The organism is Pseudomonas sp. CCI4.2 (assembly GCF_034350045.1).
Classification (GTDB): domain Bacteria; phylum Pseudomonadota; class Gammaproteobacteria; order Pseudomonadales; family Pseudomonadaceae; genus Aquipseudomonas.
Map to the genome: position 1 here is coordinate 1,270,001 of NZ_CP133781.1, position 57,200 is coordinate 1,327,200.

General features: G+C 57.1%; 55 protein-coding genes and 1 pseudogene (2 of these 56 running past the window's edge). 33 read left to right on the forward strand and 23 right to left on the reverse strand.

Annotated features, from left to right (window positions below; all coding sequences use genetic code 11):
* Positions 1-808 carry the 5' portion of an acyl-CoA dehydrogenase gene (locus RHM65_RS05570; protein ID WP_322166933.1) on the reverse strand. 374 nt of this gene lie to the left of the window's left edge, so the window shows 808 of its 1,182 coding nt (coding positions 1-808); the start codon lies at positions 806-808; the stop codon falls past the left edge of the window.
* A 157-nt stretch (positions 809-965) separates the two neighbouring features.
* On the opposite strand from RHM65_RS05570, the gene RHM65_RS05575 reads away from it, so the two are divergent.
* The 19 genes from RHM65_RS05575 (at position 966) to RHM65_RS05665 (ending at position 21,517) form a co-directional block, all read left to right on the forward strand.
* Positions 966-1,886 carry a LysR family transcriptional regulator gene (locus tag RHM65_RS05575; protein ID WP_322166932.1) on the forward strand — a complete coding sequence of 307 codons (921 nt, stop codon included), beginning with the start codon at positions 966-968 and terminating at the stop codon, positions 1,884-1,886.
* A gap of 420 nt (positions 1,887-2,306) precedes the next feature.
* Positions 2,307-3,428, forward strand: coding sequence for a Re/Si-specific NAD(P)(+) transhydrogenase subunit alpha (locus tag RHM65_RS05580; protein ID WP_322184454.1), 1,122 nt, complete (start codon positions 2,307-2,309; stop codon positions 3,426-3,428).
* 11 nt (positions 3,429-3,439) lie between these two features.
* Positions 3,440-3,775, forward strand: a complete 336-nt coding sequence (locus tag RHM65_RS05585; RefSeq protein WP_322166930.1) for an NAD(P) transhydrogenase subunit alpha — start codon at positions 3,440-3,442, stop codon at positions 3,773-3,775.
* On the forward strand, positions 3,775-5,226 hold the full coding sequence (locus tag RHM65_RS05590) for an NAD(P)(+) transhydrogenase (Re/Si-specific) subunit beta (RefSeq protein WP_322166929.1): 1,452 nt from the start codon (positions 3,775-3,777) through the stop codon (positions 5,224-5,226). Before RHM65_RS05585 ends, RHM65_RS05590 begins: the two co-directional genes overlap by 1 nt.
* A gap of 193 nt (positions 5,227-5,419) precedes the next feature.
* Positions 5,420-6,913 (forward strand): acetyl-CoA hydrolase/transferase family protein, encoded by a 1,494-nt coding sequence (locus tag RHM65_RS05595; RefSeq protein ID WP_322166928.1) that lies wholly within the window; start codon positions 5,420-5,422, stop codon positions 6,911-6,913.
* A gap of 317 nt (positions 6,914-7,230) precedes the next feature.
* Positions 7,231-7,446, forward strand: a complete 216-nt coding sequence (locus RHM65_RS05600) for a DUF1127 domain-containing protein (protein WP_322166927.1) — start codon at positions 7,231-7,233, stop codon at positions 7,444-7,446.
* A 342-nt stretch (positions 7,447-7,788) separates the two neighbouring features.
* The gene (locus tag RHM65_RS05605; RefSeq protein ID WP_322166926.1) at positions 7,789-8,109 is read left to right on the forward strand and encodes a DUF2388 domain-containing protein; all 321 of its coding nucleotides are present in this window, start codon (positions 7,789-7,791) and stop codon (positions 8,107-8,109) included.
* Between the two features lie 90 nt (positions 8,110-8,199).
* Positions 8,200-8,505, forward strand: a complete 306-nt coding sequence (locus RHM65_RS05610) for a DUF2388 domain-containing protein (RefSeq protein ID WP_322166925.1) — start codon at positions 8,200-8,202, stop codon at positions 8,503-8,505.
* Between the two features lie 34 nt (positions 8,506-8,539).
* Positions 8,540-8,860, forward strand: coding sequence for a DUF2388 domain-containing protein (locus tag RHM65_RS05615; protein WP_322166924.1), 321 nt, complete (start codon positions 8,540-8,542; stop codon positions 8,858-8,860).
* Positions 8,857-10,818: a DUF4105 domain-containing protein gene (locus RHM65_RS05620; protein ID WP_322166923.1), complete on the forward strand. Its 1,962-nt coding sequence runs from the start codon at positions 8,857-8,859 to the stop codon at positions 10,816-10,818. The genes RHM65_RS05615 and RHM65_RS05620 overlap by 4 nt, the downstream gene beginning before the upstream one ends.
* Before the next feature lie 316 nt (positions 10,819-11,134).
* Positions 11,135-12,442, forward strand: a complete 1,308-nt coding sequence (locus RHM65_RS05625; protein WP_322166922.1) for a CitMHS family transporter — start codon at positions 11,135-11,137, stop codon at positions 12,440-12,442.
* 52 nt (positions 12,443-12,494) lie between these two features.
* Positions 12,495-13,259 (forward strand): TerC family protein, encoded by a 765-nt coding sequence (locus RHM65_RS05630; protein WP_322166921.1) that lies wholly within the window; start codon positions 12,495-12,497, stop codon positions 13,257-13,259.
* A gap of 240 nt (positions 13,260-13,499) precedes the next feature.
* The gene (locus tag RHM65_RS05635) at positions 13,500-15,152 is read left to right on the forward strand and encodes a Na/Pi cotransporter family protein (protein ID WP_322184455.1); all 1,653 of its coding nucleotides are present in this window, start codon (positions 13,500-13,502) and stop codon (positions 15,150-15,152) included.
* A 57-nt stretch (positions 15,153-15,209) separates the two neighbouring features.
* Positions 15,210-16,595: a pitrilysin family protein gene (locus tag RHM65_RS05640; RefSeq protein ID WP_322171310.1), complete on the forward strand. Its 1,386-nt coding sequence runs from the start codon at positions 15,210-15,212 to the stop codon at positions 16,593-16,595.
* Between the two features lie 234 nt (positions 16,596-16,829).
* A complete protein-coding gene (locus tag RHM65_RS05645) occupies positions 16,830-17,966 on the forward strand; it encodes a DUF5924 family protein (protein ID WP_322166918.1) in 1,137 nt (378 codons plus the stop codon).
* A gap of 11 nt (positions 17,967-17,977) precedes the next feature.
* Complete coding sequence (locus RHM65_RS05650; protein ID WP_322184456.1) at positions 17,978-19,123, forward strand: ABC transporter permease; 1,146 nt, start codon at positions 17,978-17,980, stop codon at positions 19,121-19,123.
* Positions 19,124-19,140: 17 nt separating this feature from the next.
* On the forward strand, positions 19,141-19,935 hold the full coding sequence (locus tag RHM65_RS05655) for an ABC transporter ATP-binding protein (RefSeq protein WP_322171307.1): 795 nt from the start codon (positions 19,141-19,143) through the stop codon (positions 19,933-19,935).
* Positions 19,936-19,937: 2 nt separating this feature from the next.
* On the forward strand, positions 19,938-20,876 hold the full coding sequence (locus RHM65_RS05660) for an MlaD family protein (RefSeq protein WP_322166916.1): 939 nt from the start codon (positions 19,938-19,940) through the stop codon (positions 20,874-20,876).
* Entirely contained in the window at positions 20,873-21,517 is a 645-nt protein-coding gene (locus tag RHM65_RS05665) for an ABC-type transport auxiliary lipoprotein family protein (protein WP_322166915.1), read from the forward strand. Before RHM65_RS05660 ends, RHM65_RS05665 begins: the two co-directional genes overlap by 4 nt.
* On the opposite strand, the gene RHM65_RS05670 is transcribed toward RHM65_RS05665, so the two are convergent.
* The 7 genes from RHM65_RS05670 to RHM65_RS05700 all read right to left on the reverse strand — a co-directional run bounded on the left by RHM65_RS05670 (position 21,490) and on the right by RHM65_RS05700 (position 27,347).
* The gene (locus tag RHM65_RS05670) at positions 21,490-22,728 is read right to left on the reverse strand and encodes a nucleoside recognition domain-containing protein (protein WP_322166914.1); all 1,239 of its coding nucleotides are present in this window, start codon (positions 22,726-22,728) and stop codon (positions 21,490-21,492) included. The genes RHM65_RS05665 and RHM65_RS05670 overlap by 28 nt on opposite strands.
* Before the next feature lie 123 nt (positions 22,729-22,851).
* On the reverse strand, positions 22,852-24,183 hold the full coding sequence (gene gltP, locus RHM65_RS05675) for a glutamate/aspartate:proton symporter GltP (protein ID WP_322166913.1): 1,332 nt from the start codon (positions 24,181-24,183) through the stop codon (positions 22,852-22,854).
* A gap of 584 nt (positions 24,184-24,767) precedes the next feature.
* Positions 24,768-25,250 (reverse strand): inhibitor of vertebrate lysozyme family protein, encoded by a 483-nt coding sequence (locus RHM65_RS05680; protein WP_416195119.1) that lies wholly within the window; start codon positions 25,248-25,250, stop codon positions 24,768-24,770.
* 4 nt (positions 25,251-25,254) lie between these two features.
* Positions 25,255-25,419, reverse strand: coding sequence for a DUF1328 domain-containing protein (locus tag RHM65_RS05685; protein ID WP_322166912.1), 165 nt, complete (start codon positions 25,417-25,419; stop codon positions 25,255-25,257).
* 60 nt (positions 25,420-25,479) lie between these two features.
* On the reverse strand, positions 25,480-25,761 hold the full coding sequence (locus RHM65_RS05690) for a hypothetical protein (RefSeq protein ID WP_322166911.1): 282 nt from the start codon (positions 25,759-25,761) through the stop codon (positions 25,480-25,482).
* 223 nt (positions 25,762-25,984) lie between these two features.
* The gene (locus tag RHM65_RS05695; protein WP_322166910.1) at positions 25,985-26,419 is read right to left on the reverse strand and encodes a PA2169 family four-helix-bundle protein; all 435 of its coding nucleotides are present in this window, start codon (positions 26,417-26,419) and stop codon (positions 25,985-25,987) included.
* Positions 26,420-26,498: 79 nt separating this feature from the next.
* Complete coding sequence (locus RHM65_RS05700) at positions 26,499-27,347, reverse strand: BON domain-containing protein (RefSeq protein ID WP_322166909.1); 849 nt, start codon at positions 27,345-27,347, stop codon at positions 26,499-26,501.
* 230 nt (positions 27,348-27,577) lie between these two features.
* Here RHM65_RS05700 and algB point away from each other — a divergent pair, with 230 nt between their 5' ends.
* Positions 27,578-28,924: a sigma-54-dependent response regulator transcription factor AlgB gene (algB, locus tag RHM65_RS05705; protein WP_322166908.1), complete on the forward strand. Its 1,347-nt coding sequence runs from the start codon at positions 27,578-27,580 to the stop codon at positions 28,922-28,924.
* A 10-nt stretch (positions 28,925-28,934) separates the two neighbouring features.
* The gene (locus RHM65_RS05710) at positions 28,935-30,722 is read left to right on the forward strand and encodes a KinB sensor domain-containing domain (RefSeq protein ID WP_322184457.1); all 1,788 of its coding nucleotides are present in this window, start codon (positions 28,935-28,937) and stop codon (positions 30,720-30,722) included.
* Positions 30,723-30,764: 42 nt separating this feature from the next.
* Here RHM65_RS05710 and RHM65_RS05715 read toward each other — a convergent pair whose 3' ends face one another.
* From RHM65_RS05715 to RHM65_RS05745, 7 genes and pseudogenes are all read right to left on the reverse strand, one after another.
* Positions 30,765-32,378 carry an EAL domain-containing protein gene (locus RHM65_RS05715; RefSeq protein ID WP_322184458.1) on the reverse strand — a complete coding sequence of 538 codons (1,614 nt, stop codon included), beginning with the start codon at positions 32,376-32,378 and terminating at the stop codon, positions 30,765-30,767.
* Positions 32,379-32,459: 81 nt separating this feature from the next.
* On the reverse strand, positions 32,460-33,242 hold the full coding sequence (locus RHM65_RS05720; protein WP_322184459.1) for an N-acetylmuramoyl-L-alanine amidase: 783 nt from the start codon (positions 33,240-33,242) through the stop codon (positions 32,460-32,462).
* Positions 33,243-33,350: 108 nt separating this feature from the next.
* Complete coding sequence (locus tag RHM65_RS05725; RefSeq protein WP_322184460.1) at positions 33,351-35,396, reverse strand: diguanylate cyclase; 2,046 nt, start codon at positions 35,394-35,396, stop codon at positions 33,351-33,353.
* Positions 35,393-36,271, reverse strand: a complete 879-nt coding sequence (locus RHM65_RS05730) for an endonuclease/exonuclease/phosphatase family protein (protein WP_322184461.1) — start codon at positions 36,269-36,271, stop codon at positions 35,393-35,395. The genes RHM65_RS05725 and RHM65_RS05730 overlap by 4 nt, the downstream gene beginning before the upstream one ends.
* Before the next feature lie 11 nt (positions 36,272-36,282).
* Entirely contained in the window at positions 36,283-36,924 is a 642-nt protein-coding gene (locus RHM65_RS05735; RefSeq protein WP_322166902.1) for a thiol:disulfide interchange protein DsbA/DsbL, read from the reverse strand.
* A gap of 197 nt (positions 36,925-37,121) precedes the next feature.
* Complete coding sequence (locus RHM65_RS05740) at positions 37,122-37,736, reverse strand: c-type cytochrome (protein WP_322166901.1); 615 nt, start codon at positions 37,734-37,736, stop codon at positions 37,122-37,124.
* 49 nt (positions 37,737-37,785) lie between these two features.
* Positions 37,786-38,073 (reverse strand): annotated as a pseudogene (locus tag RHM65_RS05745) (c-type cytochrome); the annotation flags it as partial.
* Between the two features lie 189 nt (positions 38,074-38,262).
* On the opposite strand from RHM65_RS05745, the gene yihA reads away from it, so the two are divergent.
* Complete coding sequence (gene yihA, locus RHM65_RS05750) at positions 38,263-38,904, forward strand: ribosome biogenesis GTP-binding protein YihA/YsxC (protein WP_322166900.1); 642 nt, start codon at positions 38,263-38,265, stop codon at positions 38,902-38,904.
* Between the two features lie 282 nt (positions 38,905-39,186).
* On the opposite strand, the gene polA is transcribed toward yihA, so the two are convergent.
* Positions 39,187-41,949 (reverse strand): DNA polymerase I, encoded by a 2,763-nt coding sequence (gene polA, locus RHM65_RS05755; RefSeq protein WP_322184462.1) that lies wholly within the window; start codon positions 41,947-41,949, stop codon positions 39,187-39,189.
* Between the two features lie 74 nt (positions 41,950-42,023).
* Here polA and RHM65_RS05760 point away from each other — a divergent pair, with 74 nt between their 5' ends.
* Both RHM65_RS05760 and RHM65_RS05765 read left to right on the forward strand, forming a co-directional pair.
* Positions 42,024-42,311 (forward strand): DUF2782 domain-containing protein, encoded by a 288-nt coding sequence (locus RHM65_RS05760; RefSeq protein ID WP_322184463.1) that lies wholly within the window; start codon positions 42,024-42,026, stop codon positions 42,309-42,311.
* Between the two features lie 37 nt (positions 42,312-42,348).
* On the forward strand, positions 42,349-43,299 hold the full coding sequence (locus tag RHM65_RS05765) for a homoserine kinase (protein ID WP_322184464.1): 951 nt from the start codon (positions 42,349-42,351) through the stop codon (positions 43,297-43,299).
* A 162-nt stretch (positions 43,300-43,461) separates the two neighbouring features.
* Here RHM65_RS05765 and RHM65_RS05770 read toward each other — a convergent pair whose 3' ends face one another.
* Complete coding sequence (locus tag RHM65_RS05770; RefSeq protein ID WP_322166896.1) at positions 43,462-44,385, reverse strand: zinc ABC transporter substrate-binding protein; 924 nt, start codon at positions 44,383-44,385, stop codon at positions 43,462-43,464.
* Positions 44,386-44,451: 66 nt separating this feature from the next.
* On the opposite strand from RHM65_RS05770, the gene RHM65_RS05775 reads away from it, so the two are divergent.
* The 4 genes from RHM65_RS05775 to RHM65_RS05790 all read left to right on the forward strand — a co-directional run bounded on the left by RHM65_RS05775 (position 44,452) and on the right by RHM65_RS05790 (position 47,323).
* Complete coding sequence (locus RHM65_RS05775; protein WP_322166895.1) at positions 44,452-44,934, forward strand: Fur family transcriptional regulator; 483 nt, start codon at positions 44,452-44,454, stop codon at positions 44,932-44,934.
* The gene (gene znuC, locus RHM65_RS05780; RefSeq protein ID WP_322166894.1) at positions 44,934-45,731 is read left to right on the forward strand and encodes a zinc ABC transporter ATP-binding protein ZnuC; all 798 of its coding nucleotides are present in this window, start codon (positions 44,934-44,936) and stop codon (positions 45,729-45,731) included. The genes RHM65_RS05775 and znuC overlap by 1 nt, the downstream gene beginning before the upstream one ends.
* Positions 45,724-46,506 (forward strand): zinc ABC transporter permease subunit ZnuB, encoded by a 783-nt coding sequence (znuB, locus tag RHM65_RS05785; RefSeq protein WP_322166893.1) that lies wholly within the window; start codon positions 45,724-45,726, stop codon positions 46,504-46,506. Before znuC ends, znuB begins: the two co-directional genes overlap by 8 nt.
* A gap of 100 nt (positions 46,507-46,606) precedes the next feature.
* Entirely contained in the window at positions 46,607-47,323 is a 717-nt protein-coding gene (locus RHM65_RS05790) for a PA5502 family lipoprotein (protein ID WP_322166892.1), read from the forward strand.
* A gap of 82 nt (positions 47,324-47,405) precedes the next feature.
* On the opposite strand, the gene katE is transcribed toward RHM65_RS05790, so the two are convergent.
* Complete coding sequence (katE, locus tag RHM65_RS05795) at positions 47,406-49,574, reverse strand: catalase HPII (RefSeq protein WP_322166891.1); 2,169 nt, start codon at positions 49,572-49,574, stop codon at positions 47,406-47,408.
* A 354-nt stretch (positions 49,575-49,928) separates the two neighbouring features.
* Between katE and RHM65_RS05800 the strand changes: the two genes are divergently transcribed.
* Genes RHM65_RS05800 through RHM65_RS05815 form a run of 4 tightly spaced genes read left to right on the forward strand, consistent with a single transcriptional unit; the run spans position 49,929 to position 52,923 of the window.
* The gene (locus tag RHM65_RS05800; protein ID WP_322166890.1) at positions 49,929-50,936 is read left to right on the forward strand and encodes a methionine ABC transporter ATP-binding protein; all 1,008 of its coding nucleotides are present in this window, start codon (positions 49,929-49,931) and stop codon (positions 50,934-50,936) included.
* Positions 50,933-51,610, forward strand: coding sequence for a methionine ABC transporter permease (locus tag RHM65_RS05805; protein WP_322166889.1), 678 nt, complete (start codon positions 50,933-50,935; stop codon positions 51,608-51,610). Before RHM65_RS05800 ends, RHM65_RS05805 begins: the two co-directional genes overlap by 4 nt.
* A gap of 54 nt (positions 51,611-51,664) precedes the next feature.
* Positions 51,665-52,438: a MetQ/NlpA family ABC transporter substrate-binding protein gene (locus RHM65_RS05810; protein ID WP_322166888.1), complete on the forward strand. Its 774-nt coding sequence runs from the start codon at positions 51,665-51,667 to the stop codon at positions 52,436-52,438.
* A 59-nt stretch (positions 52,439-52,497) separates the two neighbouring features.
* Positions 52,498-52,923 carry a VOC family protein gene (locus tag RHM65_RS05815; RefSeq protein ID WP_322166887.1) on the forward strand — a complete coding sequence of 142 codons (426 nt, stop codon included), beginning with the start codon at positions 52,498-52,500 and terminating at the stop codon, positions 52,921-52,923.
* A gap of 257 nt (positions 52,924-53,180) precedes the next feature.
* On the opposite strand, the gene RHM65_RS05820 is transcribed toward RHM65_RS05815, so the two are convergent.
* From RHM65_RS05820 to RHM65_RS05840, 5 genes are read right to left on the reverse strand one after another with little or no spacing between them, the layout of a single operon-like run.
* The gene (locus RHM65_RS05820) at positions 53,181-53,813 is read right to left on the reverse strand and encodes an SCO family protein (RefSeq protein WP_322166886.1); all 633 of its coding nucleotides are present in this window, start codon (positions 53,811-53,813) and stop codon (positions 53,181-53,183) included.
* Positions 53,810-54,709, reverse strand: coding sequence for a heme o synthase (cyoE, locus tag RHM65_RS05825; RefSeq protein ID WP_322166885.1), 900 nt, complete (start codon positions 54,707-54,709; stop codon positions 53,810-53,812). The genes RHM65_RS05820 and cyoE overlap by 4 nt, the downstream gene beginning before the upstream one ends.
* A gap of 35 nt (positions 54,710-54,744) precedes the next feature.
* Entirely contained in the window at positions 54,745-55,806 is a 1,062-nt protein-coding gene (locus tag RHM65_RS05830; protein ID WP_322184465.1) for a COX15/CtaA family protein, read from the reverse strand.
* Positions 55,807-55,815: 9 nt separating this feature from the next.
* Positions 55,816-56,409, reverse strand: a complete 594-nt coding sequence (locus RHM65_RS05835; RefSeq protein WP_322184466.1) for a hypothetical protein — start codon at positions 56,407-56,409, stop codon at positions 55,816-55,818.
* The gene (locus RHM65_RS05840) at positions 56,375-57,115 is read right to left on the reverse strand and encodes an SURF1 family protein (RefSeq protein WP_322184467.1); all 741 of its coding nucleotides are present in this window, start codon (positions 57,113-57,115) and stop codon (positions 56,375-56,377) included. The genes RHM65_RS05835 and RHM65_RS05840 overlap by 35 nt, the downstream gene beginning before the upstream one ends.
* A gap of 80 nt (positions 57,116-57,195) precedes the next feature.
* Between RHM65_RS05840 and RHM65_RS05845 the strand changes: the two genes are divergently transcribed.
* Positions 57,196-57,200 carry the 5' portion of a twin transmembrane helix small protein gene (locus RHM65_RS05845; RefSeq protein WP_322166882.1) on the forward strand. 199 nt of this gene lie beyond the right edge of the window, so 5 of the gene's 204 nt are visible here — the first part of the coding sequence; its start codon is at positions 57,196-57,198; its stop codon lies off the right edge, out of view.

Here is a 57,200-nt window from a genome sequence, read left to right on the forward strand (position 1 = left end):
CGGTGTGCCAGCAAAATTCAGCAGCACCCAGCGCCCCCCAGGAAATCCCGTAACGAGCGGAGTTCAGGCAGGTGAACGGCCCTTTCAGACCACGAACGTCCGGGAAGATGTTTTCCTCAGGCACAAACACGTTGTCCATCACGATCTCGCCGGTAACGGATGCGCGCAGGCCGATCTTGCCGTGAATAGCCGGCGCGCTCAGGCCGGCCCAACCTTTCTCCAGGACGAAACCACGAATATCGCCCGCATCGTCCTTGCCCCACACCACGAATACATCGGCGATCGGGCTGTTGGTGATCCACATTTTGCTTCCAGACAAGCGATAACCGCCCTCGACCTTTTTTGCCCGAGTGATCATCGCGCCCGGATCGGAGCCGTGATTGGGTTCGGTAAGACCGAAACAACCAATCCACTCGCCGGAAGCCAACTTGGGCAGGTATTTCTGTTTCTGCGCTTGAGTGCCGAACTCGTTGATCGGGACCATCACCAGAGAGGACTGCACACTCATCATCGAGCGATAACCGGAATCAACGCGCTCGACTTCACGTGCGATCAATCCGTAACACACGTAGCTCAGACCGCTACCCCCGTATTGCTCCGGGATTGTGGCGCCCAACAAGCCCACGTCACCCATCTCACGGAAGATAGCGGTGTCGGTGCGCTCATGGCGAAAAGCTTCAAGGACGCGAGGGGCCAACTTGTCACGGGAAAACTGCTCAGCGCTGTCGCGCACCATGCGTTCTTCTTCAGTAAGTTGCTGATCCAACAACAGTGGGTCGATCCAGTTGAAGCTTGCTTTGCCAGCCATGAGCGAGTCCTCGCGATCAGGTAATAACGTCGTGGGCTGATGCTAGGCCCCGTTAGCGAATAGGGCAAACGAGGTTTTCGCATACTGTTGTGCTAATTTATCACTCCGTAATGAGTATAAGCCTCGTTAATGCGATCAACAGGTGAGGTAAAGGTACATGCGCAGAAAGATACCCAGCACGACAGCCCTCATCAGTTTCGAAGCCGCCGCCAGGCACGAGAGCTTCACCAAAGCAGCGCGGGAGCTTTCGATTACCCAAGGCGCCATCTGCCGACAAATCGCCAGCCTCGAAGAGTTTCTCAACGTCGAGCTATTCCGACGCTCCCGCCGCGGGGTCAAGCTGACAGAGGTCGGCCTTTCTTATAGTCGGCGCGTCGCGACTCAATTGGATGCCGTGGAACGTGACACGCTTTCAGCGATGGGCCAACAGGGCGCCAACACCATCGAGCTGGCAGTGGTCCCTACATTCGGCACTCAATGGCTTCTGCCACGCCTGAAACATTTCCAGCAGAAGCACCCCGACGTGACGGTCAACCTGACCAACCGTACCCGCCCGTTTCTGTTCGCAGACACCGAGTTCGATGCGGCAATCTACTTCGGCGACGCGGACTGGTCCGGCACTGAGTCACACCGGTTGATGGGTGAGAATCCGATGCCCGTATGTAGCCCAACGCTATTGGGCAATCGTCAGAGCTTAAGCGCCAATGAGATAGCCGAACTTGCGCTCCTGCAACAAACCACGCGCCCCTATGCCTGGCGGCAATGGTTCAGCGCTTTGAGCGTGAATATCCCCTGGGACATGACAGGCCCCCGTTACGAGCTATTCTCCATGCTTGCACAGGCGGCCATGCATGAGATGGGGGTTGCCTTGATTCCGCCATTTCTTATTCAGCGCGAATTGGCGGAAAAGCGTCTTGTCATTGCGAATCAATCGGCGTTATCGAGTCCTAAGGCTTATTACCTGATGATTCCAGAGCGAAAAGTAGAGTCTGCTTCGTTGCGCTCTTTTCGCGATTGGCTGGTGGATCAGGCTCATGGCTACACCCTACTTGCAACACCGCTTGCAGCCGGTAGCTGACCGTGTAGTCAAAAACATTCCGCGCCTACAGATATAACAATTTGTCGCTTTAAGACCAACTGTACCGATAGCCAATAATTGCACCCAGACCGCATAAAACCGGGGCTATCAGCCTTTACATGAGCAGGTGACACGTATTCATCAACCTAATTACGCAAAAGGTCGTATTTACAAATAGATCGCTACAGGCCTTGTAAACAAAGGCCCACCTGCATTTGATGCGACTTCTGGTCACAGGGTGACTTGTAGTTAATTTTTCGTCACCTTTCATAAGTGGTTGAAGGGATCTAACTTCGCCTGCAAAATGCCGCGCCCCGCCCTGTTTTGGCGGGATCGTACTGATCAGCCGAACCAGCTGCGCCATCCGTAGTGCACTGGCCTATTCGAACATAAGAACAAGATCATGCAGGAGATTTGAACGTGCACATTGGTGTTCCTCTCGAAACCCATACGGGCGAAACTCGGGTTGCCGCAACCCCCGAAACCATCAGGAAGCTGATTGCCCAAGGCCATCAGGTCACGGTGCAAAGTGGCGCCGGCATTAACGCCTGCGTTATTGACAGTGCTTATCAGTCCTGCGGTGCCGCCCTTGGTACTGCGACGGATGCGTTCGGTGCTGAGCTGGTCCTCAAGGTCGCCGCTCCCAACGATCATGAGCTGACGCTGATCAGACCCGGCACGATCGTGATCGGAATGCTCAATCCGTTTAACAGCGAGACGATTTCAAAGATGGCCGAATGCGGTATTACCGCATTTGCCCTCGAAGCCGCGCCGCGCACCTCCCGCGCCCAAAGCCTTGACGTCCTGTCTTCCCAAGCCAACATCGCAGGCTATAAAGCCGTTCTACTAGCAGCCCATCACTATCCGCGCTTCATGCCGATGCTGATGACGGCCGCAGGAACTGTGAAAGCCGCACGGGTGCTGATCCTGGGTGCTGGCGTTGCCGGCTTGCAGGCCATCGCGACGGCAAGACGTATGGGCGCTGTGATTGAAGCGTCGGACGTACGTCCTGCGGTTAAAGAACAGATCGAGTCCCTCGGCGCCAAGTTCGTTGACGTGCCGTACGAAAGCGACGAAGAACGTGAAGCCGCCGTCGGTGTTGGGGGCTATGCCCGCCCGATGCCCGCGAGCTGGATGCAACGCCAGGCGGTTGCGGTGCACGAGCGCGCCAAGCAGGCGGACATCGTGATTACCACGGCGTTGATTCCCGGCCGTAAAGCGCCGGTGCTGCTCAGCGCCGACACCGTTTCGCAAATGAAGCCCGGCTCGGTGGTCATCGACCTGGCGGCGGCGCAAGGCGGCAATTGCCCGCTGACCGTGGCTGACCAAGTGGTGATCGAGCATGGCGTGACCATCATTGGTTACACCAACTTGCCCGCAATGGTGGCTGCTGATGCTTCGGCCCTGTATGCACGCAATCTGCTGGACTTTATGAAGCTGCTATTCACCGAAGAAGGGCAGCTGCAGATCAACCTCGAAGACGACATCGTTACCGCGTGCCTTATGTGCCGCGACGGCCAAGTCATCCGCAAGAACGCCTAAAGGACAAGACGATGGAAGAGTTTATCTCCCCCGGTATCTACAACCTGATCATCTTCGTGCTGGCGATCTATGTCGGCTTCCATGTGGTCTGGAACGTTACACCCGCGTTGCACACCCCGCTGATGGCAGTGACTAACGCGATTTCGGCAATTGTGATCGTCGGCGCCATGCTCGCAGCTGCACTGACCGTTACCCCGCTGGGCAAAACCATGGGCACGCTGGCGGTCGCATTAGCGGCGGTCAACGTGTTCGGCGGCTTCCTCGTCACTCGGCGAATGCTGGAGATGTTCAAGAAAAAAGCACCGAAAGCTAAAGTTCTGCCCGTAGAAACAGGGGCGCAGAAGTAATGAGCATGAATCTAGTAACACTTCTGTACCTGATCGCCTCGATCTGCTTCATCCAGGCGCTCAAAGGCCTGTCGCACCCGACCACCTCGCGACGCGGCAATCTGTACGGCATGCTGGGCATGACGCTGGCTGTGATCACCACCATCGGCCTCGTGTACAAGCTTGGCGAGATGTCGCTGGCACAGGGCGGCGCTTCAGCAGGTATCGGTTATATCGTAATTGGTTTATTAGTCGGCGGTACCGCCGGTTCGATCATGGCCAAACGCGTTGAAATGACCAAGATGCCTGAGCTGGTTGCGTTCATGCACAGCATGATCGGCCTCGCCGCTGTGTTCATCGCCATCGCCGCCGTCGTCGAGCCGCAGTCGCTGGGTATTGTTCATCACTTGGGCGACAGCATTCCAGCCGGTAATCGCCTGGAGCTGTTCCTTGGTGCAGCGATTGGTGCGATCACCTTTTCTGGTTCTGTCATTGCCTTCGGCAAGCTCTCAGGCAAGTACAAATTCCGCCTGTTCCAAGGCGCACCGGTACAGTTTGCCGGTCAGCACAAGCTGAACCTGTTACTGGGCTTGGCGACGATAGCCTTCGGCGTGATCTTCATCGCCACCGGCAACCTTGGCGCGTTTGCCCTGATGCTCGCTTTAGCGTTCGTCATCGGCGTACTGCTGATCATCCCCATCGGCGGTGCAGATATGCCGGTCGTGGTGTCGATGCTCAACAGCTACTCCGGCTGGGCAGCGGCGGGGATTGGTTTCTCGCTGAACAACTCGATGCTGATCATTGCCGGCTCACTGGTAGGTTCAAGCGGCGCCATTCTCTCGTACATCATGTGCAAGGCGATGAACCGTTCGTTCTTCAATGTAATCGGCGGCGGTTTCGGCGGTGCGACGAACGTCACAGGCCCTGTAGGTGATAAAGAAGCCCGCCCGGTTAAATCAGGCTCGGCTGACGACGCCACCTTCCTTCTGATGAACGCCGACACCGTGATCATCGTTCCCGGCTACGGCCTGGCAGTGGCTCGCGCACAACATGCGCTGAAAGAGCTGACCGAGAAGCTGACTCACCGGGGCGTCACCGTGAAGTACGCGATTCACCCGGTCGCCGGGCGGATGCCGGGGCACATGAACGTACTGCTGGCCGAGGCAGAAGTGCCTTACGACCAAGTGTTCGAGATGGATGACATCAACTCCGAGTTTGGCCAAGTCGACGTAGTACTGGTCTTGGGCGCCAACGACGTGGTCAACCCTGCGGCGAAGAACGATCCTAAATCGCCGATTGCTGGCATGCCGATTCTCGAAGCGTTCAAGGCCAAGACCATCATCGTAAACAAGCGCTCGATGGCCAGCGGCTACGCCGGTTTGGACAATGAATTGTTCTACCTGGATAAAACCATGATGGTGTTTGGTGACGCTAAAAAGGTCATTGAGGACATGGTTAAAGCCGTCGACTGATTCCGCTAAAAACGTCCACTCGCTTCAATCTGACCCCAGCGCGAATATCGGCTGGGGTTTTTTTCGGCTTTGTAACGCTGTTTTACACCGAAACGGCTATTTAATAGCCCTGGATGCGACTTTGGTAGCGGGACGGAAAAAATCCAACTCACTTAGACTGAGGCCTTGCTTCCGATACCCGAGATGACAACCCATGTACCGTGATCGTATTCGTATGCCTTCTCTATTCAGCAAGGTCATGAGCGCGTCAGACGCCGCAGCCTTGATCCAGGACGGCATGACCGTCGGCATGAGCGGCTTCACCCGCGCAGGCGAAGCCAAGGCCGTTCCACAAGCCCTGGCCCTGCGTGCCAAGACTTCGCCCCTGAAGATCAGCTTGATGACCGGCGCAAGCCTGGGCAACGACCTCGACAAGCAGCTCACCGAAGCAGGCGTGTTGTCCCGTCGCATGCCGTTCCAGGTCGACAGCACGTTGCGCAAGGCGATCAACGACGGCACGGTGATGTTCATCGACCAGCATCTCTCGGACACCGTTGAGCAGCTGCGCAATCGTCAGATTAAAGCCGTCGACTTGGCTGTGATCGAATGCGTGGCCATTACCGAAGAAGGCCATCTGATACTCAGCACCTCCGTCGGTAACTCGGCCAGCTTCGCGATTCTGGCCAAAGAGGTGATTATCGAAATCAACCTCGCCCAGCCGCTGGAGCTGGAAGGCCTGCATGACATCTATATCCCTAGCTACCGTCCAACCCGGCTGCCAATCCCGATACTGAGAGCTGACACCCGCATCGGCAGCACAGCGGTGCAGATCGACCCGGCGAAAATTGTCGGCATCGTCATCAGCAATCAACCGGACTCACACTCGACGATTCTGCCTCCCGACGCCGATACTCAGGCGATCGCCAGCCACTTGGTTGAGTTCTTCAAACACGAAGTGAAAGAAAACCGTCTGACCAACAGCTTGATGCCGCTGCAGGCGGGCATCGGCACCATCGCTAACGCGGTGATGCACGGTTTGCTGGACTCACCTTTCCACGACATGACCATGTACTCCGAAGTGCTTCAGGACTCGACCTTCGACCTGTTCGATGCCGGCGTTCTGAGCTTTGCTTCTGGCAGCTCTGTGACCTTGTCAGCCGCGAAACACACTGAAGTCTTCAGCGACTTGAACCGTTACAAACCGCAATTGGTCCTGCGTCCACAGGAAATCTCCAATCACCCGGAAGTGATTCGTCGCCTGGGTATTATCGGGATCAACACGGCGCTGGAGTTCGATCTGTACGGTAATGTCAACTCCACTCACGTCTGCGGCACCCGGATGATGAACGGGATTGGCGGCTCGGGAGACTTCGCTCGCAACGCACATTTGGCGATCTTCGTGACCAAGTCCATCGCCAAGGGCGGCGCTATCTCTAGCGTTGTGCCTATGGTCAGCCACGTTGACCACACCGAACATGACGTTGACATCCTGGTGACCGAAATAGGTCTGGCCGACCTGCGTGGTTTGGCACCTCGCGAACGCGCTCGAGTGATTATCGACAACTGTGTTCACCCGGCGTACCGCGGTGCGCTCAATGACTACTTCGCTGCGGCCTGCAAAATCGGCGGTCACACCCCTCACGTACTGCGCGAAGCGCTCAGCTGGCACATGAACCTGGAAGAAACCGGGCAAATGCTCGCCAACTGATTCACTCAGTTGCTGACTGCAAGACATTTTCTTGCAGTCAGCCTACTGAAAAACCCTTCCGTTTCAAAAACTGTACTGCTGTACGGGTCGTTCGACCGCTCTAAACCCTTAATATCAACCGTACTTTTGAATAAGCGCACCACAAAAGGGCGAACCGGTACAGTTGCCCCGTTTTCGAACAAAACAGTGCGTATAAACAGTTAACTGAACCAGCACAATTGAAGTGAACTGTGTCTAGTGAGACTGATCAAGAGAGAGGAAAATCAGTACCAGTTAAACCACTACCTAATCCCGCCACAAGCGGAAGGATGTTCATCATGGAACGTACAATCAGTTCCGACCTGTTCTTCGAAACAACCGCTTCATCCGAAAAAGCTGTATGGCCTCTTCGCGCTTTCGCCAACCTGATGCTTTGGCAGCGTCGCATTTCCAGCCGCCACCAATTGGCCCGTCTGGATGCACGTTTGCTGGCTGACGCCGGGATTAGCGAATCGCAACGCTACGAAGAGTTGAGCAAGCCGTTCTGGCGCTAATTTAGCGCTCGCTGGTCCCAGACCCAACAGGTCTCCTGCCAGCAACCCGAATTGCTCCATACAAGACCCGTCGCAGGTAACTGCCGACGGGTTTTGTCATTTCGGGGTTTGCGAACGCCCGTGAAGCCACCTACGCTATCTGCCCAATCACGTACAGTTTTTACATTGGCCATATCGACCAGTACAGTTAGTTTCCGTATATTTTTTAATCACATGGCGTCGAAAACCCTTCCTCCTGTCGCTAAAAACACGCTCGCGACGTCACAGGATGGTATGCACCGCATTGCTGTTATAGGCTTGCCGCTGCTCAAATCCTCTATTTCTAAGTCTCTGGAGTTCATCATGGCCCGCCTACGCCTGCTTAGCGCTGTAGCCCTCTTGGCTGTTGTTGCCACCGGCGCAAGTGCATCGAGTTTTGTTGTCACCACCGATGAACTGGTTCGTGCATTCGATGCCTCAAGCGACGCGACCTCGAAACTGTCCTCTTCGCTCAAGGACGACAAAATCGTACTCGCAGCCCGCGACGACGCAGCCAGCTTTGTGGCCAGCCAAGGCGAGATCCGTGGCGTACAACTTGAAGGCGCGCTGGACCATATCCGTCATCAAGCGCCCGAGTTGAAAGCGACGGACGCCCAGCTGGCTCAGGCGATCCTGGCGATTTGACCTACCGCGCAGGCCCGCTTAAATGTCGGCTAGCTCTACTACGGGCATTGCGCTAGCCTTGCCCGCTCGAATCATCGGCTAGATAGAACTATGCGTTTTCTGCCTGTTCTCCTCATTGCTCTGGCTTGGACTGCCCAGTGCCAAGCGTTTGATACGACCACACAATCTCTGGTCGCCAGCGGATTCGTTACCAGCAAGGTTACGTCTGCACCGTTTGATCGAAAAATCGTACTTGCCGCCCAGGATGATGCTGCAGCGTTTATAGCCAGTGATGGCCGACTGCGAGGAGCACAACTGGAAGAAGCCCTGCTTGCGCTACGCGAGCAGCTACGCCTGACCCAGCCAAAACTTTGTGCCAGCGACGCTGAACTGGCGCAAGCAATCCTCGTCCAATAATCACGTTTTATCTTCTGCATTTTGGAGACGTTCCATGCGTACCCCGCTGATTGCCGCCACCCTTGGTCTGTTGTTGCTAACCGGCGTGGCCCAAGCACAAACCGTCAAGGCCACCAGTAATATCGTCGTCCGCGCCTTCGGCCGCAGCATCGACTTTACCTCTGACAGCACCACCTCTACACGTGACTCCAAAGTCGTGATTCAAGCCAAAGACGACGCGGCCAGCTATGTGGCCAGCAAAGGCGATATTCGCGGGGTTCAGCTTGAAGCCGCCTTCGATACCCTGCGCGCGCATTTGCCCGAAGCCCGTAACGCTAGTGACGAAACGCTGGCCGAAGCCATTCTCGCGCTGTGAGACCTCTCGCCGTCTGGGTGCTGACCTGCGCGCTGTTGTTGGTCGGCAACAGCGCAGTCGCCGGGTTGAGCCTTAAGCTCGACACCGACGACCTCAACCAGGCGCAGCAACACGCCAGCCAACTATTGCTTGATGAGGCGATGCGGTCCCTGCCGCCTGGATTCGTCGAGCAGTTGGACCGACGCGTCGATGTCAGTTGGTCCACGGGACTACCAAGCAACGCCTATGGCGAAGCGACCGGCCCGCATCATCTCGACCTGAACCGCAATTTGCTGGCAAGCCTGACTGACGGCTCGGCAGCCACGCAAAAAACCAATCGTCCTCACGGCACCGTCCGCCGCGAAATGCTCGCGACGGTCCTGCACGAACTCACCCATATTTATGATCGCGCGGCGCTGTGGCCAGAAGCCGAGCGTAAGCTGATCCTCAATTGCCGACGTCAGGCCAGCAGCACGGGCGATATCGGGTTGCCGGATCAATGCCGGGGCGAAACGGAACGCCGCTTTACCCTTAGCGACGATCCACGGTTGCTCGACCTTGCCGGCTGGCCGGAATACGTTGGCCGTCGCGGTGAGCGCGAAGAGAACAACCGCCAGGTAGCCCGCAGCCCGGACATCTACGAAATCAGTAACCCGCGCGAATTCGTCGCAGTGAACATGGAGTATTTCCTCCTGGATCCTGATTACGCATGCCGCAGACCGGGGCTTTACGCGTATTACAAAGATCGGTTCGGCTGGGCTCCCGCGGCCAAGAACGAATGCCCGGCGTCCTATCCTTTCATCAACGCTGGCAGCGATTTTGCTGTGCAGCCGCTGGGCAAGATTGATCCAGAGCGGGTGTATGCGGTCGACTACCTGTTAGCTGAAGCCAACCAGAACTGGGTGAGTCGCTGGGGCCATAGCATGCTTCGGCTGGTGATTTGCAAACCTGGACGGCCACGCGGCCCGGATTGCCGTCTGGACCTAGATCAGCACCTGGTGTTGTCGTATCGCGCCTTCGTTGGCGATGTGCAGCTGTCGAGCTGGGACGGCCTGACGGGCGTCTATCCATCGCGCCTGTTCGTTTTGCCACTGTCGCAAGTGATCGATGAGTACACCAAGACCGAACTGCGCAGCCTCGCCTCAGTGCCCATGAACCTGTCGCGCCCAGAGATCAACGCTTTGGTGCAGCACGCGGCCGAGATGCACTGGAGCTACGACGGCAATTACTACTTCATCTCGAACAACTGCGCGGTAGAGACCTTGAAGCTGTTGCGCAGCGGTACCGATGACCCGCGTATCAAAGGCTTGGACAGCATCATTCCTAACGGCCTGCTGGAAGTTCTTGACGCCCGTGGTCTGGCCGACACCAGCGTGCTGAAAGACCCCCGCGAAGCCTTGCGTCTGGGTTATCGGTTCGACTCTTATCGGGATCGCTATCAGGCGATGTTCGACATCTTGAAAAAACAGTTGCCGATCAAACCGAAGACCGTGGAAGACTGGCTGACACTGCCCGCCAAGGACCGCAACGCTTGGTTCGCCAATGCAGATCTACGCACCAGCGCAGCCATGTTGTTATTGGAACAGGCCAGCTTGCGCAGACAACTGTTGTTGGCTCAGGAAGAGGTTAAAGAACGCTACCTCAGCGCCCAGGAACAGAAAGACGGCAGCGTTTCCCAGGCCACCGGCACCTTGCGAGAGATTCTCGCCAGCAGTGGCTTCCTCAGTCGCCCGGCAGAGTTGCTCGACAGCGGCGGATATGGCTTGCCCCAAGAGAATGAATGGCACCGGCTTGAAGACGAAAGCAGCCAGCGCCAAAAACAACTGCTACGTTTAACCGGTGACCTCGACAAAGAAGTCCGCGCTCTGCTCGAACCCGGCCGCGCCGCAGAAATAGCCGCCAACGAAGCCAACCTGAAACAAATCGGCCAACACCTCCGTGCGCTGCACAAAGCAGCCGGCGGCCTGGAGCTGCCGTAACGCCCTCCCACAAAAATATGCAATTCCCAGTAGTCGGTGTCTGCTGGGCGACGGCGCGGCCTCTCCAGCTCATGCTTGCTCATAATCTTCACCCATCGAAAGCTTGCTGAAAGCTTGTCCCTTTAGGATCGCCTCCGCTGCCGGCATTAGGTCGGTCGCGGCATAACAACAAGAACTCAACGACAATGGTGATCCTGATGTCCACGCATTTCCGCTCCAGCCCATTCCCGCTCTTCATCCACGTGCAGCCCGCTCTGCGTTGATCTGATCCGCTCAATCCGCATTCCTCACGCCGCGCTGCACCTGGAGTATTTCTATGCTGACCTTCCTCGGCTTTGCCATGGTCGTCACGTTCATGTACCTGATCATGAGCAAACGCCTGTCCGCCCTGATCGCCCTGATTCTGGTTCCAATCGCGTTTGCCCTGTTAGGCGGTTTCGCCGCTGGCATCGGCCCCATGATGCTCGAAGGCATCACCAAACTTGCGCCCACCGGCGTGATGTTGATGTTCGCTATTTTGTATTTCGCGCTGATGATCGACTCCGGTCTGTTCGATCCAGCCGTGCGCCTGATCCTCAAACTGGTCAAAGGCGACCCGGTCAAGGTTTCCGTCGGCACCGCCGTTTTGGCACTGGTGGTGTCCCTCGACGGTGACGGTGCAACCACGTACATGATCTGCGTCGCGGCCATGCTCCCGCTGTACAGTCGCTTGGGCATGAGCCCGAGAATCATGGCGGGATTGATCATTCTGGCCGGCGGCGTGATGAACATGACGCCTTGGGGTGGCCCAACCGCACGCGCCGCCAGCGCCTTGCATGTCGACCCCTCCGCAATCTTCGTACCGATGATTCCGGCCATGCTGGTGGGCGTTATCGCGATCCTGCTGATCGCTTATGCCTATGGCAAACGTGAACGCGCTCGCTTGGGTGAGCTGCACCTGCCGGGCGAGGAAGGCGATCACAGTGAAATCAGCGTGTCACAGTTCCCCGAAGCGCGTCGGCCGAAACTGATCTGGTTCAACGGCGGACTCACTCTCGCGCTAATGGCTGCCTTGATCGCCGGCCTGCTGCCGTTGCCGGTTCTGTTCATGGTGGCATTCAGTATCGCGATGATCGTGAACTATCCATGCCTGCAAGCGCAAAAGGACCGCATCGCGGCCCACGCCGGTAGCGTTCTGGCGGTCGTTGGGCTGATCTTCGCCGCTGGGATCTTCACTGGCATTCTGTCGGGCACCGGGATGGTCAAGGCCATGTCCGAAAGCCTGTTGGCGGTCATCCCGGATGCCCTCGGCCCATACCTCGCGGTCATCACCGCGCTGGTCAGCATGCCGTTCACCTTCTTCATGTCCAACGATGCTTTTTACTACGGGGTGCTGCCTATTCTGGCCGAAGCCGCCAGCCATTACGGCATCACCCCCCTGGAAATGGCCCGCGCCTCAATCGTCGGTCAACCCGTGCATTTGCTGAGCCCACTGGTACCGTCGACCTATCTATTGGTGGCATTGGCGGGTATCGAATTCGGCGATCACCAACGGTTTACCCTGAAATGGGCGGTGCTGGTTTGTCTGTGCATAATGGTCGCCGCGCTGTTGATGGGAATATTTCCGTTCTACCGCAGTCTATGAAGCTGACGATTCACTCCCGGTAAACCGGGGATTAACCGCTTAAGGAATACCTATGGAATGGCTGATCAACCCCGAACTTTGGGTTGCCTTTTTCACCCTGACCGCCTTGGAGATCGTCCTCGGCATCGACAACATCATCATGATCGCGATTCTCGTCAGCCGTATGCCCAAACCCATGCAGCCACGGACGCGAATCTTCGGACTGGCACTGGCCATGGTTACCCGAATCTTGCTGCTGCTGTCGATCACCTGGGTTATGCGCCTGACCTCAGACTTGTTCGTGGTGTTCGGCCAAGGTATTTCCGGGCGGGATTTGATTCTGTTTTTCGGTGGTTTATTCCTGCTGTGGAAAAGCTCTCAAGAAATTTATCACGGCATGGAAGGGGAGGAAGAAGCTGCTAATGAGCCCAAAGGTAAAGGCGGTAAATTCCTGTACACCATCATCCAGATCGCGATTATCGACATCGTGTTCTCCCTCGACTCGGTGATTACAGCGGTCGGGATGGTGTCCTATGTGCCGGTCATGATCGCGGCCATCGTCGCGGCGGTGCTGGTGATGATGGCCTGTGCAGGCGTCATCAGTGACTTCATCGACAAGCACCCGTCATTGAAAATGTTGGCGCTGTCATTCCTGATGGTGGTGGGCGTAGTCTTGATCTGCGAAGCATTCGACGTGCATGTGCCCAAGGGTTACGTGTATTTCGCCATGGCCTTCTCGTTAGCGGTTGAAGCTATCAATATAAAAATGCGCACCACGATTGCAAAAAAGAAGGCCCCAAGCGAGCCGTTAAGAATGCGCAAAGACACCCTGGGCTAGTCAATAGCAGCTCACGCCACAGAAACGCGCAGATCGCGTGCCCCGGTTCTCTGGCATTTCAATTCTCTGATTTATGACAGTTTTGTTTCACGACGCCATTGCGTATGCGATGCTTGGCGTTAAGGCCATTAGCCGACTAAAGCTTAGGGGAGCGTTAGACGTCTCAAAGATACCATCGCGCTTGCCTCTCGCTGCACTTCTCATTCTCACCCCGTTCGGGTGACCTCAGGGGGCCTGTATATGCTGACCCTGCTCGATTTGTTGTCCGCTGTTGCCTTGCTGATTTGGGGCACGCACATCGTCCGTACCGGCATCCTGCGCGTGTATGGCTCACAGTTACGCCGTGTCCTCAGCCAGAACATGTCCAAGCGACCGCTGGCGTTCATCGCCGGTATTGTGGTTACGGCACTGGTCCAGAGCAGTAACGCCACCGCCATGCTGGTGACTTCGTTCGTTGGCCAGCGGTTGATGGCCTTGACCCCGGCCCTGGCGATCATGCTGGGCGCCGATGTCGGTACGGCGTTGATGGCGCGAGTGCTGACTTTCGACTTGTCTTGGCTGTCGCCGCTGCTGATTTTCCTCGGCGTCATCCTGTTTCTGTCGCGCAAGCAAACACGCGCCGGGCAGCTCGGCAGAGTCGGCATCGGCCTTGGGCTGATTATTCTGGCGCTGCAATTGATCGTTACTTCGGCAGCGCCGATTACCCACGCAGCCGGGGTCAAAGTGCTGTTCGCCTCGCTGACTGGCGACATCATGCTCGACGCCCTTATCGGCGCGATGTTCGCATTGATTTCCTATTCCAGCCTCGCCGCCGTGCTGTTGACAGCCACTCTCGCGGGTTCTGAGATCATCAGTCTGCCTGTGGCGATTGGTCTGGTCATCGGCGCGAATATCGGCAGCGGTCTATTGGCGTTCTTGAGCACCAGCATGCAGAACGTTGCCGGACGGCAAGTCGCACTGGGTAGCCTGTTGTACAAACTGATTGGCCTGCTGCTGATTATTCCGATCTTGAGCCCGTTGGTGGCATGGATGGATACGCTGGATTTCAGTCCGCAAAGTCTGGTGATCAGCTTCCACGTGTCCTACAACACCTTGCGTTGCCTAGTGATGCTGCCCAGTGTGGGTCCGATGGCTCGCCTGTGCGCATGGTTATTACCTGAACGCCCGGAAACCAGCGGGGTAGCAAAACCCCGTCATTTGGATGCCACAGCGCTGGCAACCCCAAGCTTGGCTCTGGCCAATGCCGTGCGCGAAACCCTGCGTTTGGGCGATTTGGTCGAAAGCATGCTCACGGCCATGCAGGAAGTGCTGCGCGGTACACAAACCGCCGTTACCGCACAAATGCGCAGCCTCAACGATGATACCGAAGCGCTCTACAACGCGATCAAACTCTATCTGGCGCAGATGCCACGCGAAGACTTGAGCGAGCACGACAGCCGACGTTGGGCGGAGATCATCGAGCTGGCGATCAACCTAAAACTGGCCAGCGACCTGATCGAGCGCATGCTGCGTAAAGTGCAGCAGCAGAAGACTTCCCAGCGGCGCTCATTCTCCGAAGTCGGCTTGGAAGAATTAACCGGGCTACACAGCCAGTTACTTTTGAATTTGCGCCTGGGTTTGTCGGTATTCGTCAGCGCCGACCCTGAAAGCGCTCGGCAATTGCTGCGTGAAAAACGGCGTTTCCGCGCGCAGGAGCGGCGTTTGGCGCACGCCCATGTCAGTCGTCTGCAACGCAAAGTGGTACAGAGCCTGGAAACCAGCTCACTGCATTTGGAATTGATCGCGGACATGAAACGGCTCAACTCATTGTTCTGCAGCAGCGCCTACGCCGTGCTTGAAACGTCAGACACGGGGGCCTTGTCCAGCGACGCTGAGATAGAACAGCCGCTGTGAACGACTCAAGGGCGGGGAAGTCTGTTAAACATGTCGGCCCGCAAGGAAGTTCGTTTTATGCGCAGCCTGTTGTTTGTCTGTCTTTTGTTGAGTTCGGCCGCTTCGATTGCCCTGGACCGCTTTCAGGTCGAGGGCTACCAATTGGCCAACGGCCTGCAAGTACTGCTCAAACCAGGTAATGAAAAAGGCCATGTCGCCATTCGCCTGGTGGTCGGCGTTGGTTTCGATGACTTTGCCTGCAACGATAAAGAGCTTCCGCATTTGCTTGAGCACCTTCTGTTCAGCGGCACGGATGATCGCGGCGAAGGCGGGCTTGAGGAGCGCATGCAAGCGTTGGGCGGTGAATGGAACGCCTTCACCAGCAACTCTGATACCACCTTCGTTATCGAAGCGCCTGCCCGGAATCAGCGGCAAGTGCTCGATCTGCTGCTGGACATCTTGACCCACAGCCGCATCAATCAAGACTCGCTGAACGCCGCTAAGGGCATCGTCGAACACGAAGACGGCGGCCACTATTCACACCTGCAACGCTGGCTCGATCACAAAGACTTGGGTCATAGCGCGAGCAAGCAGTTAGCGGTTGAACTCGGACTTAAATGCGCCGAGCGGCCCGACATCGAATCGCTCACCCTAGAGCAGGTCGAAAAAGTCCGCAGCAGTTGGTACGCCGCCAACAATATGACCCTGATTGTCGTCGGCGATCTTGATCGTCTTTTGCCGGCTTACCTGGAACGCACGTATAGCCAGCTCAGCGCAATTGAGCCAGGCGACCATCCACCCCTCGCTGCAATCAGCCACTCGGCGCAAGCCGAACGCACGTTGACCAAGGGCTGGCTAGGTGAGGGCGCCCGTGTGCATTGGTATTTCCCTGAGCCAATACTTGCGCAGCAGCATGATGAAACCTACGAGTTACTTCAGGACTACCTCGACTGGTCGCTCTACAGCACGTTGCGGTTGAAGGACGGGCTTTCCTACGGCCCCTGGAGCGAGCGCGAAGTCTTTGGCGACACCGGGTTCATGAGTTTGAACGCAGACCTTGACCGCGATGATGTACAGCAGGCCGAGATGGCCATGCATGATTTGACGGTGCGCCTGCAAAAAGATGGCCTCGACCCGGCAATCTTCGCCCGCCTACGAGAAGTGGCCATCGATAAGCTGGCGTGGGCGGCCCAAGGCAACAGTGCATTGGCCGATTATTATTGGGGGTCGCTGAGTGATTACGAAAACGGTCACTTTGCCGACCCGGCCCCTCAGATCAAAGCGGTCAGCCTCGACACCGCCAACCAGGCCCTGCGCGGATTACTGGCACAGCCGGGTTATCTGCGGATCGAAAAGCCGCTGCTCAATTACGACGAGTTGTATGGCGTGATCGCCGGGGTCGTTGCGCTGTTGCTGCTGGCAGTGGCGTTGGTTTACCGCAAACGTAAGCGCCGAAACGATTGAAGCTTTCGTGAATGAATTCGCGTCCCGCCGTGATTTGTGCTGTGCATAAATTCTCTGTAGGAGCCAACTTGTTGGCGAGGCGTTGTGCCAGACACACCGTATCAAGCCTTTTCGCCAACAAGTTGGCTCTCAGATTCGTTCGCGAAGAGCCATCATTGCGCATCTATCTGACCATTAACCGAGCAGCGTTGTATTCTGTCGGGGATTTTTCCTACACATACAGCGAAATGCCGAATGCCCGATTGGAATCGCTACGTAGTCCTCGTGCTAGACCTGATGAAGCGCTATCCAGGTGTGATTGCGTTTTTCGGTTTTGTATCGGGCATCAGCAGTTTCATTCTTGTTGATCGCCAAGAAGGTCTGGCGACGTGGATCGCCACGATCATGCTGGTCAGTTGGGTGTGGCTGATGCTGGAAAACAGCGTGACGAAGCTGTTCACGCGCATTTTCAAACGCCAGATTCCAGAGCCGTTGCTGCGCTATGGCACGCAGATGATCCATCAGGAAAGTCTGTTTTTCGTCCTACCGTTTTTCTTCATCACCACCACCTGGAACAGCGGCCAGCTGGTATTTACCAGCCTGTTGGGCGCCGCAGCGCTGATCTCGATCACCGATCCGCTGTACTACAAATGGCTGGCTTCCAGGCGTTGGTTGTACTTGGCCTTTCACACCCTAACGTTATTCGCGGCGCTGCTTACAGCGCTGCCAGTAATCTTGCACCTGACGACGTCCGAGAGTTACAAGCTGTCGCTGGGTATCGCCATGCTGCTGTCGTTTCCCAGCTTGGCCTCGAGCTTTCCGATCAATAACTGGCGGCGCATCCCGCTGCTGCTGGCAGTCACACTGGCCATCGGCGGCGCCGGTTGGTTGCTGCGCTCGTGGGTACCGCCAGCGACGCTATGGATGACTGAAGTAGCCGTCAGCACTGATTTCGATAATCAGAACCGCACTCCCGGTGATAGCGTGGAAGAGGTAAGCGCCAGCCAAGTGCGCAAAGGCGGCCTCTACGCCTACACCGCGATCAATGCGCCACGCGGATTGGACGAACGGATTTATCATGTCTGGCAACACGAAGGCCAGGAAGTGGATCGCATCCCGCTGGACATCCACGGCGGGCGTAAAGAAGGCTATCGCGCCTGGACCCACAAGCAGCATTTCCCAGATGATTCAGTTGGTAGCTGGCAGGTAAGGGTGGAGACTGAAGACGGCCAATTGATCGGCGTCTTACGGTTTGTAGTTACCGCCGCAGACCAACCTACGGTGACCGAGCCCATCGACGATCCCATCGGCGTCAAACCCGAAGCGGACGATGACGATACAGACCCAGACTCGTCGGACTCAACGTCTTCCACCCCGGGGCAAACCCCCTAAGCTCGGAGCTTATGACCTTACCTTCTGTGGCCGGCAGCGCCTCCATGAACATCGCCAGCAGCCCCGTGAGCCTGCGGATAGCCGGTGATTGGACGCTTGCGCATTATCGCGACCTCAAGCGGCAGATGGGCAACGTAACGGGTCAGTATGGCGTTAATACGCCGGTGGACCTGTCCGACCTCGGCGCGTTGGATACCGCTGGCGCTTCTTTGTTGGTGGAGATGATCGGCTGCGACCGGCTGGGGCTATTGGCGGTTAGCGCGCCGGGGCTGTCCACCGCCAGCCGGGCCTTGCTGCAAACCATTCAAACGGCATTGCACGACTACTGCGAACCGATCAAAGAACCGGAAGAAGCCGTCGGCATGCAGTTGCTGCTGCGGATCGGCAGGGCGGTGGATACGATCTGGATCGACACCCTGCAATTACTCGGCTTCATCGGCCTGATTCTGCAAACCCTGTTGTTCAACTTCCCCCGCCCAAGGCGTTGGCGGTTCACGTCGGTTATCTCCCACATCGAACAAACCGGGCTCGATGCGGCGCCCATCGTCGCCTTGCTTACGTTTCTGGTGGGCGCCGTGGTTGCGTTTCTCGGCGCCACCGTATTGAAAAGCTTCGGCGCCAGCATCTTCACCGTGGACTTGGTCGCGTTCTCGTTCTTGCGCGAATTCGGTGTATTGCTGACAGCCATCCTGATGGCCGGGCGCACCGCTAGCGCCTTCACCGCACAGATCGGCTCGATGAAAGCCAACGAAGAAATCGACGCGATTCGCACCCTTGGCCTGAGCCCGGTGGAGTTGTTGGTCGTACCGCGAATCCTTGCACTGCTGATCTCGCTGCCGATTTTGACCTTCGTGGCGATGATTTCCGGAATCATCGGCGGCGGCGTGGTGTGCGCCGTAGCCCTGGATATTTCACCGGCCTTGTTCCTCTCGCTGCTGCAAAGCGACATCGGCGTGCAGCACTTTTTGGTGGGCATGATTAAAGCGCCGATTTTCGCCTTTTTGATCGCCGCCATTGGCTGCCTCGAAGGTTTCAAAGTCAGCGGCAGTGCCGAATCTGTTGGCGCTCACACCACGTCCAGCGTGGTGCAATCGATCTTTGTGGTCATTGTGCTGGATGCACTGGCCGCACTGTTTTACATGGAGATGGGTTGGTGACAGCTATTACGACGTCCATACCGACCAAGCAGCGGCAAGCCGTGATCGAAGTACATGGCCTGTGCAACCAGTTCGGCAGCCAAAGCGTGCATGAAAACCTTGATCTGGAGTTGTTCCGGGGGGAAATCCTGGCGGTGGTGGGCGGTTCTGGCAGCGGGAAGTCTGTGTTAATGCGAAGCATCATTGGGCTTCGTCGGCCGGATGCTGGAACGATCCGCGTCTTGGGCCAAGACCTGCAGCATCTGTCCGAGAAAAACCGATCACTGCTTGAACGGCGATTCGGCGTGCTGTTCCAGAAAGGCGCGCTGTTTTCCTCGCTGACCGTGACCGAGAACGTCGCGCTGCCGTTAATCGAGCACGCCAAACTGACCCGAGAAGAAGCCGAGCACCTAGCCGGGATGAAACTTGCCCTGGCCGGTTTGCCGCTGTCGGCCGCTCATAAATACCCGGCGTCTTTGTCCGGCGGCATGATCAAACGCGCTGCGCTGGCCCGGGCATTGGCGTTGGACCCAGACATTCTGTTCCTTGACGAGCCCACCGCCGGCCTCGATCCCATTGGCGCGGCTGCATTTGATCAACTGATCCTGACCCTGCGCGACGCGTTGGGCCTGAGTGTATTTCTGGTCACCCACGATCTGGACACGCTGTACACGATTACCGACCGCGTCGCGGTATTGGCGCAAAAGCGCGTATTGGTGGCCGATCAAATTAATAAGGTCGCGGCGACGCCAGACGCCTGGATTCACGAATATTTCCACGGCCCACGCGGTCGGGCGGCGTTCTCAGCCGCCACATACCCCAAGGAGGTCTGAGGATGGAAACCCGAGCCCATCACGTATTGATCGGCCTGTTCACCGTAATCGTGGTCGCTGCGGCACTGCTGTTCGGGCTGTGGCTGGCCAAATCCAGTGTCGACACCGCGTTTAAGGACTACGAGGTCATTTTTAACGAGGCCGTCAGCGGTTTGTCTCGCGGCAGTGCCGTGCAATACAGCGGGATCAAAGTGGGCGACGTCGTGCAATTGCGCCTGGACCCCGAGGACCCACGGCGGGTGCTGGCGCAAATTAGGATTGCGGGTGAAACCCCCATCAAAGAAGACACCATGGCCAAGCTGGCCCTGACCGGGATCACCGGCACCTCGATCATTCAACTCAGCGGCGGCACTCCGCAAAGTCCATCGCTGATCGGCGTCTTCGGCAAACTGCCGGTGATCATCGCGTCGCCTTCGCCTATCTCTCGCTTGCTGAACGACACGGGCGACTTGATGACCGGGATCAATCAACTGCTGCACAACGCCAATCAAATGTTCTCCAACGATAACGTCCAAAGCCTGACATTGACTCTGGAACACATGGAACAGGCCACCCGCGTGGTCGCCGACGAGCGCGAAGATATCCGCCAGTCGCTCAAACAGCTGACGCTGATCAGCAAACAGGCAAGCGCCACCCTGGAGCAAACCTCGTCACTGATGCGCGGCGCCAACGAGATGCTCAACAGCGACGGCAAGCAGCTGTTTGCCAGCGCCCAGTTGGCCATGAAGTCCATCGAGCAAAGCAGCGCCACCATCAACAACCTGCTTAAAAATAACCATGACGCACTGAACGGCGGCATGCAGGGGCTTGGCGAACTGGGCCCGGCGGTAAGAGAGCTGCGCGACACCTTGACCTCATTCCGCTCGATTTCCCGTCGCCTCGAGGCCAACCCCAGCGGATACCTGCTGGGCACCGAAAAAAACAAGGAGTTTGAGCCATGAGGCTTGCCCGTCATTCGCTGCGCCTGATGGCCGTTGCCGGGGCGTTGTTGCTGTCGGCGGGCTGCTCGATCCTGCCGAAAGCTGAACCCACTGATGTCTATCGCCTGAGCACGGCGCAACCCGCTGCACAGAAGGCTCAAGGTTCGCCGGTTCCATGGTCGCTGCGGATAGTTCGGCCCAGAGCCAGCGAAATGCTCGACAGCCCACGGATCGCCGTCGTGCCGCAGGGTAATTTGATTAGCAACTACAAAGGCGCACGGTGGAGCGATCCCGCGCCGGTGGCGTTGCGCAATCGGCTACTCGACGCCTTCTACCGCGACGGTCGCGTGCAGTCGTTGAGCACCGATGACAGCAATCTCCAAGCGGACTTTGAACTGAGTGCAGAGCTACAGGCGTTTCAAAGTGAGTACCACGGCGACGCCATCGAAGTGGTGATTCGTCTCGACGCGCGGCTGGTCGGGGATAATCAGCGCATCGTCGCCAGCCGCCGGTTTGAAGTTCACCAGGCGGTCAGCGACAAACAAGTGCCTTCAATCGTGGCGGGATTCGGCAAGGCCAGCGACACCCTGGCGGCGCAGCTGCTGCAATGGACCGTTGAGCAAGGCCAAAAGCATTACGCCACGTTACCGAAAAACCAATAGCAGACGAGGATGGCCGCGACGACACCCGACAGCTCTGCCAGCAATGCGCAGCCGACGGCGTGTCGGGCGCGCTGAATGCCCACAGAGCCGAAGTACACCGCCAGCACGTAAAACGTGGTTTCGGTGCTGCCTTGAATGACGGCCGCCACCAACGCCGGAAAGCTGTCGACGCCTTGGTTCTTCATGGTTTCTATCAAAAGGGCGCGGGCGGCGCTGCCGGAGAACGGTTTGACCATGGCCGTCGGCAGGGCATCAACAAAGCGGGTGTCCATTCCCGCCCATTGCACCAGATGCCGGATGCCATCCAAGCCAAAATCCAGTGCTCCGGACGCCCGTAACACGCCCACCGCACAGAGCATCGCGACCAGATAGGGCAGCAGGTTCTTGGCGACATCAAAGCCTTCTTTTGCGCCTTCGACAAACGCTTCGTAAACCTTCACCTTCCTGAACGCGGCGATCAGCAAAAAAGTCATGATCAAGCCGAACAGCGTCAGGTTGCCGAGGATCGACGACAAGCTGGCCAACGCCGTGGCCGAAAGGCCGGCCAGCAGGGTCATGAAGGCGCCCAGTGCGAATGCCCCCGGAATCAGGTACGCGAGCACCACCGGGTCCCACAGGCGCAAGCGCTGCATGAACGCCACCGAGAGCAACCCGACCAAGCTTGACGCGCTGGTTGCCAGCAGGATCGGCAGAAATACCAACGTCGGGTCGACAGCGCCTTGTTGCGCGCGGTACATAAAGATCGTCACCGGCATGAGCGTCAGCGACGATGCATTGAGTACCAGAAATAGAATCTGCGCATTGCTGGCGGTGGTAGGACTCGGGTTCAACTCTTGCAGCGAACGCATGGCCTTGAGGCCAATCGGTGTTGCCGCGTTATCCAGGCCAAGGGCATTGGCAGCAAAGTTAAGAGTGATCAGGCCCAACGCAGGATGACCCTTTGGCACCCCAGGCATAAGCCGCAAGAACAACGGGCCAAGGGCCTTCGCCAACCAATCGACGATCCCGGCTTTTTCGGCAATCCGCAAAAAGCCCAGCCACAACGTGAGGGTGCCGAACAGCAGCAGCATCACATCCACCGACAGCTTGGCCATGGCGAAAATACTTTCAACCATCGCGGCAAAAATTCCGGCGTTCCCGCCGATCAGCCATTGCGCCAGCGCCGACACCGCCGCCACCACAAAAAAGCCAAGCCATAGGCCGTTAAGCATCAGAAAGTCCCTCAGAAGATGCGGCGATGATAGCGGTGAGCAGGTTCGACGACAAACAAACAGGGGATTTTTGATTTGAAAAACCCCGGCAATCCGGGGTTTGTTTTTGCAGCAACTCGTCCTTCAGTCAGCGACTGACTCACCCACTGGCAGCGGCGTTTTGCTGCGCCAGTGTGGGAGGGAGTTCCAGTAGGCTTCGCCCTTGACGTCGTCGTACATGCCTTCCCAGCGTGAAATCACCAGCACGGCCAAGGCATTGCCAATCACGTTCAGCGCCGTACGGGCCATGTCCATGATGCGGTCGACACCGGCGATGAACGCTAGGCCTTCCAGCGGAATTCCGGCGCTGCCCAAGGTTGCCAAGAGCACCACGAAGGACACACCCGGCACGCCCGCGATACCTTTGGAGGTGACCATCAATGTCAGCACCAACATGATCTGCTGGCCGACGGACAGGTCAATTCCATACAGCTGAGCAATAAAGATCGCGGCAATGCTTTGGTACAACGTCGAGCCGTCGAGGTTGAACGAGTAACCGGTGGGCACCACGAAGCTGCAAATGGCTTTCGGTGCGCCGTAGGCTTCCATCTTTTCGATGACCCGCGGCAACACGGTTTCGGAACTGGCAGTGGAGTAGGCCAGCACCAGTTCGTCTTTGAAGATGCGCATCAGCCTGATCACCGAGAAGCCGAACAGGCGGGCAACGGTACCCAGCACGACGAAGGCGAAAAACGCGATAGCGAAGTAAACCAGAATGACCAGTTTGGCCAACGGCAACAATGAGGCAAACCCGAAGTTAGCGACGGTCACGGCAATCAAAGCGAAAACCCCGATGGGGGCGTAACCCATGATCATGTGCGTGACTTTGAACATGCTTTCCGATACGCCCTGGAACATCGTCACCAGCGGCTCACGCAGCTCCGGTTTCAAGCTGGAAAGACCAAGGCCGAACAATACCGAGAAGAAGATGATCGGCAGCATGTCGCCGCGAGCAATGGCGGCAAAGATGTTTGACGGGATCAGGTTGAGGATCGTTTGGATGAACGCATGTTCATGCTGAACCTCAGCGGCGGTCTCCTGATACTTGGAGATATCAACGGTGCCCAAGGTACTCAAGTCGATTCCCGTACCTGGATGAAACACGTTCGCCAACACCAGACCGACCAGGATCGCGATGGTCGTGACCACTTCAAAATACAAGATGGTCTTAAGACCGATACGGCCCAGCTTCTTCGCATCGCCAACGCCGGCAATCCCGACGATCAACGAAGACACCACGATGGGTATGACAATCATCTTGATCAGACGGATGAAGATGTCACCAGCGGGTTGCAGCACGTTGCCGATCCACCAGGCCTTTTCCGCACTGAAGTGGTTAAGCACGGTGCCGATAGCAATCCCCAAGACCAAACCAATGAGAATTTGCCAGGCGAGGCTTAGCTTTGCCTTCTTCATATTCTTACCCTTATATCCAGTAGAAGGTCGCCGCGAGCGAGCATCCCGGCTCTGTTGCACGCGAAAAAAGGCGCAACTATTCCCACGCTGAGACATGGCGTCTAATGCCGTAAACGCCTACCTCATGCCGAATCGGCATGATCAATGGGAATACTCTGACGGAGGCCGCCTGCAAAATCGCGCAAAAAAAAGACGTGATATGGCTCGCGAGCGGCCTATTACGTCGTATCCAGCGCAAGGGGAGAGGCTATAAAAGAAATATGTGTTGAAAGTCAGAGGGTCATTCGGTCTATGGCGACAACGAATGAAAACGCAGAATTCTCGATAAATGGTCGCGCGAAGATGGTTCGCAAGCCCGGCGAATCCATTTCTGAATCAATATCACGGGCTTGCGCTACGTCTCCACCCTGACCCGGCCCAAATCAATGGAAATACTCTCTGTATTCCTAGGTCGCTCCGATCCAACTTCAATCAAAACAACCCGGCCCCATGGTCATGCGCTCGCCTTCATCGGGCCGCGCAGTCACCAAGAAGTCGCGCGCTCGAGCGCCAACTTCTTCAAATCAGTACGAGCATGCCAACACTCAATACCACTTCGGATCTTTCTTCAACTGCTCCATCAATACCGCCTGCATATCTTTGTCAGGTTTGCCGAGAAAGCGATAGTCAGCGTGTCGGGTGGGCGACTTGTCAGCGGGCAAGCCTGCTGGAACTTGCACCCACAGTGCATACGCGGATTTCTTATCGAAACTAACTGCAACGATAAGACGGTTGTTCAAACAATTGTCAGCGGTCTCACACAACGGTCCGACCAAATACTTATCGCCATGCTCGTTAACTGCTGACATGGGATCGGACGCGCCAGAGAGGTTAATCACCCAGTCAGGGAGTCGCTCCTCTTTTTTCACCACGCCCATCCATGCCTGACGATAGTCAGGTGAGGAACTCAAAAGGTCGCTGACCCGCGTTTGTCCGTCATTAGACGCCACCGCCAACGCACTGCCGCTTAAGCAAATGGCAGCCGCAAGAGTCTGCCAGGACCGTGTCCGCAAAGGCCTGCTCAGCATGTCTTCAACCCCGACCGCGGCGGCCAAAGATGAACGAGGCTACAAACAGCACCAAGAACACGACGAACAAGATCTTCGCGATGCCTGTCGCGGTGCCAGCAATACCACCAAAGCCCAAAACTGCGGCAACAATAGCAATAATCAGGAATGTAACAGCCCAACTCAACATGATGACTCTCCTTATCTTTCGTTGTTTTTCGTTTTACTGGATATGCAATCGAACTCGGCTTTAAAACACCCAAGACTGTGTTTGAGTCCTGTCAATCTGTGGCGCAGTCGCTTGAGTAGCCCGCAGACTCAGAACTGCTTCTCTCGACGCCGGCGCACTGACGGTTGAATAAGACTGCGCAGTAGAAAATTGCGGGCGGACCTGCACTGCGTCTTGATGATTGTCCCAACGCTGAACATGCTGGCCGACAACTAACGTAATGAGGAGGGCGAGGCTGGCAAACAAGGCCTGCTGGATATGCAGAGGCGAAATACGCAATTGAGCGATACGCTGGCTGGTCATCCTGAGTCTCCTCCACCTGAGTGGCTTTTCTTGTTCGGTGAGCGCAGTGCTCAACCTGATACCTAAGCTATTGCAGTCTGTATGCCAGGTCTTTACGTGAAAATTTATTTATATAAATCAGCGACTTAGACTAGAAACCAAAATACAACGGCGAGCATCCTGCACGATGCCCAAACCCGCATCGTGCGTTATGCACGACCGCCCAGGGTCGCAGCCGTTGGGTTCAATGCGAGTCGCGTTTGAGGTTCCGCATCCGGTCATGCGCCGCTCTCACTTGCGGTAGTTTTTCAGCAGCTACCGCCTGGACCTTGGAGTCCTGACTTTGCAGTGCATCTTCGAACGCATGAAGGATGCGGTCCTCGGCTTCTTCCAATTGCTCGACGTATGTATAGCTCTCATCGCTTGATAGCGTGGCTTTAGTGTCGGCATACATCTGGCGCATCTTGCCGAGCAAGGTTCCACCGTCTGCAGGCTTTTCATTTTCGGTTGCAACTTCCACCGAAAGCGCTCTGATTACCTCATTTTTTGCCTGGGCCATATCTAAAAACAGTGCTTTGAAACGTGGGTCTTTGACTTCCTCTGCGGCATGCTCGTAGAAGCGTTGGCCGTCTCGGGTAATTTCGATCAGTTCGTTAAGTTGTGCATAGGTATCGCTCATGATGTATCTCCATTAGTGAGTACAAAGAACCTTGAAAGTACAAACCACCGTGCATTTTTCCGAGGTCTCGAGCACCGGTTTAACTCGCCGAAGCGGTGACAACTTTTAATGCATCTGCGTCTACACCCCGCACGCCACGAATATTGCGGGTGATTTCCACAGCTAGCTGTTTTTCAGCGTAATTGGCGACGACACCATCAAGGCTGACCATGCCGCTTTTGGTGTCGACCTTGATATTGATGCCATCCAGGTTGCGGCTATAGATCAGACTGGATTTCACCTTGCTCGTGATCCACAAATCGCTAATCGCCTCTCCGGCACTCGTGGAGCCCGGCTGCACCTTGGGCGCAGAAGGGGCGGTGGCGCTGAGGCTAATCAGGTTATTAACTTGGGTAACCCCATCGGTATTGCTGGCCAGACTGCCAGCAAGAAGCTTGGCGTCAGCGCTTTGCGCTTGCCCCTTAAGCGTGACCATGCCGGCCGTACTGTCTACTTGAATATTCAGGCCCTCGGTCACGCTGTTCCAGAGCAGCTTGGACTTCACCGTGGCGGCCAACGTGGCGTCTTCGAAATGCTGAGCAATAGTCGCTTTAGTGCCCGGCTCGGCGGCGACCGATGGATCGATTTCCAGTTGGTTGTCGACCTTATCGATGCCTTTAACGTCCAGGGCTATTTGCTCAGCCAATTCACGGTCGACTTTATTTTCGACTTTGCCTTTGAGCATCGCGGTACCTTGCTCAACACTCACGTCGATTTTGAACGGGCTCAGGTGCCGGTTAAGCGCAAATGCAGTCCAGATCGATCCCTCTTGCCGAGCCTCAGTAAGTTGACTGGCTAAGTCTTCTTGGGCCGCGTGTGCAGCCATAGGTGCCAGTCCCAGCACTGCACTTGTCGCAGCGGCCAGGGCAATCTTCTTGAGCAGGTGCATAAAACGAATCTCCATCAAGCAGGCGCGGGTCGTTTTTGACGACAGTGACGCAAGATTCGCAAGTGCCGTGCCAGTCTCTTTTAAGACAAAAAATCCATACATATCAATTGAGTAACTCAAAGGCCATTACAGGACTACCATGCAAGGCGCGGAATCAATCAGAATTGACCATGCAACTTGCCCGATATTTCCGGGACTAACCAAGATCATTCATAACGGAGCGTAGGAATATGGACACAGCCACTGATCATCAGGGCCGTATTCTTTTAGTGGATGACGAATCCGCGATCCTTCGCACCTTCCGCTATTGCCTGGAAGATGAGGGTTATACCGTCGCCACCGCTAGCAGCGCGGCCCAGGCAGAAACGCTGCTTCAGCGTCAGGTATTCGACCTCTGCTTTCTTGATTTACGCCTGGGTGAAGACAACGGCCTGGATGTGCTGGCACAAATGCGGATTCAAGCACCGTGGATGCGGGTCGTGATTGTGACGGCCCACTCGGCGGTTGATACGGCGGTGGACGCTATTCAGGCGGGCGCCGCCGATTATCTGGTCAAACCGTGTAGCCCTGATCAATTGCGCCTGGCCACTGCCAAGCAGTTGGAAGTTCGTCAGCTATCAGCTCGCCTTGAGGCGCTGGAAGGTGAAGTTCGCAAACCTAAAGATGGCCTGGACTCGCACAGTCCGTCGATGATGGCCGTTCTGGAAACTGCCCGTCAGGTGGCCAATACCGACGCCAACATCCTGATTCTCGGCGAATCCGGCACTGGAAAAGGCGAGTTGGCTCGAGCCATTCATGGCTGGAGTAAACGCGCCAAGAAATCCTGCGTCACGATCAACTGCCCGTCGCTGACAGCTGAGCTGATGGAAAGTGAGTTGTTTGGCCACAGCAGGGGGGCGTTTACCGGGGCTAGCGAAAGCACTCTTGGCCGCGTCAATCAAGCCGACGCAGGCACTTTGTTTCTGGATGAAATCGGCGATTTCCCGTTGACCTTGCAGCCAAAACTGCTGCGCTTCATTCAGGACAAGGAATATGAACGCGTTGGCGACCCTGTGACCCGCCGCGCCGACGTTCGTATTCTCGCCGCCACCAATCTGAATCTCGAAGACATGGTGCGCGATGGCCGTTTTCGCGAAGATCTGCTGTATCGCTTGAACGTCATCACCCTACATCTGCCGCCATTGCGCGAGCGCAGCGAAGACATCCTGACCCTGGCGGATCGTTTTCTGGCTCGCTTCGTCAAGGAATACGCGCGTCCCGCTCGCGGGTTCAGCGAAGAAGCTCGGTCCGCTCTGCTTAACTATCGATGGCCAGGCAACATTCGGGAACTGCGAAACGTTATCGAGCGCGCCAGCATCATTTGCCCGCAAGAGCGAGTCGAAATAAGTCATTTGGGGATGGCCGAGCAACCCACCAACAACGCACCCCGCGTCGGCGCGGCGATGAGCCTGGACGAGTTGGAAAAGGCCCACATTGGCGCCGTTCTCGCCACCAGTGACACCCTTGACCAAGCGGCGAAAACCTTGGGCATCGACGCTTCGACGCTTTATCGCAAACGCAAGCAATACAACTTATGAATCGCGACTCATGAAGTTCGCCATGAAGTTGCGTACTCGCCTGTTCCTGAGCATTTCGGCGCTGATGACCGTTGCGCTGTTGGGGCTGCTACTTGGGCTTGTCAGCGTCATGCAGATGGCCAAATCCCAAGAATCGCTGATTCAACACAACTTCATTTCCTTGGACCTGAGCCTGAAGCTACGTCAGAACTTGGGCGATCAATTGATTCTGATGCTCGAGACGCCGCCTGACCGGCAGGCCATTGGCCAAACGCAGCAAGAGTTCAGGGAACTGCTGGCCCAAGGCGTTGAACACGATGCGCAAGATAATGTGCAAAACGGCTTCGTCCAAGCCCGTGCCGATTATCAACAGTTCCTGGGGGACTTCGACCAGCTTCAAGCACAACCCGCCACGCTGCACGATAACCTCATGCTCACAAACAGCTTCAAGGCGTTGCGCGGCACATTGATCAGCGCGCATAAGCAGGCGCTGGACAATATTAGCCGGACACAAAACACCGCTCGGGAACGAGCACTCTGGGTGGCGGGCCTGTTGGGGTTGGTGGGTATAGCGGTGCTGTGTATTGGTTTTATTACTGCCCACGGTATCGCCCGACGTTTCGGCGCGCCCATCGAAGCGTTGGCCAAAGCCGCCGATAATATTGGCCAAGGCAACTTCGAGGTCACGCTACCGATCTCGTCGGCTGCGGAAATGAACCTGCTGACCCGGCGATTCGGAATCATGGCGCAAGCATTGCGCCAACATCAGGCAACCAACATCGACGAGCTGCTTGCAGGTCAGCAGCGATTGCAGGCCGTGCTGGACAGCATCGATGACGGCTTGCTGATGATCGACCGGCAAGGTCGCCTGGAGCACCTTAACCCGGTAGCCCAGCGCCAATTGGGTTGGGACGAAAACCGCCTCGGTCAGGGACTGGGCGAAGCCTTGCAGCGCCCGGAACTGGACGAACAGCTGTATCTGACCCTTCGTGGTGCCAACCTTGAACGGGCGCCTGAAGACTTGGCTATTGAGGTGGATGGTGAATCCAGGCTGTTGACCTACAGCCTGACACCCGTGAGCCATACCAAGGGAAATATCCTGGGTGCAGTGATGGTGTTGCACGACGTGACAGAACAGCGTGCGTTCGAGCGGGTCAGGGCCGAGTTTGTACTGCGCGCCTCCCACGAACTCCGAACCCCGGTGACCGGCATGCACATGGCGTTCGGCCTGTTTCAGGAACGCGTGCATTTTGCGCCAGAATCCCGCGAAGCGGACCTGCTCAATACGGTCAATGAAGAGATGCAGCGCTTGATGCAGTTGATCAACGACTTGCTGAACTTCTCCCGCTACCAGAATGGTTTGCAAAAACTAAGCTTGGCGCCCTGTGCCATTGAGGATTTGCTTGCCCACGCCCGCGAACGTTTCAATCAGCAAGCCGATGATCAAAACATTGTGCTGCTTGTAGAAATCCAGGAGCCCTTGCCACGCTTGCACGCTGACCAAGCGCAGCTGGAGCGGGTGCTGGATAACCTGCTGGATAATGCATTGCGTCACACCCCCGAGAACGGACTGATCCGGCTGCAGGCCAGACGCCATGGCGAACGGGTTATTGTCAGCGTCGAAGACAACGGGGAAGGCATCGCTTACGGGCAGCAAGGCCGGATATTTGAACCCTTCGTTCAAGTCGGGCGCAAAAAAGGTGGGGCAGGATTGGGCTTGGCATTGTGCAAGGAGATCGTGCAACTGCACGGCGGGCGGATGGGCGTCTATTCAAGACCGGGGCAGGGCACCCAGTTCTATATGGCGCTGCCGTTGTAGCTGATTTTCTGTAGATGCCAACAGGTTCGATGCGTGATCGAGTCAGGCTTCGTCATCAATACGGCGGTTAACGGTGCGTCTGCCGCCGGTGACCAACTCCGTCAGCTTCGCCGCAGTCAATGGTCGTGCGAACAGCCAGCCTTGGCCGTAGCTCACGCCTTCACTGCTGAGCAATACGGCTTGCGCTTCATATTCGATTCCTTCGGCAATGACTCGCAATTCCAGCGCGTGGGCCATGCGGATGATGTGTGGCGCGACACCGCTGCTGGCCGCGTCGTGACCCAACGCATCGATAAACGCCTTGTCGATTTTCAAACAGTCGACCGGCAAGGTCTGCAGATACGCGAGGCTGCAATAGCCGGTACCGAAATCGTCGATCAACACTTGGTGGCCCACATCGCGCAGTGCTTGCAGATGATTTCGCGCGACCACCACGTCGATCAGGCCCCGCTCTGTCACCTCGAAGGCTATCTGCCGTGGAGATACGCGGTGCTGAGCCAGCAGTCTTGCCGTCACCCGACCAATACGAGGCGCCATGACGTCACAAGCCGCCAAGTTCACGGAGATATAAAGGTGTGGGTTGGCGCGGAGCAGATGGCCTAATTGTTCCAGTAACTGTTGAAGCACGAAATCGGTGATTTGCCGTATTTGTCCGGTGTTTTCTGCCAACGGGATGAACAGATCCGGGCTGGTCAGGCTGCCATCAGGGCGTCGCCATCGCACCAGTGCTTCAGCGCCAACACATCGGCGACTTTTCAGGTCAAAGATCGGCTGGTACAGCACCTGTAGCTCGCCACGGCGCAACGCACCTTGAAGCTCACCGCCCAGCGATTGGCGCTGACGCATCAATTGCAGCACCAATATGCCGACGCAAAACGAAACCAACAAGCTGGCCGGGGCTAAGAACCACCAAGCGCCACTCAACTGCTGTCCAAGCGCGGTACGCGGCGTGATAAGCACCAACTGATACTCGGGGCTTTGCGTTGGCATGCGATAGATCAGCTGTGTGGCGGTCGTGACCAGGGTTCCCACGGTAGCCGATGACCAGTCCGGTGTTGGCGGCCACAGTTGGGCGGGGCCTAAAACGGGAATGGCCTTGGCGCCCTTATCGAGCACTACCAAAAGGCTGCCGCCCTCGGGCAAATCAACCACATCGGTCAGGTGTCCACGAGACGTCGACACCCGGAAATCGCCGCGCCCCAACATTAGCGCCGCCAAGTTGTCGTTTGGCTGAGCGGAGGTGTTGAGCCAATAATCATAGGTCGGACCACGGATGTCGGGAGGACGTGGGCGATTGAGTTCCGTGCGCTGCGGCCAACTGGAACAGGCTTGGCCGCCACCCACGAAAGCCGCCTCATAAATGAATCGATAGCTGACGCTGACCTGGCGCAAGGTTTCAAGCATCGATGGTCCGCAGCTGCGTAACGGCTGTGCTTCCAACTGATCAAGTCCTTCGCGTAGCTGACCGAATAACTGTTCCAGGCGCACCAGAAAGCGGTCGCCTTGAGCATTCATTTGCTCGCGCTCATCCTGCCGGGCCTGGTTAAGCGTCAACCCCAAGCTGCCACCCAACAAAAGGGCAGCACTCAAGGTGGCTGCTAGCAAGGCCAGCAGCCAGGGACGAGAGCTCGCGATGCGTGCTGCAGCCGTGGCCATCAATGGTTATCCGGAGGAATACCAGTGAGGTATAGCAACAAGTCAGGAAATAGCCCGCCCTATCAGACGGGCCGAGCGTATTTAATTCTGATGGTTTAACACTTGGAGAATAGCTGCGCTTTGCACATCCGGCTGTCCATCAAAGCGCTCGGGTCGGTAGTGCATCTGAAAGGCAGCAACGACGCGACGTGTAGCGGTATCGAGCTCTCCCGTTTGTGGCGTCGCGTATCCCAGCTGGGCCAATTGCTGCTGGAACCAACTGACGCTCGGCAGATTATTCATCATGAATGCCTGGCGTTGAGCAACGGCCTGAGCGTTCGGCCAGATGCCTAATCCTTCATCTGCCAGACGCTTCCATGGAAACAAAGGACCCGGATCGAGTTTGCGCTGCGGCGCGATGTCACTGTGGCCAATGACGTGTCGAGGGTCGATGTGATTGCGTTTTAGGATGTCTTTGAGCAGCAGCGACAACGCCTGAATTTGCGCTTCGCTGTAGGGGTACCAGACTCGCCCCGTAGGCAAGTCGCGATAACCGGGGTTGACGATTTCGATACCAATCGAGCTGGAATTGAGCCACGTACGGCCTTCCCATTCGCTATCGCCGGCATGCCAGGCTCGAAGGTTTTCATCCACCAGCTTGTAGACCACAGGGTACTGCTCGTCACCGATCAAGTAGTGGCTGCTGACCTCGCCATGGGTCAACAACGCCAACGAGCGCTCCAGCGGCGCGGTTGTGTAATGCACGATGACAAACTGGGCCCGACTGTCGAAATTGGCTGATGGATGATTAGTGTCCAGCCTTAGACCGCTCGTGCTGCAGGCGGTCAGGAGAAGGAGCATTACCAACGAGGTGAGCAATTTCATGGCAGGTCAGAACACTTAGGAAAGTAACGCAATAGCATAACGGAATGCGGGAAAAGCGCTGTGCTAAAGCCAGAATTGAAATATCCGCTCATCAAATCGATTGGGCCGTCAGCCTTGTTCAATCCGATTGCGGCCTTCGTTCTTGGCCCGATACAGCGCCTGGTCCGCCCGCTGGATAACCGACTCACTGCGCTCACCCACCCGGAACGCCGTGATCCCCATCGACAGCGTGATGGTCACCGGCTCGCCTTTGAAGTGGAACGGACACGCCTCGACCGCCATGCGCAGCTTATCCAGCAGCACCATGCCCTCGCGCATGGACGTGTCAGGGATCAGCAAGACAAATTCTTCGCCGCCAAATCTCGCGATGAAGTCACCGGGGCGTAGGCGCTTGCGCAATTCGTTGGCAATTATTTTGAGTACCTTGTCGCCCGCGAGGTGGCCGTAGTTGTCGTTGATCCGCTTGAAGTGATCGAGGTCGAGCATGCTCAACAGCAGCTTATTTCCGTTTTTCTGCCACAGACCGATTTCATGTTCAAGGCGCTCACTCCAGGCGGCGCGATTGGGTAGCGTCGTGAGCGGGTCAATCAAGGCTTTTTGGCGCTGCTCTTCGAGGTGTACCCGAAACCCTTGAGCCTCTTGCTCCATGCTCGCCACCCGAGTTGCCAAGCCCTGCAAGCGTGACGCGATCTCCTGTTCGCGCTGATCGTGGTGCTGTTGATGCTGATCCATGGTACCGAGCAAGCCTTCTAAACGATTTTCCAGCACCTGTTTGAGGCCGGGCAAATCGGTGGCTTCTTGCATGCTGCTTTGCAAGCCGCCGACTTGCTCGCGCAATTCGCTCTGCATACCCCGGGTAACAGAGCGGCCATCGGCATGGTCATCGCTGGCGGCTTGCAGGTTGCTCTGGAAAGACTCCAGCCGCTCATTAAGCTGCTTGAGGTACACCTCGAAATCGTGCTGGCCGCTGTCGTTGATCGCCAACATCAATACGGCGAGATCGTCGAGAATCGGTAGTAGTTCGTACCAGTTCAGCCCCTTTTCAAGACGTGTCCGCATCGCCATGGCTTGGGGGCGGTGGTGCTCCGGCAGCGTCAAATCATCCAACAGGCCCAACAGCGTTTCTTCGATATGGGCCGCCACCGAGCTGTAACTGGGCTCGGGAGACGAGGGCAAATCGTAAGTGGCATCCTGCGCTATAACCGTGTGATCAGGGTCGGACGAGGCCTCAAGTTGCACCTCTTGAGGCCGTTCTTCGGGCGGCACACTCGGGGTTGTTGCTTCTGGCTCAGCAACCGAGGTTACGGTTACCGGCTCGACCGGCTCCGGTACTGCAAGCGGCGCTTCAGTAGCCATAGCGTCCACGGCAGCGGGTGTTTCAATTGGCTTAGTTGGCTCAGTTAAAACCACCGGATCTTCGACGACAACGGGAGGCGCAACCGCAAGCGTCACTTCGGGCGTTGGCGTTGGCGCTGGGGTTGAGAGCGGCGTAACGACCGCTTTGGTTTCAACCGGGGTCTGAATAGCGTGAGGCGCGTCGACGACTGCCTCTGACTTCGCGACAGGCTCTTGAGCGGGTTCAACGGATGTTTCTGGGTGCGCTTCCGTGCCAGCGTTGGCGGCTTCGCGCGACCCGAACAGCCGCTGCAAGAGCCCTGGTCGAGCGGACTCGTCAGCGTCAGTCTTTTCCAGAAGCGTCAGTGCCTGACCTTGTAAGCCGCTCAACTCATCGAGCAGCAGCGGCAGCTCCCGCGCTTGAGAAACCCGGTCGTCCAATTGCTTGGCGAATGCCTTGAGCGGGCGGCTAACTTCTCGCGGTAACGGCAAGCGTTGCAGCTGAGTGACTAACGCGTTCAGGGCAGTGCCCATCTGACCGACCCGGGTCTCACGACGCTGCTCCGAATCAAGTACCGCTTTTTCTAAACGCGGGATCAGCGCGGCAAGGCCGGCATCCATATCGTCGCGACGGACGATTTCACGCATTTCCTTCATGCACTCATCGACTGCTCGATCAGTGCCCTCGGCCGCCAGACTGCTGCGCACCAGACCTCGGCGCAACAAGTCGAGCCGAGCGTTCCAACGAACCTGAAGCGTGTCTTGTTGCTCGATGCTCTTGAGGTATTTTTCTTTCCAGCGCGTAGCTTCATCGCTCATGCAAGAGTTCCGCGAGGAGGCGTGCTGAGAACAGGCAGCGCATCGGTGTTCAAAGAGAGGGGCAACCGAATCTCAACCGCGACGGGCAAATGGTCGGAGATGGGTTGAGCTAAAACTTGCACCCGTTCAAGGGTCAGGGTGGGGCTGAGCAAAATATGATCCAGACAACGCTGCGGACGCCAACTGGGGAAGGTCGCCTCGATCTGCGGCGCTAATAACCCGAGATCACGCAGCGGAGAGTTTTCCAACAAATCGATAGCATGGGTGTTCATGTCACCCATCAACACTTGGTGGCGATAATCGCCAATCAAGTTGCGAATATATGACAATTGGAGAGTACGCGCACGCGCGCCCAATGCCAGGTGCATCATCACCACCACCAACGCGTCAGGACCTTCACCGAACCGAACCAGAATCGCACCGCGTCCAGTCGGGCCCGGTAACGGATGGTCTTCAATTGCCCACGGACGCAAGCGACTGAGTACGCCGTTGCTGTGCTGACCAAACCGGCCGAGGTTGCGATTGAGTTGTTGATACCAGTAAGGGAAGGCGCCCAGTTGGGCAAGGTGTTCGACTTGATTGACGTAACCGGAGCGCAGGCTGCCGCCGTCGACTTCCTGCAACGCGACCAGATCAAAGTCGCCCAGCAGATCACCAATCTTTTGCAGATTACCGGCTCGCCCGGTGTGCGGCAGTAAATGCTGCCACCCACGGGTTAGATAATGCCGATATCGCTCGGTACTGATACCGACCTGAATGTTGAAGCTAAGCAAGCGCAACCGACCATCGGCCGGTAAACCGCTTGCTTGCAGGTGGTGCTCGTTGATGTTCGCATCAGGCCGACCAACGACGCGTTCCGTGCCCCAGCGTCGCATGGCAGGCGCGCTTACTTGGCAGCGACTGAGGCGCGCTCTTTAGCGATCAGCTGATCGGCGACTTGAAGCGCCTGCTCAGGACCGCCAGCAGTGCCCAGGTCAAAGCGGTATTTACCATTCACGATCATGGTCGGTACGCCAGAAATCTCGTACTTCTTCGCCAATTCTTTGTACTGGGCAATTTTGCCCTTCACGGCGAAGGAGTTGTACGTCTCAAGGAATTTAGTTCTGTCGATGCCTTGGGTAGCCACGAAATCAGCCATGTCATCTGGCTTGTCGAGGCGTTTGTGTTCTTTCTGGATAGCTTCGAACACAGCGGCGTGGACTTTGCTTTCTACGCCCATGGTGTCAAGGGTAACGAACAATTGACCGTGAGCATCCCACGGGCCACCGAACATCGCAGGGATGCGGATGAAGTGAACATCGGCAGGCAGTTTTGCAACCCAAGGATTGATGACCGGCTCAAAGGCATAGCAGTGTGGGCAGCCATACCAGAACATCTCGACGACTTCGATCTTGCCGGGTACAGACACAGGGACGGCGCTGGTCAGCTCTACATATTGTTTACCGGCTTCAATTGGATCGGCAGCTTGCGCAGACATCCCAAACAGGCTGGCGGCAACGAGAGCGGCGCCGAGAATCAGATTACGCATGCTTTACTCCTGGGCATTTTAGGTCGCCTTAACGCGACCTGTGTTGGACTGGGTCGGCGGGCTTGAGTTCGCTAGTGTAACGCTGGCGGGTGTGAAAAAGGGCAGCCGAAGCTGCCCTTTTGAATGCGCGTCCCTGCATAAAAGCCTGGAAATCGCTGCGAAAAATGAAAATCTATCGCAAAACGATCAGATCTCTATCAATGCAGACCTTCGATGTAAGCCGACAATGCTGCAATGTCCTTGTTACTGAGCTTCGAGGCCACGCTACGCATCACCATTGTGTCGCCATCGTTGGTACGATCGCCTTCACGGAAGTTTGTCAGTTGTTTTGTCACGTAAGCAGCATGCTGGCCACCCAGATGCGGGAAGCCGGCGGCAGGGTTGCCCACGCCATTTGGCGAGTGACAACCGGTGCAGGCAGGCATGCCCTGGTCCAGTTTGCCACCACGAAACAAGGCTTCACCTGCGGCGACCAGCTTCGGATCAGCAGCGCCGACGCTGCCTTTCTGACTGGAAAAGTAAGCCGCGATATCTGCCAGGTCCTGGTCCTGCAGGTTGGTCAACAGACCGGTCATCTCCAGGACCGTTCGCTTACCATCCTTGATGTCATGCAACTGTTTGATCAGGTAACGATTCCCCTGACCCGCCAATTTTGGAAAATTAGGCGCCATGCTATTGCCATCTGGACCATGACAAGCGCCACACACAGCAGCTTTTGCCTGACCTGCAGCGGCATCGCCTACTACAGCAGCAGCGTGGGCAATACCGGAGATGCCCAGGGTCAACACCAGACTCGCGAGTAATTTGTTCATCAGCTAATCCAACTACGGCTAAGGGTGAGAAAGTTATGTACCGGGGATACTCGCTCATCCATGGGATGATTTACGCGGTAATCCTCGCTACTGCAGTCCATGCACAATCCACGCGGCGGCATTGCCTTGAAACCCTGGGTCACGTACTGCACCAGCGCCTCCACACCTTGCGACAGTCTAGGCGCCCAAGCTGTCTGACCACCGGGTTTCGGCGCCATTGGCAACTGGCCGACGGACAGGCCACACAAGCACGGTTGTACACGGCTTCTGGATCCTGTGTAGCCTGAGCACTGAAGAACGGCAAAAAGGAACCGGTAGCCAACGGCCATTTCTTCAGAAAACGACTTTTTCAGGGCTGGGAACGTGCTGCGTTCTATGCGCAATTCACTTAATCGTCCCCGTGAACTTCATCCTACGGTGGGACAAAGCGCACACAAAATCTGCGGCATTATATACTGGCGCTACTGAAACGGAAACGACACTGCTTGCCGCGCCTCTGCCGGCACCCGCCCTAATCGGAAATCTCATGCAACTCAAGAACCCCATCCTCGGTCTGTGCCAACAGGCTACCTTCATGCTCAGCGCCGCTAAAGTTGATCAATGCCCCGACGACGAAGGCTTTGAAGTGGCGTTCGCCGGGCGTTCCAACGCCGGCAAGTCGAGCGCATTGAACACCCTTACCCACGCCAGCCTGGCCCGTACTTCCAAGACGCCGGGGCGAACTCAACTGTTGAACTTCTTCAATCTGGATGAAGAGCGTCGGCTGGTCGATCTGCCAGGTTATGGCTACGCGAAGGTGCCCATCCCACTGAAACTGCACTGGCAGCGCCACTTGGAAGCGTACCTGGGCAGCAGGGAAAGCTTGAAAGGCCTTATTTTGATGATGGATATCCGTCACCCCATGACGGATTTCGACCTGCTGATGCTTGATTGGTCTATCGCCAGCCACATGCCCATGCATATTTTGCTGACCAAAGCCGACAAATTGACCTATGGCGCGGCGAAAAACACCCTGCTGAAGATTCAGGCAGAAATTCGCAAAGGCTGGGGCGAGGCGGTGAGTATTTCGCTGTTTTCAGCACCAAAACGCTTGGGCCTGGAAGAGGCCTACACTGTCTTGGCAGGCTGGATGGAGCTGGCGGACAAGGGCTCCGAGCCAGAAGCATAAGAAATAGCAGGCAAAAAAAACCCCGGACTTCTATGGGGAGGAGGAAGTTCCGGGGTTCAAGTTCCAGACCTTTAGGGCGGGGTCTAGATATCTGCCAACACTTAACACAACATTAGGAGCATCGAAGGGCTTCACCAGCCATTCCCAATCTCTGAGTGGCAATTCACTGGTTTAGTTCCTGAGGCGATAAAGCTGTTCGCGATAAAGGCGATTCCTTTAAAGCATAAGCCCCTGATGAGTGTTTAAGGCTGCGACGTTAAGCCGCAGCCTTTTTTGACTCTTTTAGTGCGCTTCGTCCCAATTGTTGCCCACGCCGACCTCAACAAGCAGCGGTACATCCAATGTCGCTGCGCCGCTCATGTAAGGCCGAATCTGTTCGTTCACGTGTTCGACCAGATCTTCGCGCACCTCCAGCACCAATTCATCGTGTACCTGCAAGATAACTCGCGCATCAATCCCGGACTCTGTCAGCCAGCCGTCCACCGCAATCATGGCTTTTTTGATGATATCGGCGGCGGTGCCTTGCATGGGCGCATTGATCGCGGTCCGTTCAGCACCCTTGCGTAGCGATTGATTCTTGGCATTGATGTCCGGCAAATACAGGCGACGACCGAAGATGGTTTCGACAAAGCCCTGCTCAGCAGCCTGCGCCCGGGTGCGCTCCATGTAGTCGAGCACGCCGGGATAGCGGGCGAAATAACGATCGATATAAGCCTGGGACTCTTTACGGTCCACGCCGATCTGCTTAGCCAGACCAAAAGCGCTCATGCCGTAGATCAAACCGAAGTTGATGGCCTTGGCCTTGCGACGCATGTCGATGCTGACGCTTTCCAATTCGACGCCAAATACCTCGGACGCCGTCGCGCGATGCACATCCAGGTCGTTGCGGAAGGCGTGCAGCAAGCCTTCATCCTTGGCTAGATGGGCCATGATCCGCAGTTCGATCTGGGAGTAATCCGCCGCCAACAGCTTGTAGCCTTTGGGCGCGATGAACGCCTGACGAATCCGACGCCCTTCGGCACTACGAATCGGAATGTTCTGCAGGTTAGGATCACTGGAAGACAACCGACCGGTCGCTGCCACGGCCTGGTGATACGAGGTGTGAATCCGCCCGGTGCGCGGGTTGATCTGCTCGGGCAAGCGGTCGGTGTAGGTGCTTTTCAGCTTGCTCATCGAGCGGTATTGCATCAGCACTTTAGGCAGCGGGAAATCCAACTCAGCCAATTCGGCCAACACCGCCTCGGCAGTAGACGCTTGGCCCTTGGCGGTTTTACTCAGCACCGGCAGACCGAGCTTTTCGTATAGAATCACCCCGAGCTGCTTGGGCGAACCCAGGTTGAATTCCTCACCCGCGATCGCAAACGCTTCGCGCTCCAACGCCGTCATCTTGTCGCCCAACTCGACGCTCTGAATACCCAGTAACTTGGCATCGACCAAAGCGCCCTGGCGTTCGATTCGCGCCAGCACCGGCACCAGCGGCATCTCGATATCAGTCAAGACGGGCGCCAGACTTGGCGTCACAGCCAGTCGCGCCATCAACGCATGGTGCAGACGCAGGGTCACGTCGGCGTCTTCGGCCGCAAACTGCGCAGCCTGCTCCAACGCGATCTGGTCAAAGCTCAGTTGCTTTACACCCTTGCCGGCGATGTCCTGCAGGCTGGTGTTGGTGTGATTCAGGTACTTGAGGGCGAGGTTGTCTTTGTCGTGGCGAGTCGCGATTGAATCCAGCACGTAGGATTCAAGCATGGTATCGAACGCCAGGCCACGAACGGTGATGCCTTGGCTCTGTTCGCCATCAATCGCGCAGTTGGCAAGTATGTTGATATCAAATTTGGCGTGCTGACCGACTTTTATTTTGCTCGCGTCCTCAAGCAACGGCTGAAGCTTACGCAGCACCATGTCCCGGTCCAACTGCTGCGGCACGCCCATATAGGAGTGAGTCAGCGGCACATAGGCGGCCTCGTTGACCTTGACCGCAAAGGAAATGCCGACCAGTTGCGCCCGCTGGGCATCGAGCCCGTTGCTTTGAGTCACGAACGCAAACAGCTTGGCGTCGTTCAGCTTTTTCAGCCAGGCGTCTAACTGATCCTCTTCGAGGATGGTCTCGTAATGCGTTTCGGCGAGTACCGGCTCGTCGGCAATCACAATCTCTTCACCGGCGCGCTTGGCGTCGCGCTGCAACTCTTCGATCCAGCTTTTGAATTCCAGCTCGGTGTACAACTCGACCAACTTGTCGCGGTCCGGCTCACTGCAATGCAACGCGTCCAACTCGATATCCAACGGCACATCGATCTTGATCGTCGCCAGCTCGTAGGACAGGAACGCCATGTTCTTGTGCTCTTCGAGCTTGATCGCCAGGGTTTTCGCCCCGCGAATGGGCAGCGCCGCTACCTTTTCCAGGTTCGCATAAACTTCGACCAGCCCGCCGCCAATACCCACCAGCAGGCCCACTGCAGTTTTTTCGCCCACGCCGGGCACGCCGGGAATGTTGTCGACTTTATCGCCCATCAACGCGAGGTAATCGATGATGTGTTCAGGACCGACGCCGAACTTCTCCTTCACGCCAGCGATATCCAGCACGCTTCCGGTCATCGTGTTGACCAAGGTAATGTGCCCATCGACCAGCTGCGCCATGTCCTTGTCGCCGGTAGAAATGATCACCGGGCGGTCAGCGGCCGCGCTGCTGCGGGCCAATGTACCGATGACGTCATCAGCCTCGACGTTTTCAACACACAGCAGTGGATAACCCAGACCCTTCACGCAGGCGTGGAGCAGATCAACCTGCACACGAAGATCGTCCGGCATGCTCGGACGATTGGCTTTGTATTCAGCGTAGAGAGCGTCGCGAAACGTGCCGCCTTTGGCATCGAAAACCACAGCAAACGGGCTGTCCGGGTATTGCCGACGCAGGCTTTTGAGCATATTAAGCACGCCTTTCACGGCCCCGGTAGGCAACCCCTTGGAGGTGGCGAGCGGAGGCAGCGCGTGAAAAGCGCGATAAAGATAAGAAGAACCGTCCACCAGGACGAGGGGGGCTTGGCTCATGAGCAGGATCAACCTTTTCGACGGGGTCGGCGCTAGAATGCGAGGACCGTTGACGACAAAGGGACAAGGTTATCATGCGAACAACAAATCGCCTGTTGCTGGCCAGCCTGTTGCTACTCTGTCCGCTCGCGGCTATGGCGCAAGACGAAGCGCCGTCGGCGGAGCCGGACATCACCATTCACACTGAAGGCGACAAAGTCATTCAGGAGTACCGACAAAATGGCTTCCTTTATGCAATCAAGATCACACCGGCACACGGTAAACCGTATTTCTTAGTCCGCGCCGATGGCACAGACGCCAATTTCATTCGTTCGGATCAACCGGACATGCTGATTCCCTCATGGGTAATTTTCAGCTGGTAACGCCCTACATCCACCTTATTTGCTGGCAGTCTTGACCATGTCCGTGTTTACCCCCCTGGCTCGGCCCGAGCTGGAAACCTTTCTTGCCCCTTACGGGCTCGGCCGTTTGCGTGATTTTCAGGGCATTGCCGCTGGCAGCGAAAACAGCAATTTCTTCATCAGCCTGGAACAGGGCGAATTCGTTTTGACCTTGGTCGAACGTGGCCCGATTCAGGATTTGCCGTTTTTCATCGAGCTGCTCGATGTGCTGCACGACGCCAACCTGCCAGTGCCTTACGCACTGCGCACTACCGACGGCAGCGCCTTGCGCGAGTTGGCGGGCAAACCGGCGCTGCTGCAACCTCGGCTGCCGGGCAAGCACATCAAAGAGCCGAACACCCAGCATTGCGTGCAGATTGGCGAATTGCTCGGGCATCTGCACGTAGCCACCCGTGAACGTGTGCTGGAACGCAAAACGGACCGTGGGCTGGATTGGATGCTGGCCGAGGGCGCGAACTTTTTGTCGCACCTGGACGAAACCCAACGTGGGCTTTTGCAATCGGCGCTGGAAGAGATCGAGCGTTTCAAGCCACGGATCTTGGCATTGCCACGCGCCAACCTGCACGCCGACCTGTTTCGCGACAACGTGCTGTTCGAAGGCACACACCTGACCGGGCTGATTGATTTCTACAACGCCTGCTCAGGTCCGATGCTTTATGACTTGGCAATTGCGCTGAACGATTGGTGCTCACTCGACAACGGCCAAATCGACGGCCTCCGCGCCCGCGCCATGCTCGGCGCCTACGCCGGGTTACGTCCATTTACCGCCGGCGAAGCCCAATTGTGGCCGACGATGCTGCGCGTGGCTTGTGTCCGTTTCTGGCTGTCCCGCTTGATCGCCGCCGAATCGTTTGCCGGGCAAGATGTATTGATCCACGACCCGATGGAGTTCCAGCGACGGCTGGCGCAACGTCAGCACGTACAGACCGCGCTGCCGTTTGCGCTATAACAGCTGACCTTCTCCCTACAAAGAATCTATGCACGGCGAAAGTCTTCCCAGTGAATCTTTAGGAAATCTAGGCACGGCACAGATCACGGTGGGACCGAATTCATTCGGGAAGCAGGCGACGCGGTATGTCTGGATATCCGCATTTGCCGTCTTCCCGGTGAATCACAATGATTCCAGACACCCCGCCAAATCGTTGCCGAGCTTTTCCATCATCTGCTCATAGCCCTGCGCGGTGGCGGGGGTGTAGCCGCCGAGGCCGTCTAGCTCAGCCAGTTTGACGGGTAACCCTGCCGACAGGGTTTCTGCCAGACGCGGGCGCAAAGGGGGTTCGCTGAACACACAGGCTTTGCCCACTTGCGTCAGCCTCGCGCGCATGGCCGCGACGTGCTGAGCCCCTGGTTGTACTTCTTCGGCCACGCTGAGAACACCCGTGTGCTTGATTGCGTAAGCGTCTTCGAAGTAATCGAACCCCTCATGGAAAACAAAGAACGGTTTATTCGCAACACCGGCCATTCGCGCTTTCAATTGCGTGTCCATGGCATCAAGACGCGCATCAAACGCCTTCAAATTGCTTTGATAACGCTCCGAATGACCCGGGTCTGCCACGGACAAATCACTCGCCATCCGCGCCGCAATGACTCGCGCATTCACCGAAGACAACCACAAATGAGCATCAAGACTGCCCGGTTGATGATCATGATCGTGTTCCGCCGGGTCAGCGGCTTCATGGGATTGGCTGTCCGCCGCGAAATGGCGCAGGTGCAGGCCAGGCAACGTCTGAACGCTAACGGTGGGGAGCTTGCGATTTTTCAGCACGCGGGGCAGGAAGCTTTCCATGTCCGGACCGATCCAATACAGCAGGTCGACATCGCTCACCCGCCGTACGTCGGACGGGCGCAGTGCGTAGTTGTGGGGTGATGCGCCAGGCGGCAGCAGCACTTCAGGGGTGCCCATGCCGTCCTGAACAGCCGCAGCGATCAGCTGCAACGGCTTGATACTGGTCAGTACCCGAACGTCCGAGTGAGCAGAAGAAATCGTCAATACGCAGGCAGATAGAGCAACAACGATGGCAAAAAGACGGGACACGAAGACCACCCAAAGGGACAGGAACAGGTAACATAATAACGTCTCTCACAAAAGTCGTCGCCGCCCATGCCCAAAACACCGCTCGCCAGTCGCCCCCACGATCACTCCCATTGCGTGCACACCGCGCTTTCCGAGGCTGACACGCTGTGCGCGCGCAAAGGTTTACGCCTGACCGCCTTGCGTCGTCGCGTGTTGGAGCTGGTCTGGCAGAGCCATAAACCGCTGGGCGCCTATGACATCCTCGCGGTGCTGAGCGAAGAGGATGGCCGCCGCGCCGCGCCGCCCACCGTGTACCGCGCTCTGGATTTCCTGCTGGAAAACGGCCTTGTGCACCGTATCGCCTCGCTCAATTCGTTCACTGGCTGTAACCACCCTACGCATGCGCATCAGGGCCAGTTCCTGATTTGCCGCGAATGCCATGCGGCAATCGAGCTGCAACACCCACTTATCACTCAAGCCGTAATCAGCGCCGCGACAGAAGTGGGTTTCACCGTGGAAGGGCAAACCATCGAAATTCTGGGTATCTGTGCTGGCTGCAAGGCCGCCTGATGAGCACTGCATTGATCCGTCTCGACCAGGTGGCCGTCGCCTTCGCCGGACAAAGCGTGTTGGAAAACATCCACCTCAGTGTCGAGCCCGGACAAATCGTCACCCTGATCGGCCCCAACGGCGCGGGAAAAACCACCCTCGTGCGGGCGGTTTTAGGGTTGTTGAAGCCGGATTCCGGCACGGTTTGGCGCAAACCGAAATTGCGCGTCGGCTACATGCCGCAAAAACTCCATGTTGACCCAACGCTGCCCTTATCGGTGCTGCGCTTTCTGCGCTTGGTACCTGGCGTAGACCGCCCTCGGGCGCTGGCGGCACTCAATGAGGTTGGCGCCGAACGAGTGATCGACAGCCCACTGCAAGGTATCTCCGGCGGCGAAATGCAGCGCGTCCTGCTGGCCCGTGCCTTACTGCGCGAACCCGAGTTGCTGGTCCTTGATGAACCGGTACAAGGCGTCGATGTTGCAGGCCAAGCCGAGTTGTACAGTTTGATTACCCGCTTGCGTGATCGTCACGGTTGCGGCGTGCTAATGGTGTCGCATGACCTGCACCTAGTGATGAGCACAACCGACCAGGTGGTTTGCCTGAACCGGCACGTGTGCTGCTCCGGCCACCCAGAACAGGTCAGCAATGACCCGGCCTTCGTTGAGCTGTTCGGCACCAACGCGCAAAGTCTGGCGATTTATCACCACCATCACGATCACGCTCATGACCTGCACGGTGCGGTGGTCGATGACAGCGCAACGGCGCCAAATCCGACTCACGTCCACGTCCACGGAGACAACTGCAAGCATGGCTGATTTTCTTCTCTATGCCCTGCTCGCGGGCTTGGCACTGGCGCTGGTCGCGGGCCCTTTAGGCTCGTTCGTGGTCTGGCGCCGCATGGCGTATTTTGGCGACACCCTGTCCCACGCGGCCTTGCTCGGCGTGGCATTGGGTTTTTTGCTAAACATCAGCCCGGCGTTGGCGGTCACCGTCGGCTGCCTGCTATTGGCGATCCTGCTGGTGACCTTGCAACAACGCCAACCACTGGCGTCCGACACACTACTGGGCATTCTCGCACCGAGCACGCTGTCCCTTGGGCTGGTGGTGTTGAGCTTCATGCACAACGTGCGCATTGATCTGATGGGCTACTTGTTCGGTGATCTGCTTGCGATTAGCCCTACCGACCTCGCCTGGATTCTGGGCGGCAGTGCGTTGGTCTTGGGGTTGATCGTCGCGCTGTGGCGCCCGTTGTTGGCCATCACGGTGCATGAAGAGTTAGCGACCGTCGAAGGATTACCCGTCGCAGCGCTGCGCATGACCTTGATGCTGTTGATCGCGATCGTGATCGCCGTTGCGATGAAAATCGTTGGCGTACTGTTAATTACCTCGTTATTGATCATTCCTGCGGCTGCGGCACAACGTCACGCGCGATCGCCCGAACAAATGGCCTTGGGCGCGAGTCTATTAGGAGTGATAGCGGTGTGCTGCGGGCTGGCGCTGTCTTGGTTCAAGGACACACCGGCCGGGCCATCGATTGTGATCTGTGCTGCGGGGCTGTTTTTACTCAGTTTCGTTTTGCCCAAGCGGTAGTGCCAGACCCACAAATGCGCTCACAATCGAACAGTTATTTTCGAGGCAAGGCACTTATGTGTAGACTTGCTCGTTTTTTGCGCAATTAGAGAATCGCAGGATGAAGCCGTTCACCTCCCGTTATCTGCTCCTTGTCGCATTTTCCATCCTGTTGGGCGCTTGCCAAACAGCGCCGATGGTCGAGGCACCTGCGCCTGCTCCCCGGCCAGACAGTTTCGTGCAGCTTGAGCAGAACATCGCCAGCAACGAGTTGGCCACGGCCGAAGATCAACTGGCAGCCCTGCAAAAACAGACGCCCGACGATCCTCGTATCGAGCAATATCAGCGGCAGTTGGCTGAGTCGTATTTGAAGCGCAGTCAGATTGTCTTGCAGAAGGGCGACGTCAATGCGGCAGCCACTGCGCTAATCCGTGCCCGCGCGCTAATGCCTAAAGCTCCAGCGCTGACCAGCGGCGTCAATGGCGCCATTGCCCAAGCACGTAAAGCCGAATTGGAAAAAGCCGAAGCGGAGCTAAAAGCTGCGGAAGCGAAACGCATTGCGAAAGTGATTGATCCAACGGCCGAAAGCACAACCATAGCGCTTAAGATCGGCGATATGCACGAATTACGCCGACAATTTGATGCGATTGCCGCCGACGTGGCTGCTTTCGATTGCACCGTGACGTTGCAGGTGCCACGCACCGATGACTACCCATGGCTCGCAACATTGCTGACCAAACGTGTGACCAAGATCAATCCGGATTTTGAGTTGCAGTTAGAGCGGCAGATCGACCGTAGCCAACCTGCGCACATGATTCTCAAGCCCGCGAAGCTGTAGCTACCGCGAGAAACTCTCGCCAACACGTTGGCGCCTACAGAGTTGAATTTTTCTGTTGGCGAGAGTCGCGTTCAGAGAACGATCAGGCCGGGATCGCTTTGGCCTTTGGCTCCCGCGCCCATACTCGGTGCTGAGCAATCGCGGCGGCGAATGCTTTGAACAGCTTGCCGTTTTTGCCCACTAGCAGCCCCTCATCCGCCTCCAAGTGAAGCACGTCCAACAATTGACTGGCTTCACCGCTCAGTGCGATGGCCTTCAAATGCTTGTAAGCCTCCAACAAGAAGTGCAGCGCCACGCCATTGGCGCTTAACGCGGTAATTGATTCCGCGCCACCCGGCACAAACACCGCATCGAACGCAACGGAAGGCATACCTTCCATGGACGCATCCACCGGCAGGGTTTTACCGTCGGCAGTGGTAATCGGTGCGGAGGTTGGGCCAAGTAATTTGGCGTGGGCGCCTTCCGCTTCCAATGCCTTCTTCAACGCGTCGATCGCAGCACCATCAACACCGTTCGCAGCCAAAATTGCCACTTTGCGCGAAACAATATCGCCCGACAGCAAATTCACTTGGCTCAGCGCAGGCGACTCCGTGACCGAGACCTTCTTCGCAGCGACCGTGCCAGCGGTGGGCGCAGCTAGCCCAAGGTTGGCGGCGACCCGCGAAGCCAACTCCAAATCGATGTTGGCGAGGATCTCGTTCACCTCGCGCGCGCGGATCGATTCACGCTCAACCTTGCCCAACTCGAAACTGTAGGCAGCGATGATGTGCTCTTTTTCATGGTGGCTCATGCTGTTGAAAAACAGCGTCGCCTGGGAAAAATGGTCAGAGAACGATTCGCTGCGACGACGCACCTTGTGCGCTTCTAGGCGCTCGGGATAAGTCTCAAAACCACCATCCTGCGGGGCTGACGGCGTTTCTTTCGGCCAACCGCCATCGATGGAGTTCGGCTCGTAAGACGCACGCCCTTTGTCGATGGTCATCCGATGCAGTGCATCGCGTTGGTCGCTGTGATTAGGCGCCAGCGGACGGTTGATCGGGATCTCGTGGAAGTTCGGCCCACCGAGTCGGCTGATCTGAGTATCGGTATAGGAAAACAACCGACCTTGCAGCAGCGGGTCGTTGGAGAAGTCGATGCCCGGCACCATGTGTCCAGGACAAAACGCGACCTGCTCGGTTTCGGCAAAAAAGTTATCGGGGTTGCGGTTCAGCACCATCTTGCCCAGCGGCGTTACCGGCACCAACTCTTCGGGAATGATTTTGGTCGGATCAAGGATGTCGAAATCGAACTTATGTTCGTCCTCTTCGGCAATGATCTGCACGCCAAATTCCCACTCTGGGTAGTCCCCGGTCTCAATCGATTCCCACAGGTCGCGGCGATGGAAGTCCGTGTCTTTACCTGCCAACTTCTGTGCCTCATCCCACAGCAGCGAGCAGACGCCGAATTTCGGCTTCCAGTGGAATTTGACGAAGCTCGACGCCCCTTCGGCGTTGATCAGGCGAAAGGTGTGGATGCCAAATCCCTGCATAGTCCGCAGGCTCTTCGGAATGGCGCGGTCGGACATGGTCCACAGCACCATGTGCGCCGATTCCGGTACCAACGAAACGAAATCCCAAAACGTGTCGTGGGCGGAACCACCGGTTGGTATTTCATTGTGTGGCTCAGGTTTTACCGCGTGAACGAAGTCAGGAAACTTGATCGCGTCCTGAATAAAGAACACCGGCATGTTGTTGCCAACCAAATCGAAGTTGCCTTCCTCGGTATAGAACTTGACGGCAAAACCCCGAACGTCACGCACCGTATCACCCGAGCCGCGCGGACCCTGAACGGTAGAAAAGCGCGCAAACACTGGGGTCTTTTTCCCAGAGTCTTGCAGGAAACCGGCCTTGGTCAGCAATGCGTGGTTTTCGTAAGTCTGGAAATAACCATGCGCCGCAGTCCCACGAGCATGGACGATGCGCTCTGGGATCCGCTCATGGTCAAAGTGCGTGATTTTTTCACGCATGATGAAATCTTCAAGCAGCGACGGACCGCGATCACCCACTTTGAGCGTGTTTTGGTTATCGGAAACCTTCACGCCCTGATTAGTGCGTAACGCTTGCTCGGTGGCGTCAGATCGAAACTGATCAAGGCTGTCGAGCTTCTCATTGGTGTTACCGCGATCCAATGTGTCAGTGCCCGCCATTTGGCTGTTGGTCATATTGGAATTAGCGCTGGTTGTCGTGTTCGTTATGGTCTTCTTGGTGGCCATCAGACTAAAACTCCTCGGACGCAGGTAACCCGACGACGGGGTCGTTACGGGTCTAATCGAATTGACTTTCCTGGCACGGAACTCAGGAAATGCAGGTGCCTATTAGTGACTGGACGGAAAATTAGCCGTTCCCTGTTTTTTGCGACCTTTGGTCTGCCTGCGAATGCGCATCGAGCCTGCCCCGCGTTATTGCCGTTTCGTCGGTCCGGTATGAAATTAATGCTAAGAACCTCCCGCTGGACAGGCTAAAATGCGCGCCCGACTTATCCAGTCGGTGTTCGCTGGTCGTAAGAACGCCTGGGCACTCGGCACTTTCACCACCCTTTCTTACCGCGCCCCCACAAGGTTCGCTACGTGATCGAGTTTCATAACGTCCACAAAACCTACCGGGTTGCTGGCCGGGAAATCCCCGCCTTGCACCCCACTAGCCTGCGGGTCGAAGACGGCCAAGTATTCGGCCTGATCGGTCATTCCGGTGCGGGTAAAAGCACGCTGCTGCGCCTGATCAACCGCCTGGAAACGCCAAGCGGCGGGCAAATTGTCGTTGATGGCGAAGACGTCACCGCGTTCGACGCCACGGCCTTGCGCGGCTTTCGCCGCCAAGTCGGTATGATCTTTCAGCACTTCAATCTGCTCGCGTCCCGCACCGTCGCCGATAACGTAGGGATGCCGTTGACCCTCGCCGGCGACATGACGCGCAGCCAGATCGATGCGCGTGTGGCTGAGCTGCTCGAACGCGTCGGCCTGTCCGATCAGGCGAAGAAGTACCCAACGCAGTTGTCTGGCGGGCAAAAACAGCGCGTCGGTATTGCCCGTGCACTGGCGACCAAACCGAAAATCCTGCTGTGCGACGAAGCCACCAGCGCCCTCGATCCGCAAACCACCGCATCGGTGCTGCAACTGTTGGCTGAAATCAACCGAGAGCTGAAACTCACGATCGTCTTGATCACCCACGAGATGGACGTTATCCGTCGCGTTTGTGATTACGTGGCCGTGATGGACGCTGGCAAGATCGTCGAGCAAGGTCCGGTAGCTGATGTGTTTCTGCATCCGAAGCACCCGACGACCAAACGCTTTGTGCAAGAAGACGAGCAAATCGACGATGGCGAGCTTCGCGACGACTTCGCCCATGTTCAGGGCCGCATCGTGCGCCTGACCTTCCAGGGAGAATCCACCTACGCGCCACTGTTGGGCACCGTGGCCCGAGAGACCGGTGTTGATTACAGCATCCTTGCAGGCCGCATCGACCGCATCAAAGACACGCCATACGGACAACTGACCCTGGCCATTACCGGTGGCGACATGGAGGCCGCGTTTGCTAGCTTCACGGCGGCTGATGTCCACATGGAGGTGCTGCGATGATCGACACCCTGGTCAATCTATTCTCCAACGTCGATTGGTACGAAATCTGGATCGCTACTGGCGACACCTTGGTGATGCTCGGTATCTCTCTGGCGTTCACCGTGCTGTTGGGCCTACCGCTGGGCGTGTTGATGTTCCTGACCTCGCCCCGTCAGTTGCTGGAAAACCAACGCCTGTATGCCACGGTGGCCTTGTTGGTCAATATGCTGCGCGCGCTGCCCTTTATCATCCTGCTGATCGTGATGATGCCGCTGACAGAGCTGATCACCGGCACCTCGCTGGGTGTTCTCGGCACCTTACCGCCGCTGGTGGCCGGAGCGACGCCATTCTTTGCGCGGCTGGTCGAGACCGCGTTGCGCGAAGTCGATAAGGGCATCATCGAAGCGACCCAAGCCATGGGCGCGACGACTCGGCAGATCATCATCAAAGCGCTGTTGCCCGAAGCGCGGCCTGGCATTTTGGCCGCGGTTACCGTGACCGCCATCGCCTTGGTGTCGTTCACCGCCATGGCCGGCGCCGTGGGTGCAGGCGGCCTTGGTGACTTGGCGATTCGTTATGGTTACCAACGCTTCCAGAACGATGTGATGTTCGTCACGGTCGTATTGCTATTGGTCTTGGTGCAGATCCTGCAAACCGTCGGCGACAAGCTGGTGGCGCATTTCACCCACCGCTAAACCTGGACACGCAAGGCCCTCTCGACCGAGGGGGCCTTTTCACGGAGTTGATGCATGAAAAAGCTTCTCGCAGTGTTTGCCGCACTGGTTGCCCTGAGCGCCCACGCTGATGAAATCCTGACCGTAGGTGCCTCGGCGGTGCCTCACGCGGAAATTCTCGAAGTGGTTAAACCGATGCTGGCCAAAGACGGCATCGATCTGCAGATCAAAGTCTTCAACGACTATATTCAACCCAACGTGCAACTGGCGGAGAAACGCCTCGACGCGAACTTCTTCCAGCATCAACCGTATCTGGATGAATTCAACAAGGGCAAAGGCACCGATCTGGTGGCCATCGCCAAGGTCCACGTCGAGCCGTTGGGTGCGTACTCAAGCACCTACAAAAAACTCGATGAGTTGCCGGACGGTGCCACCGTTGCCCTTCCCAACGATCCGACCAATGAAGGCCGCGCGCTGTTGCTGTTGGCGAAAGGTGGCTTGATCACGCTGAAAGACCCGACCAATATTCTGTCGACGCCAAAAGACATTGCGGATAACCCAAAGGCGCTGAAATTCCGCGAACTGGAAGCCGCCACCTTGCCGCGCGTACTGACAAGCATTGATCTGGCACTGATCAACACCAACTACGCGCTGGCAGTGCAGCTGGACCCTACCAAAGATGCGTTACTCATTGAGGGCGGCGACTCGCCCTACGTGAACATCTTGGTCGCCCGCCCGGACAATCGGGATTCGATTCCGATGCAGAAGCTAGTCGCCGCGTTGCACAGCCCGGAAGTGAAGCAATTCATTCTTGAAAAATATCAAGGCGCGGTGGTTCCGGCGTTTTGATCTAGGCGCCATTGGCCTAAACTCAGGGCACTCCGAATCCCTGATTGAGGATGTTTGTCATGGCGCTGTCCCCTTTCCATTTGGCAATCCCCGTTCACGACCTCGCCGCCGCTCGGCATTTTTACGGCGAGGTGTTTGGCTGCGCCGAAGGCCGCAGCAGCGAGCAGTGGGTCGACTTCAATTTCTTCGGCCATCAACTCGTTATCCACCAACAAGCCAAAAGCCCGGCCCAGGAAAAAGCCCTGAGCAATCCGGTGGACGGCCACGACGTGCCCGTGCCGCATTTCGGCGTGGTGCTGGATTGGGAAGAGTGGGAAGCCTTGGCCGACCGGCTGAAAACACGGGAAACCGCGTTCGTGATCGAACCCTATATTCGCTTCCAGGGCCAAGTGGGCGAACAAGCTACCATGTTCCTCTTCGACCCCTGCGGCAACGCGCTGGAGTTCAAAGCGTTCAAGGACATTGGGCAGATGTTCGCCAAGTAAGAAACACGCACATCCTGTAGGAGCCACCTTGTTGGCGAACAACGACATCTGTGGGAGTAGGCTTGCCTGCGAAGAGGCCGGTAATCACACCCGCTGATGTCGACCTGCAACCTGGGTCGCTTGAAATGGCGCTTTCGTTGGCAAGCCAACCACAGAGGCTTTTGGCGGACACGGGAATAGTAGGCACTGAACATCTATCTGTGTCGTGCATAGATTCTCTGTAGGAAGGAAACAGTGCGGTGTATCGGGCGAAGCGCTCACTCCCGAACCAACAAACGCGGCAATTGCTCAACCATTTTCTTGTCATTCAGCGGCGAGCGGATGAAGCCGCGTTGGGTGCCGTCCGGGCCGAGGAGGGCGAGGTTGCCACTGTGGTCGACGGTGTAATTAGGCTTGCTGGTGTCGGCCGGAATAAACGGAATACTCACCGCGTTGGCGAGTTTCTGAATATCTTCAACCGGTGCCGTAAGGCCCTGGAACTCGGGGTCGAAGTAGCCGAGGTATTGCTTGAGCTGTTGCGGCGTATCCCGATTCGGGTCAACGCTCACCAACACGATTTGCAGTTTGCCAACCACGTCTTTGGGCAGTCCTTTTTTAATCTGACGCAACTGGGCAAGTGTGGTCGGGCAGATGTCCGGGCAGAAGGTGTAGCCGAAAAACAGCATCGTCCATTTGCCTTTCAATTCAGCGATGGACACCGCTTTGCCGTCCTGATTCGTCATCTTCAAGTCAGGCAGACTGCGGCTGGTCGGCAACAAAATGATGCCCGCATCGATCATCGCGGTCGGATCGCCCTGGCCTCTGCCGGAGATTACCTTATTGACCGTAAGGCCCAGAATCAGCGCCACCAGTGCGACCAAAATAAAAACCGTTTTTTGAACTCGAGTCATAGATTCAACAATAAGTAGTGGTCGGCGAGCAGCGCGATGAACAACAGGAACAAGTAATAAATAGAGTACTTGAAGGTGTCGATGGCCGCGTGCGGTTTGATGCCACGGTACAGCACCCATGACATCCACAGAAAGCGCGCACCTAAACCTAATGCGCATAACAGGTACAGCATCCCGCTCATGTGGATCACATACGGCAGCAAACTGACCGCCAGCAGCACTAGCGTGTACAGCAGAATGTGCACCTTGGTGTAGTGCTCGCCGTGGGTCACCGGCAGCATCGGAATGTCGGCTTTGGCGTATTCCTCCTTGCGATGAATTGCCAGTGCCCAAAAATGTGGCGGGGTCCAGGCGAAGATAATCAGCACCAGCAGCAGCGACTCGGCGCTGACATGCCCGGTGGTAGCGACCCAACCGAGCAACGGCGGTGCGGCGCCGGCAAGGCCACCGATCACGATGTTCTGTGGCGTGGCGCGTTTCAGGAATCCGGTGTAGATCACGGCGTAACCCAATAACGAAGCCAGGGTCAGCCACGCCGTCAGCGGATTGGTAAACGCCAGCAACAAGGCTTGTCCCGCCACCGCCAGTAGCAAGGCGAAGGTCAGGGCAGCAGCAGGGGTGACGCGGCCTTCAGCCAGCGGCCGTTTTTTTGTGCGCGCCATCATGGCATCGATGCGTCGGTCTACGACATGGTTGACCACTGCCGCGCCGCCCGCGCAAAACGCGATCCCCATATTGCCGAACACCAACACCGTCCACGGCACCCCCGCCCGGGTGGCGAGAAACATGCCGACCAAGGACGTGATGAGCATCAGCACCACCACCTTGGGCTTGGTCAGCTCAAGATAGTCCCGCCAAATGGCCTGAGGGTGTTGCTCGCGGACTAGAGTAGTCACTGCCTCTCTCCTTATCGTTATTATTCTGTGCCCGGCTATTTGCCCGGATGCAGGTACCCGTGCCGATGATTCGGTGCGTCAACGCCCAACACAGGAGTGGTCTTGGTCGCCCAGCCAAGCACAGACCGTACCCGATAATTCACCAGCGTGACCGCCAACATCAAGGCCGCGCCGCCTGCGTTATGCGCCACTGCAATCGGCAGCGGCAGGTGAAAAACCACGTTGCTGATCCCCAACACCACTTGCACCCCCAATACCAGCACCACTAATGAGGCCATGCCTTTGAGCCCGGCCCGTTTCAGCTGCCAAGCCAACCCCAGCAACACCACGCTGACTAAAAGCGCGCCTAATCGGTGGGTGATGTGAATCGCCGTGCGCGCATCGCTGTCCAGTTGCCCGCCCAGGTAATTGGGGCCGATGTGCTGGGTCAGACGAAACCCGTTGGCGAAGTCCGCCTTCGGCCACCACTCGCCATGGCAGGTCGGCAAATCGATGCACGCCAGCGCCGCGTAGTTGGAGCTGACCCAGCCGCCGAGGGCGATTTGCGCCACCACCAACACCAACCCCAGCACGGCCAGACGGCGTAAGCGCGCAGGCAACTCAGGCAGCGGAGCGAAAGCGCCAGACAGGCGCAGCGTCAGCAAAAACAAAAGACTTAACGTGGCGACACCACCCAGTAAATGCGCCGTGACCACCTGCGGCCAAAGCTTGAGGGTCACGGTCCACATGCCGAACGCCGCTTGGGCGACCACGACCCCCAGCATCAACATCGGCAATTTGAACGGCTGCCCCTCCTGATGGCGGCGCCGCACCGCTTGTGCCGCTAACACAATGATCATTAACGCCAGGCTGCCCGCAAAATAACGATGGACCATCTCATTGCGGCCTTTGTGCGGCTCAACCGGTGTGTCGGGGAAGTGCAGCTCGGCATGCGCCAGTTGCGCCTCGCTGTTAGGCACGCTGATAAATCCGTAACAGCCCGGCCAATCAGGACAACCCAGCCCAGCATGGGTCAGCCGGGTGTAGGCACCGAGTAAGACCACGACCAGCGCAAGCAGCGTGGCAAGTAAAGCGAGGCGAAATCCAGGTCTGGCCATGGCGATGCCCTATCCGATGTTCGACAGTTTCAACAGTTGGCGTAGATCGTTGAGCAGGTCCTTACCGTTGACCTTAGCGTCGTAACGCAGCACCAGGTTGCCGTGGGGATCGACGATCCAAAGGTGTGGCGCTTCAACGCCGGGTGCCGCTTTGTTGTACAGCGACAGGTCCAGCGGGTAACGCTCTAACTTCGGATATTCGCGGCTCAGCTTGGCGGTGTAGTCGGCACTCAGCGGCTGGGCAGCGGCCAGGCCGTGGCTGGCCCGCGCGGCGTCCTGACCCAGACCAACATTCAGCTGACGCGCCAGGTACACCAAGTGCTGACAATCCGCCTCGCAGTTCTGCGGCGCACTGACCAGCAACTGCCAACGCTGCTCATCCGCCTGCACGCCAAGCTCGGCGCGGCTTTGCCCGTTGCCTATCATCTCGCCGTGAAAGCTGCGGCTGTCCGGCACCCAGAACTGCAACTTGTACATGCCGGTGGCAAGCACCATCGGCCCGACAGCGACCACCACCACCAAAATCAACTGCAAACGGCCTTTTCGGCGCGATGGCAGCGGGCGTGTTTCAGACATGCTGGGTGGATTCATGGCTTGATCCATGGTTTTTCTCCTTGGCATTGCGGTATCCGAGGTATAGAAACAGGCCAAACAGCGCTACCGCCATGGCAAACCACTGGACGGCATAACCGAGGTTTTGCTCCGGCCCGATGGCCACTATTGGCCAATCCAGCTGGTACGCGGCCGGACCCGGTTCGAGCCGCAACTCGTCGGCAAAACCACTGCGGCCGAGTTCGGTCCAGAGTTTCCCCGGATTCACCGCCGTAACCAGGCGTGGCCACGGTGCGCCTACGGGATCGGCACCCAGCTGAAAAGTCGCGGCAGTCGGCACGTACACCCACGCGCTCAGGCTCAGTACCTGCTGCGGCGTGGTAAACACCGGTGACGTGCGCCGATCAGGCCACGGCAGCCAGCCGCGATTGACCCACAGCCAAAGCCCGCTGGCCTGATCGTGAAAAGGTTGAATCAGCTCGATGCCGCCGCGACCGCCACGGGTGCTGTTGTCCAGCATCAGGCTGTGCGCAGCGTCGAATTGGCCGCGCAGCTGCACTCGCCGATAAGCCGGGTCGGCGGTTTGTTCAAGCTGGGTGCTGGCGATGGGATCAGCGACGCGGCGCTCGGCGTATTGATTCAGCAATACGCGCTTCTGTTCGCCCCGATCAAGCTGCCAGAACCCCAGTAATATCAGCAGCGGCAGCAACAAAAAAACCACGAGTGTGGGCGCCACGCCGGGTTGAAAACGTTTCATCGCGCCTCCGATTCCGTCGATTGGCGACTGGCTATACTGCACGGCATGTCCTCCCTCCCGACGCTTCATGGAGTTGCATCATGCT

Bases quoted from the DNA above. Each gene is read 5' to 3' on its own strand.
- RHM65_RS05720 (WP_322184459.1), bottom strand. From the start codon at position 33,242: ATGAAATTGCTCACCTCGTTGGTAATGCTCCTTCTCCTGACCGCCTGC.
- RHM65_RS05600 (WP_322166927.1), top strand. From the start codon at position 7,231: ATGGAACGTACAATCAGTTCCGACCTGTTCTTCGAAACAACCGCTTCA.
- RHM65_RS05685 (WP_322166912.1), bottom strand. From the start codon at position 25,419: ATGTTGAGTTGGGCTGTTACATTCCTGATTATTGCTATTGTTGCCGCA.
- RHM65_RS05760 (WP_322184463.1), top strand. From the start codon at position 42,024: ATGCGAACAACAAATCGCCTGTTGCTGGCCAGCCTGTTGCTACTCTGT.
- RHM65_RS05660 (WP_322166916.1), top strand. From the start codon at position 19,938: ATGGAAACCCGAGCCCATCACGTATTGATCGGCCTGTTCACCGTAATC.
- RHM65_RS05670 (WP_322166914.1), bottom strand. From the start codon at position 22,728: ATGCTTAACGGCCTATGGCTTGGCTTTTTTGTGGTGGCGGCGGTGTCG.
- RHM65_RS05595 (WP_322166928.1), top strand. From the start codon at position 5,420: ATGTACCGTGATCGTATTCGTATGCCTTCTCTATTCAGCAAGGTCATG.
- RHM65_RS05790 (WP_322166892.1), top strand. From the start codon at position 46,607: ATGAAGCCGTTCACCTCCCGTTATCTGCTCCTTGTCGCATTTTCCATC.
- RHM65_RS05645 (WP_322166918.1), top strand. From the start codon at position 16,830: ATGCCCGATTGGAATCGCTACGTAGTCCTCGTGCTAGACCTGATGAAG.
- RHM65_RS05740 (WP_322166901.1), bottom strand. From the start codon at position 37,736: ATGAACAAATTACTCGCGAGTCTGGTGTTGACCCTGGGCATCTCCGGT.
- RHM65_RS05835 (WP_322184466.1), bottom strand. From the start codon at position 56,409: ATGGATCAAGCCATGAATCCACCCAGCATGTCTGAAACACGCCCGCTG.
- RHM65_RS05680 (WP_416195119.1), bottom strand. From the start codon at position 25,250: ATGCTGAGCAGGCCTTTGCGGACACGGTCCTGGCAGACTCTTGCGGCT.
- RHM65_RS05805 (WP_322166889.1), top strand. From the start codon at position 50,933: ATGATCGACACCCTGGTCAATCTATTCTCCAACGTCGATTGGTACGAA.
- RHM65_RS05765 (WP_322184464.1), top strand. From the start codon at position 42,349: ATGTCCGTGTTTACCCCCCTGGCTCGGCCCGAGCTGGAAACCTTTCTT.
- algB (WP_322166908.1), top strand. From the start codon at position 27,578: ATGGACACAGCCACTGATCATCAGGGCCGTATTCTTTTAGTGGATGAC.
- RHM65_RS05650 (WP_322184456.1), top strand. From the start codon at position 17,978: ATGACCTTACCTTCTGTGGCCGGCAGCGCCTCCATGAACATCGCCAGC.
- RHM65_RS05630 (WP_322166921.1), top strand. From the start codon at position 12,495: ATGGAATGGCTGATCAACCCCGAACTTTGGGTTGCCTTTTTCACCCTG.
- RHM65_RS05590 (WP_322166929.1), top strand. From the start codon at position 3,775: ATGAGCATGAATCTAGTAACACTTCTGTACCTGATCGCCTCGATCTGC.
- polA (WP_322184462.1), bottom strand. From the start codon at position 41,949: ATGAGCCAAGCCCCCCTCGTCCTGGTGGACGGTTCTTCTTATCTTTAT.
- RHM65_RS05830 (WP_322184465.1), bottom strand. From the start codon at position 55,806: ATGGCCAGACCTGGATTTCGCCTCGCTTTACTTGCCACGCTGCTTGCG.
- RHM65_RS05735 (WP_322166902.1), bottom strand. From the start codon at position 36,924: ATGCGTAATCTGATTCTCGGCGCCGCTCTCGTTGCCGCCAGCCTGTTT.
- RHM65_RS05810 (WP_322166888.1), top strand. From the start codon at position 51,665: ATGAAAAAGCTTCTCGCAGTGTTTGCCGCACTGGTTGCCCTGAGCGCC.
- RHM65_RS05640 (WP_322171310.1), top strand. From the start codon at position 15,210: ATGCGCAGCCTGTTGTTTGTCTGTCTTTTGTTGAGTTCGGCCGCTTCG.
- gltP (WP_322166913.1), bottom strand. From the start codon at position 24,183: ATGAAGAAGGCAAAGCTAAGCCTCGCCTGGCAAATTCTCATTGGTTTG.
- RHM65_RS05615 (WP_322166924.1), top strand. From the start codon at position 8,540: ATGCGTACCCCGCTGATTGCCGCCACCCTTGGTCTGTTGTTGCTAACC.
- znuB (WP_322166893.1), top strand. From the start codon at position 45,724: ATGGCTGATTTTCTTCTCTATGCCCTGCTCGCGGGCTTGGCACTGGCG.
- katE (WP_322166891.1), bottom strand. From the start codon at position 49,574: ATGGCCACCAAGAAGACCATAACGAACACGACAACCAGCGCTAATTCC.
- RHM65_RS05695 (WP_322166910.1), bottom strand. From the start codon at position 26,419: ATGAGCGATACCTATGCACAACTTAACGAACTGATCGAAATTACCCGA.
- RHM65_RS05585 (WP_322166930.1), top strand. From the start codon at position 3,440: ATGGAAGAGTTTATCTCCCCCGGTATCTACAACCTGATCATCTTCGTG.
- RHM65_RS05665 (WP_322166915.1), top strand. From the start codon at position 20,873: ATGAGGCTTGCCCGTCATTCGCTGCGCCTGATGGCCGTTGCCGGGGCG.
- RHM65_RS05775 (WP_322166895.1), top strand. From the start codon at position 44,452: ATGCCCAAAACACCGCTCGCCAGTCGCCCCCACGATCACTCCCATTGC.
- RHM65_RS05575 (WP_322166932.1), top strand. From the start codon at position 966: ATGCGCAGAAAGATACCCAGCACGACAGCCCTCATCAGTTTCGAAGCC.
- RHM65_RS05815 (WP_322166887.1), top strand. From the start codon at position 52,498: ATGGCGCTGTCCCCTTTCCATTTGGCAATCCCCGTTCACGACCTCGCC.
- RHM65_RS05710 (WP_322184457.1), top strand. From the start codon at position 28,935: ATGAAGTTCGCCATGAAGTTGCGTACTCGCCTGTTCCTGAGCATTTCG.
- RHM65_RS05635 (WP_322184455.1), top strand. From the start codon at position 13,500: ATGCTGACCCTGCTCGATTTGTTGTCCGCTGTTGCCTTGCTGATTTGG.
- RHM65_RS05690 (WP_322166911.1), bottom strand. From the start codon at position 25,761: ATGACCAGCCAGCGTATCGCTCAATTGCGTATTTCGCCTCTGCATATC.
- RHM65_RS05730 (WP_322184461.1), bottom strand. From the start codon at position 36,271: ATGCGACGCTGGGGCACGGAACGCGTCGTTGGTCGGCCTGATGCGAAC.
- RHM65_RS05840 (WP_322184467.1), bottom strand. From the start codon at position 57,115: ATGAAACGTTTTCAACCCGGCGTGGCGCCCACACTCGTGGTTTTTTTG.
- RHM65_RS05610 (WP_322166925.1), top strand. From the start codon at position 8,200: ATGCGTTTTCTGCCTGTTCTCCTCATTGCTCTGGCTTGGACTGCCCAG.
- RHM65_RS05700 (WP_322166909.1), bottom strand. From the start codon at position 27,347: ATGCACCTGCTCAAGAAGATTGCCCTGGCCGCTGCGACAAGTGCAGTG.
- RHM65_RS05820 (WP_322166886.1), bottom strand. From the start codon at position 53,813: ATGACTCGAGTTCAAAAAACGGTTTTTATTTTGGTCGCACTGGTGGCG.
- RHM65_RS05725 (WP_322184460.1), bottom strand. From the start codon at position 35,396: ATGAGCGATGAAGCTACGCGCTGGAAAGAAAAATACCTCAAGAGCATC.
- RHM65_RS05605 (WP_322166926.1), top strand. From the start codon at position 7,789: ATGGCCCGCCTACGCCTGCTTAGCGCTGTAGCCCTCTTGGCTGTTGTT.
- znuC (WP_322166894.1), top strand. From the start codon at position 44,934: ATGAGCACTGCATTGATCCGTCTCGACCAGGTGGCCGTCGCCTTCGCC.
- yihA (WP_322166900.1), top strand. From the start codon at position 38,263: ATGCAACTCAAGAACCCCATCCTCGGTCTGTGCCAACAGGCTACCTTC.
- RHM65_RS05625 (WP_322166922.1), top strand. From the start codon at position 11,135: ATGCTGACCTTCCTCGGCTTTGCCATGGTCGTCACGTTCATGTACCTG.
- RHM65_RS05715 (WP_322184458.1), bottom strand. From the start codon at position 32,378: ATGGCCACGGCTGCAGCACGCATCGCGAGCTCTCGTCCCTGGCTGCTG.